Origin of the sequence: Streptomyces sp. NPDC051909, from assembly GCF_040681095.1 — a bacterium.
In the GTDB taxonomy this organism is placed as follows: Bacteria; Actinomycetota; Actinomycetes; order Streptomycetales; family Streptomycetaceae; genus Streptomyces.
In genome coordinates this window covers 1-51,620 of record NZ_JBFAYA010000035.1, presented here as the reverse complement: position 1 = coordinate 51,620, position 51,620 = coordinate 1, and the positions used below count along the sequence as shown (strand labels likewise).

Below are 51,620 nucleotides of genomic sequence, written 5' to 3'. Positions count from 1 at the left end.
ACGCCCGGTTACATTCCGAACCCGGAAGCTAAGCCTTTCAGCGCCGATGGTACTGCAGGGGGGACCCTGTGGGAGAGTAGGACGCCGCCGAACAACCCGCCCTTTTAGCTCAGTCGGTAGAGCGTCTCCATGGTAAGGAGAAGGTCAACGGTTCGATTCCGTTAAAGGGCTCAGAGAAAAGGCCCCCGCCTGATGGCGGGGGCCTTTTTGCGTTCGAGGAGCCGCGCACGGCCGGCCCCCGGAGGGGCCGGCTTGAATTCCTCATGGCCTGTGCGGCTCCGGGATGCGCAGAGCCAGGATGGCCATGTCGTCGGAGGCGGGCTCCTGGGCGAAGCGCTCGACCGCCCGCAGCACGCGCGAGGTGATCGCGCCGGCCGTCAGGCCCGTACACGACCTGAGGACCTCGGTGAGGCCGTCGTCGCCCAACATGCGGGTGCCCTCACGGCGTTCGGTCACGCCGTCCGTGACGCACAGCAGCACGTCGCCCGGGTCGAGGGTGACCGTCTGCTCGTACAGCTCCAGGTCGTCCATGACGCCGAGCAGCGGCTGCGGGTCGGCGGCCGGGCGGACCGTGCCGTCCTGGCTCAGGCGGAGCGGCAGCGGGTGGCCGGCGCAGACGACCTTCAGGACCGCCGAGCCGTCCTCCTGCGGGCGCAGTTCGCCGTACAGGAGGGTGAGGAAGCGGCTGCGGGCGCCCTCGTCGAGGATGGCCGCGTTGAGGCGCTCCAGGACGGCCGGGCCGCCGAAGCCCTCGCGGGCGAGCAGGCGCAGGGCGTGCCGGGCGAGGCCGGTGACGGCGGCCGCCTCGGGTCCCGTACCGCAGACGTCGCCGATGGCGAAGCCGTAGGAGCCGTCGCGGATGGGGAAGAGGTCGTAGAAGTCGCCGCCGACCTCGTTGCCCTCGCCGGCCGCGCGGTAGATGACGTCGACCTCGACGCCGGGGACGTCGGGGAGGCCGGGCGGCAGCAGGCTGCGCTGGAGGGAGCGGCTGATGGCCATGCGCTCGGAGTAGAGGCGGGCGTTGTCCAGGGCCAGCGCGGCCCGGCGGGAGAGGTCTTCGGCGAGTTCCAGGATCTCCTGGCGGAAGTGGTCGTCGGTGGGCTTGCCCAGGGTGAGCATGCCGATGACGCGGTTGCGGGCGACGAGCGGGAGGACGACGGTCTCGCCGCCGACGGCCGCCGCGGTCGCCAGGACCGTGTTGATGCCGGACGACACCGGGCTGCCCGGGCCGCCGAGTTCGCGCATGGAGGCGCTGAGCGCGGCGCGGTGGGCGGCCTCGCCCGGCGCGCTCCAGACGCGGGCGCCCGGGGTGGGCACCGGGTCGGGCGGCGAGATCGAGACGAGCAGGGCCTTCAGACCGTCGATCAGGTCCTCGTCCTCGTGCAGGACATAGGAGAGGTACGGGTCGGAGGCCTGGTCGGCGATCGTGTAGACGGCGCACCAGGTGGCCAGGGTGGGGACCGTCATCTGGGCCATCAGGGCCAGGGTCTGGTCCCGGTCGAGGGTGCCGGCCAGGAGGTCGGAGGCCTCGACGAGGAAGCTGAGCGAGCCGCGGCGGAGCCGTTCGAGCTCGCCGAGGCGGGCGGACTCGACGGCCAGGGCGATGCGGTCGGCGGCGAACTGGAGGCGCAGGGCCTCCTCGTTGGAGTAGCGGTTGGCGCTCTCGGCGGCGACGCCGAGGGAGCCGGTGAGGCGGCCCTCGACCTTGAGAGGGACCGTCACGACCGAGCGCATGCCGGTGCCTTCGAGCAGCGGGACGGCGCCGGGGACGGCGGCCAGGTCCTCGTGGACGGCGGGCATGCGGGCGGAGCCGTAGCGGCTGGCGCCGGTCTCGACGGGGACGCGGGCGAAGCGCTGGCGGGCGGAGGGCAGGCCCGTGGTGGCCCGTACCTCGAGTTCGGTCTCGTCGTCGGTGGCGAGGAGCAGGAAGGCGGAGTCGCCGTCGAGCATGTCGCGGGCGCGCTCCACGGTGCGCTGGAGGAGGCCGTCGAGGTCGTCGGGGGCGGGGGAGCCGATGAAGACCTCGAAGGGGTCGACGGCGGTGCCGCGGTTCTCGGCGCCGGTCTCGGCGGCGGGGCGCTGCGGGGTCTGCAGCACCGCGCGCTCGTGCTCGCGGACGAGGAGGCAGACGGTGGAGGGTTCGCCCTGGGCGTCGCGGACCCGCAGGTGTGAGGCGTAGACCGGGATCACGCGGCCGTCGGCGCAGCGGATGCCGTAGCTGCCCTCCCAGCGGGAGAGACGGAGGGCCTCGGCGAGGCCGGTGCCGGTGCCGGGGGTGTGGGGCCAGGCGGCCAGGTCGCCGAGGGGCTTGCCGGTGACCTGCTCGGAGCCGTATCCGAAGAGCTCCTCGGCGTCCTCGTTCCAGGCGGTGATGGCGCCGGCGCCGTCGATCTGGACGACGGCGACGCGGACCCGGCTGTCGGTGAGGGGGAGGAGCGGGTCGGGCAGGACGGGGCCCGCGGAGCGGGTGCCGACGGGGCGCTCGGGGAGGTCGAGGTGGAACCAGACGTGTTTGCGGGTGGGGCTGTAGTCGACGCCCCAGCGGGTGGCGAGCGCGGCGCACAGGAGCAGGCCCCGGCCGTTCTCGCGCTCGGGGCTGCTCATGGTGCGGGGCTGCTGGAGGGGGATCTCGCGCTCGGGGTAGCGGTCGGCGACCTCGATGCGGATGCCGTCGTCGCCGCGCAGGCAGAGGACGTCGGCGGCGGTGCCGGCGTGGATGACGGCGTTGGTGACGAGTTCGCTGGTGAGGACGACGGCGTCGTCGACGATCTCGCTGTGTCCCCAGCCCTGGAGGGTGTCCCGGACGAAGGCGCGGGCGGTCGCGACGGACCGCCCGACGGGTTCGAAACTGGCAGCCGCCCGCGCGGTGATCACTGAACTCCTCGTACGCGTCTCGACGCCCGGCTCTGCCATGGTCGGTCTGCCCCTCCCGCTGCCCGGTGCTGCTTCTCGCGCCGTCCGCCCCCGCCGGGCGGACCGGGGCGGTTGGACAGCCGGATGCCAGGTTACTTACCTTCGCTGTCCCAGCGGATGCCGGTCATGCGGATCCGTCCCCCGGACGTGGGGACGTTGTGCGAAGGTGCCGAACTGTTATGGCCTGGTTCGGACCCGGTGAAACACTGGGCAGGTTGTATCTGGGCAGGCTGGTAGCGAGAGACCGAGCGTACGGTCGACCCCTTCGGGAGGGACACGGTGGAGTCTGGCACGACGACGCGGCGCGGTGGCGGTTCGCGGCCGAAGGGCGGAGGCCGGTCCCGGGGCGGGGGCACGGTGCAGGTGGACGCGGCCGCGTTGCAGCGGCTGCTCGCGGCCCTGGTGTCGATGCGGGACGGCAACTTCCGCAAGCGGCTGACGGTCTCGGGCGACGGGGTGATGGCGGAGATCTCCGCCGTCTTCAACGAGGTCGCGGACCGGCAGTCGCATCTGACCGGGGAGTTCACGCGGGTGCGCCGGGTGGTGGGCCGCGAGGGCAAGCTGTCGGAACGCCTTGAGGCAGGCGCGGCGGAGGGTTCCTGGGCGGCGACGATCGAGGCGGCGAACGCCCTGGTCGACGAGCTGGCGCGGCCGGTGTCCGAGGTCGGGCGGGTCCTCTCGGCGGTGGCCGAGGGTGATCTGGGGCAGCGGATGGAGCTGCGCTCGGAGGGCGGCGACGGGTCGACGCGGCCGCTGCGCGGGGAGTTCCTGAAGGTCGCGCGGACCGTGAACAACCTGGTCGACCAGCTGTCGGTGTTCACCGACGAGGTGACCCGGGTGGCCCTGGAGGTGGGCACCGAGGGCAAGCTGGGCGGTCAGGCCCAGGTGCGCGGGATGTCCGGTTCGTGGAAGGACCTCACGGACTCGGTCAACACGATGGCCAACCAGCTGACCGCGCAGGTGCGGGACATCGCGCTGGTCACGACGGCGGTCGCCAACGGTGATCTGTCGCAGAAGGTCACGGCGAACGTGGCCGGCGAGATGCTGGAGCTGAAGAACACCGTCAACACGATGGTGGACCAGCTGTCCTCGTTCTCGTCCGAGGTGACCCGGGTGGCCCGCGAGGTGGGCACCGAGGGTGAGCTGGGCGGACAGGCCGAGGTGGCCGGGGTCGCCGGTGTGTGGAAGGACCTCACCGATTCCGTCAACACGATGGCGGGAAATCTCACCAATCAGGTGAGGGGTATCGCGGAGGTCACCGTGGCGGTGGCCAACGGCGATCTGTCGCAGAAGGTACGGGTGTCGGCGCGCGGCGAGATCGCGCAGCTGGCGGACACCATCAACCAGATGACGGAGACGCTGCGGACCTTCGCGGACGAGGTGACGCGTGTCTCCGGCGAGGTCGGCGCGCAGGGTCTGCTCGGCGGTCAGGCGCAGGTGCCGGGTGCGGCGGGGACGTGGAAGGACCTGACGGACTCCGTCAACACGGTCTTCCGGAACATCACCACGCAGGTGCGGGACATCGCGCAGGTGACGACGGCGGTGGCCAACGGTGATCTGTCGCAGAAGGTCACGGTGGACGTGGCCGGCGAGATGCTGGAGCTGAAGAACACCGTCAACACGATGGTGGACCAGCTGTCGGCCTTCGGTTCCGAGGTGACCCGGGTGGCGCGGGAGGTCGGTGTCGAGGGCCGGCTGGGCGGTCAGGCGCAGGTGCAGGGCGCGGCCGGCACCTGGAAGGACCTCACCGACTCGGTGAACACCGCGTTCCGCAACCTCACCGGTCAGGTGCGGGACATCGCGCAGGTGACGACGGCGGTGGCCAACGGTGATCTGTCGCAGAAGGTCACGGTGGACGTGGCCGGCGAGATGCTGGAGCTGAAGAACACCGTCAACACGATGGTGTCGCAGCTGTCCTCGTTCGCCGACCAGGTGACGCGGATGGCGCGGGACGTGGGCACGGAGGGCCGGCTCGGCGGTCAGGCCCGGGTGGACGGCGTGTCCGGGCGCTGGCGGGAGCTCACCGACTCGGTGAACTTCATGGCCGGCAATCTGACCTCGCAGGTGCGGCAGATCGCCCAGGTGACGACGGCCGTGGCCCGGGGCGACCTGTCGCAGAAGATCGACGTGGACGCGCGCGGCGAGATCCTGGAGCTGAAGAACACCATCAACACGATGGTCGACCAGCTGTCCGCGTTCGCGGACCAGGTGACCCGGGTGGCGCGCGAGGTGGGCACCGACGGGCGGCTCGGCGGTCAGGCCGTGGTGCCGGGCGTCGCCGGTGTGTGGCGGGACCTGACGGACTCGGTGAACGGCATGGCCGGGAACCTGACGGCGCAGGTGCGCAACATCGCGCAGGTCGCCACCGCGGTGGCCCGCGGTGATCTGTCGCAGAAGATCGACGTGGACGCGCGCGGCGAGATCCTGGAGCTGAAGAACACCCTCAACACGATGGTGGACCAGCTCTCGGCGTTCGCGGAGCAGGTGACGAGGGTGGCCCGTGAGGTGGGCACCGACGGCATCCTGGGCGGTCAGGCCGAGGTGCAGGGGGTCTCCGGCACCTGGAAGGACCTCACCCAGTCGGTGAACATGATGGCGAACAACCTGACCTTCCAGGTCCGGAACATCGCCGAGGTCACCACGGCCGTGGCGCGCGGCGACCTGTCGAAGAAGATCACCGTCGACGCCAAGGGCGAGATCCTGGAGCTGGTGACCACCGTCAACACGATGGTGGACCAGCTGTCGAACTTCGCCGACGAGGTGACGAGGGTGGCCCGTGAGGTGGGCACCGAGGGCATCCTCGGCGGCCAGGCCCGGGTGCGCGGTGTGACCGGCATCTGGAAGGACCTCAGCGACAACGTCAACCTGATGGCCAACAACCTGACCAGCCAGGTGCGGAACATCTCCCGGGTGTCCGCGGCGGTCGCCAACGGCGACCTGACGAAGAAGGTCACGGTCGAGGCGCGCGGCGAGGTCGCCGAGCTCGCGGACACCGTGAACACGATGGTGACGACGCTGTCCTCGTTCGCCGACGAGGTGACCCGGGTGGCGCGCGAGGTGGGCACCGACGGCATCCTCGGCGGCCAGGCCCGGGTGCCGGGCGTCTCGGGCACCTGGAAGGACCTCACCGAGTCGGTGAACTCGATGGCCGACAACCTCACCGGCCAGGTGCGGCAGATCGCCGCGGTCGCAACCGCCTTCGCCAAGGGCGACCTCACCAAGAAGATCGACATCGACGCGCGCGGCGAGATCCTGGAGTTGAAGAACACCCTCAACACGATGGTCGACCAGCTGTCGAACTTCGCCGAGGAGGTCACCCGGGTGGCCCGTGAGGTGGGCACCGACGGGCAGCTCGGCGGTCAGGCCCGGGTCCGGGACGTGGAAGGCACCTGGAGCGACCTGACGGAGTCCGTGAACGAGATGGCCGGGAACCTGACCCGGCAGGTGCGCGCCATCGCGGCCGTCGCCACCGCGGTGACCCGCGGCGACCTCAACGTCAAGATCGACGGCGTGGACGCGGCCGGTGAGATCCAGGCGCTCCAGGACAACATCAACACCATGATCGCGAACCTGCGCGACACCACGCTCGCCAACGACGAGCAGGACTGGCTGAAGAGCAACCTGGCCCGTATCTCCGGCCTGATGCAGGGCCGCCGGGATCTGGAGGACGTGGCCTCGCTCATCATGAGCGAGCTGACGCCGGTCGTCTCGGCGCAGCACGGCGCCTTCTTCGTGGCGATGCCGACCGGCTCCGCGCACGGCGAGGCCGAGTCGGTGGGGGAGGGCGAGGGCTCGTACGAGCTGCGGATGCGCGGTAGTTACGGCTACTCCGCCGGGTCCATGCCGACCTCGTTCCGGCCGGGCGAGACGCTGATCGGGACGGCCGCCGAGGAGAAGCGGACCATCCAGGTCAACGTGCCGCCGGGCTATCTGAAGATCTCGTCCGGGCTGGGCGAGGCCGCCCCCGCCCATGTGATCGTGCTGCCCGTGCTGTTCGAGGGCCGGGTCCTCGGGGTGATCGAGCTGGCGTCCTTCCAGCCGTTCACGCAGATCCAGCGGGACTTCCTCAACCAGATCGCCGAGCTGATCGCGACCACCGTCAACACCATCAGCGTCAACACCCGTACCGAGGTGCTGCTCCAGCAGTCGCAGGAGCTCACCGAGCAGCTGCGGGAGCGGTCGGCGGAGCTGGAGCACCGGCAGAAGGAGCTGCAGAACTCCAACGCGGAGCTGGAGGACAAGGCCGAACTCCTGGCCCGGCAGAACCGGGACATCGAGGTGAAGAACACCGAGATCGAGGAGGCCCGGCAGGTCCTGGAGGAGCGCGCCGAACAGCTCGCGGTCTCCATGCGCTACAAGTCCGAGTTCCTGGCGAACATGTCGCACGAGCTGCGCACCCCGCTCAACTCGCTGCTGATCCTCGCCAAGTTGCTCGCCGACAACGCGGACACGAACCTGACGCCCAAGCAGGTCGAGTTCGCCGAGACCATCCACGGGGCCGGCTCCGACCTGCTCCAGCTGATCAACGACATCCTCGACCTGTCGAAGGTCGAGGCGGGCAAGATGGACGTCTCGCCGACCCGGATCGCGCTGGTGCAGCTCGTCGACTACGTGGAGGCCACCTTCCGGCCGCTCACGGCGGAGAAGGGCCTCGACTTCTCCGTACGGGTCTCCCCGGAGCTGCCCGCGACGCTGCACACCGACGAGCAGCGGCTGCTCCAGGTGCTGCGCAACCTCCTTTCGAACGCGGTGAAGTTCACCGACACCGGGGCCGTGGAGCTGGTGATCCGGCCGGCCGGGGCGGAGGTGCCGCAGTCGATCAGGGAACAGCTCCTGGAGGCCGGGACGGTGAGCGACCCGGAGGCCGAGCTGATCGCGTTCTCGGTGACCGACACCGGCATCGGCATCGCCGCCGGCAAGATGCGGGTCATCTTCGAGGCGTTCAAGCAGGCCGACGGCACGACCAGCCGGAAGTACGGCGGTACGGGCCTGGGGCTGTCCATCAGCCGGGAGATCGCGCGGCTGCTCGGTGGCGAGATCTACGCGGCGAGCGAGCCGGGCCGCGGCTCGACCTTCACCCTCTATCTGCCGCTGAGCCCGGCCGCGCCGGCGACGGCGCACGGGGCGGAGCAGCAGGATCCGGACGACCGTCTCGGCGCCGGCGAGGAGATGGGCGACGGGCTCGTGCACTTCGCGCCCGCACCGGTGCACACCGAGGCCCGCTCGGGCGCCGGCGCGCTGTTCCGGCACCGTCGCAAGACGGTGGAGCAGTGGCCGCAGCTGCCGGGCCAGACCGCCAAGGGCGAGCAGCCGGCCACGGAGGACGAGCGCGCGGAGGCCCAGCCGCGCCCGGTGTATACCTTCGCGGGTGAGAAGGTGCTGATCGTCGACGACGACATCCGCAATGTGTTCGCGCTGACCAGCGTCCTGGAGCAGCACGGGCTCGCGGTGCTGTACGCGGAGAACGGGCGCGAGGGCATCGAGGTCCTGGAGCAGCACGAGGACGTCTCCGTGGTCCTGATGGACATCATGATGCCGGAGATGGACGGCTATGCGACGACCACCGCGATCCGGCGGATGCCGCAGTTCGCGGGGCTGCCCATCATCGCGCTGACCGCCAAGGCGATGAAGGGCGACCGGGAGAAGGCCATCGAGTCCGGGGCCTCGGACTACGTGACCAAGCCGGTCGACCCGGACTACCTGTTGTCGGTGATGGAGCAGTGGATGCGCGGGGAGGGACGCTAGGAGTGTTCCTGGAGGGGTGTCCCGGCGGCCAGGCCTGCGGCCGCCACCGGGACACCGTCCGCGGCCGGCCCTCGCCAACCGGGTGTGAGAGCCCGCCGGACGGGGAACCTTCTGGTCTCCCGCCGCGTTCGACGTACGGGCACGGATTGCGTGTTCTGTGACAATGCGGTGACAGGGTGTGGCGACGGGTGGGGTGCGGCTACGATGACCGGCACAAGGACGGACGGCGCATGGGAGTCGTCTTCTGGGGCGGCGCCCGGTGCTTCCCCCGGCACGCAGAGCCGGAGCGAGCCAGTGCCGGGGCGAGGAGGACGGGGCATGGTGCAGAAGGCCAAGATCCTCCTGGTCGATGACCGGCCGGAGAATCTGCTGGCGCTGGAGGCCATTCTCTCCGCGCTCGATCAGACACTGGTGCGGGCATCGTCCGGGGAGGAAGCGCTCAAGGCGCTGCTGACCGACGACTTCGCGGTCATCCTGCTGGACGTCCAGATGCCCGGCATGGACGGATTCGAGACGGCGGCGCACATCAAGCGGCGCGAGCGGACCCGGGACATCCCGATCATCTTCCTCACCGCCATCAACCACGGCCCCCACCACACCTTCCGGGGCTACGCGGCGGGCGCGGTCGACTACATCTCCAAGCCGTTCGACCCGTGGGTGCTGCGCGCGAAGGTCTCGGTCTTCGTCGAGCTGTACATGAAGAACTGCCAGCTCCGCGAGCAGGCCGCGCTGCTCCGGCTCCAGCTGGAGGGCGGCGCCGGCCAGCCCAAGGAGTCCCCGGGACTGCTCGCCGAGCTCTCCGCCCGGCTCGCCGCCGTCGAGGAGCAGGCCGAGGCGCTGTCCAAGCAGCTCGACGACGACTCCGCCGACGCCGCGGCCGTCGCCACCGCCGCGCACCTGGAGCGCAAGCTGACCGGCCTGCGCCGCGCGCTCGACGCGCTCGAGCCCGGCACCGGCGGCGCGCCCACCCTGCCCGCGCAGAACTGACACACGCTCACCGGACCGGGCGCCCGCCGTGAGCGGGCGTCAGTTTCACGCCGCGGCAAGGGCGACACGAACGGGTGAGCGCGGACAGCGCTGTCTCCCCGGCGGGTTGCGCAGGTAACCTCAGCACCATGGCCTCACGTACGTCCGGCAAGGGTTCCCAGGGCACGGCGGGCACCGCGAAACCACGAGCCGCCGGCCGTACGAGCGGTGCCGGTGGTACCGCGAAGAAGACCGCGACCGCCAAGTCGCCCGCCAAGCCCCCCGCGAAGAAGGCACCGGCCAGGAAGGCCGCGCCCGCCAAGCGCGCGCCCGCGCGCAAGACCGCGGCGAAGAAGACCCCCGCGCGCCCGGCACCGTCCCCCACCGGGGGCGTGTACCGGCTCGTGCGCGGGCTCTGGCTCGGACTCGCGCACGCCGTGGGGGCGATGTTCCGGGGGATAGGGCGGGGCGCCAAGGGCCTCGACCCGGCCCACCGCAAGGACGGCCTCGCCCTGCTGCTGCTCGGCGTCGCCCTGATCGTCGCCGCCGGAACCTGGTCGAATCTGCGCGGCCCGGTCGGCGATCTGGTCGAGATGCTGGTCACCGGCTCCTTCGGCCGGCTCGACCTGCTCGTGCCCCTGCTGCTCGGCGCCATCGGCGTACGGCTGATCCTCTATCCGGAGAAGCCGGAGGCCAACGGCCGGATCGTGATCGGCCTGTCCGCGCTGGTCATCGGCGTGCTCGGACAGGTGCACATCGCCTGCGGCTCGCCCGGCCGCGGTGACGGCACCAAGGCCATGCAGGACGCCGGCGGGCTCATCGGCTGGGCCGCCTCCAAGCCGCTGATCTTCATGATGGGCGAGGTCCTGGCGGTGCCGCTGCTCGTCCTGCTCACGATCTTCGGGCTGCTCGTCGTCACCGCCACCCCCGTCAACGCCATCCCGCAGCGGCTGCGCGCGCTCGGCGCCCGGCTCGGCCTGGTCGAGCCGGAGTACGGGCCCGAGGAGGCCGGCGGGGCGCAGGACTACGACGACGAGTGGCGCGAGGACGCGCCGCGCACCGCCCGGCCCGTGCGCCGGCGCGCCCCCGGTGCGGGCCCGGACTACGACCCCGACCGGGCCGAGGCCGCCGCCCTGGAGCGGCGCGGCCGGCGGGGCCGTACCACCCCGTCCGCGTCCTCCTTCGACACCACCGGACTCGACCCGGTCGACGTGGCCGCCGCCGCGGCCGCCGCGCTCGACGGCGCCGTCCTCAACGGCATGCCGCCGTCCCCGCTGGTCGCCGACCTCACCCGGGACGTCACCGCCGAGCGGGCCGCCGCCGTGGCCGCCTCGGCCGCCGACGCGCAGCCCGAGGCCCCGGAGGCGGCGTCCGTGCCCACCGCCCGCGGCGCCGCCCGCGACCGGTCCGGCGGCGGCGTGCCCGACCTCACCAAGCCGGCGCCCGAGCCGACCGACCTGCCGCCGCGGGCCGAACAGCTCCAGCTCTCCGGCGACATCACGTACTCCCTGCCCTCCATGGACCTCCTGGAGCGCGGCGGCCCCGGCAAGACCCGCAGCGCCGCCAACGACGCCATCGTCGAGTCGCTCACCAACGTCTTCGCCGAGTTCAAGGTCGACGCGGCCGTCACCGGCTTCACCCGCGGCCCGACGGTCACCCGCTACGAGGTCGAGCTCGGCCCGGCCGTCAAGGTCGAGAAGATCACCGCGCTCACCAAGAACATCGCGTACGCCGTGGCCAGCCCCGACGTGCGGATCATCTCGCCGATCCCCGGCAAGTCCGCGGTCGGCATCGAGATCCCCAACACCGACCGCGAGATGGTCAACCTCGGCGACGTGCTGCGTCTGGCCGAGGCCGCCGAGGACGACCACCCGATGCTGGTGGCGCTCGGCAAGGACGTCGAGGGCGGCTACGTGATGGCCAACCTGGCGAAGATGCCGCACATCCTGGTGGCCGGCGCGACCGGCTCCGGCAAGTCGTCCTGCATCAACTGCCTGATCACCTCGGTGATGATAAGAGCGACCCCGGAGGACGTCCGGATGGTGCTCGTCGACCCCAAGCGGGTCGAGCTCACCGCCTACGAGGGCATCCCGCACCTGATCACCCCGATCATCACCAACCCCAAGCGGGCCGCCGAGGCCCTGCAGTGGGTGGTGCGCGAGATGGACCTGCGCTACGACGACCTGGCCGCCTTCGGCTTCCGGCACATCGACGACTTCAACCAGGCCATCCGGGACGGCAAGGTCCAGCTCCCGCCGGGCAGCGAGCGCGAGCTCAAGACCTATCCGTACCTCCTGGTGATCGTCGACGAGCTCGCCGACCTGATGATGGTCGCGCCGAGGGACGTCGAGGACGCCATCGTGCGCATCACCCAGCTGGCCCGCGCGGCCGGCATCCACCTGGTGCTCGCCACCCAGCGGCCCTCGGTGGACGTCGTCACCGGTCTGATCAAGGCGAACGTGCCGTCCCGGCTCGCCTTCGCCACCTCCTCGCTCGCCGACAGCCGGGTCATCCTCGACCAGCCCGGCGCCGAGAAGCTGATCGGCAAGGGCGACGGACTGTTCCTGCCGATGGGCGCCAACAAGCCGGTCCGCATGCAGGGCGCCTTCGTCACCGAGCACGAGGTCGCCACCGTCGTCCAGCACTGCAAGGACCAGATGGCGCCGGTCTTCCGGGACGACGTCACCGTCGGCACCAAGCAGAAGAAGGAGATCGACGAGGAGATCGGCGACGACCTCGACCTGCTGTGCCAGGCCGCGGAACTCGTCGTCTCCACCCAGTTCGGCTCCACCTCGATGCTCCAGCGCAAGCTGCGCGTCGGCTTCGCCAAGGCCGGCCGGCTGATGGACCTGATGGAGTCGCGCAACATCGTGGGGCCGAGCGAGGGCTCCAAGGCCCGCGACGTACTGGTCAAGCCGGACGAGCTGGACGAGGTGCTCGACCGGATCCGGGGCGGGGAGTAGCGCGGTGCACCGGTATCGAGACCTGGCCGAGACTCACTCGTAAGGGAAAGTGGGCAACCGTTTCCTCTGGGCGTACGTCAAGTTGGAGGGAAGGACAGGACCCTGTCCCAGCCTCATGGCGTACAAACACGCCCGCCCGGTTGCCCCACCCTTTCGTACCACCCATAGACTGAACATCCAGCAGGTGGCTACACGCTCGAAAGGCGCTCTCGTGTCCATCGGCAACTCCCCCGAATCCCCCGAGGACGACCGGAACTTCCCGGCAGATGACCGGGATTCGATCGGTCGTGCCTTGCAGCAGGCCCGTGTCGCCGCCGGTCTCACCGTCGAAGAGGTCAGCGCCTCCACCCGCGTGCGCGTCCCGATCGTGCACGCGATCGAGGAGGACGACTTCTCGCGCTGCGGCGGCGACGTCTACGCCCGCGGGCACATCCGCACGCTCGCGCGCGCCGTGGGGCTCGATCCGGCTCCGCTGATCGAGCAGTACGACGCCGAGCACGGCGGACGCCCGTCGCCCACCCCGGCCGCCCCGCTGTTCGAGGCGGAGCGGATCCGCCCCGAGCCCCGCCGTCCCAACTGGACCGCCGCCATGGTCGCGGCGATCGTCGCCGTCGTCGGCTTCGTCGGCTTCACCATGTTCAACGGGAACGACGGAGCCGGCCAGGCGGGCGCGGCGGCGGAGGGCCCGGCCCCCGCGACCAAGACCACCGCCCCGACCAAGCCCAAGCCGGTCAAGCCCGCCCCCAAGCCCGCGCCCTCCGAGTCCGCCATCGCGGCGGCCCCGCTGGACAAGGTCACCGTCAAGCTGACCGCGACCGACGACAAGAGCTGGATCTCCGCCAAGGCCCACGACGGCAAGCTGCTCTTCGACGGGCTCCTCCTCGCGGGCGAGTCCAAGACCTTCCAGGACGACGAGCGGATCGATCTCATCCTCGGCAACGCCGGGCCGATCGAGCTCTACGTCAACGGCAAGAAGGTCGAGGACTCCTTCGAGTCCGGTCAGGTCGAGCGCCTGTCGTACACCAAGGGCGACCCGCAGGCCGGCTGACCCCCGGCCGGTCTCCCGCCGGCCTCCGCCACCGTGTGTGACGGCCGTCGCGCAGGTGAACCCTGCGCGACGGAGGTACGGCCGGGACGAAGTAGTCTTGAGTCCATGCCCGAACGCCGTACCGTCGCCCTTGTCACTCTTGGCTGCGCCCGTAACGAGGTGGACTCGGAGGAGCTCGCAGGCCGCTTGGCAGCGGACGGCTGGGAGCTCGTCGAGAACGCCGAGGACGCGGATGTCGCCGTCGTCAACACCTGTGGATTCGTCGAGGCCGCCAAGAAGGACTCCGTCGACGCCCTCCTCGAAGCCAATGATCTGAAGGACCACGGCAAGACCCAGGCCGTCGTCGCCGTCGGCTGCATGGCCGAGCGCTACGGCAAGGAGCTCGCCGACGCGCTGCCCGAGGCCGACGGAGTGCTCGGCTTCGACGACTACGCGGACATCTCCAGCCGCCTCCAGACCATCCTCAGCGGCGGCAGCGTCGAGGCGCACGCCCCCCGCGACCGGCGCAAGCTGCTGCCGCTGTCGCCGGTGGAGCGCCAGCAGGCCGCCGCGTCCGTGGCCCTGCCCGGACACGGCGACGGCGCCGAGGCGCCCGCGGCCGCCGAGGAGGCGGCCGCCGACCTGACGGATCTGCCCGAGGGCCTCGCCCCCGCCTCCGGGCCGCGCGCGCCGCTGCGCCGCCGCCTGGACACCAGCCCGGTCGCCTCCGTGAAGCTGGCCTCCGGCTGCGACCGCCGCTGCTCCTTCTGCGCCATCCCGTCCTTCCGCGGCTCCTTCGTCTCGCGCCGCCCCTCGGACGTGCTGAACGAGACCCGCTGGCTCGCCGAGCAGGGCGTCAAGGAGATCATGCTGGTCTCCGAGAACAACACCTCCTACGGCAAGGACCTGGGCGACATCCGTCTCCTGGAGAGCCTGCTGCCCGAGCTCGCGGCCGTCGACGGCATCGAGCGGGTCCGGGTCAGCTACCTCCAGCCCGCCGAGATGCGCCCCGGCCTGATCGACGTGCTGACCTCGACCGAGAAGGTCGTGCCGTACTTCGACCTGTCCTTCCAGCACAGCGCGCCGGACGTGCTGCGGGCGATGCGCCGCTTCGGCGACACCGACCGCTTCCTGGAGCTGCTGGACACCATCCGCTCCAAGGCGCCGCAGGCCGGTGCCCGGTCCAACTTCATCGTCGGCTTCCCCGGCGAGACCGAGGCGGACTTCAAGGAGCTGGAACGCTTCGTCACGCACGCCCGGCTCGACGCCATCGGCGTCTTCGGCTACTCCGACGAGGACGGCACCGAGGCCGCCACGTACGAGCACAAGCTCGACCAGGACGTCGTCGACGAGCGGCTCGCCCACCTGTCCCGGCTCGCCGAGGAGCTCACCGCCCAGCGCGCGGAGGAGCGGATCGGCGAGACCCTGGAAGTACTGGTCGAATCCTTCGACGAGGAGGACGGCTGGATCGGCCGCGCGGCGCACCAGGCGCCGGAGACGGACGGCCAGGTGATCCTCACCATGGACTCGGCCGACGACGCCGACCTGGCCCTGGGACGTATGGTCAGGGCCGAGGTCGTCGCCACCGAGGGCGTCGACCTGGTGGCGGAGTGCCTTATCGAGGAGGCGGGCAGATGACCGGAGTCCCGGCATCCGCGACGGGCGGGACCGGTGGCAGGCCGGCGCCCCGCGGCAAGCTGGGGGCTGCGGCCGTCAACCAGGCCAGTCTCTGGAACATCGCGAACATCCTCACCATGGTCCGCCTGGTCCTCGTGCCCGGCTTCGTGGTGCTGCTCTTCCAGGACGGCGGCCACGACCCGGCCTGGCGCGCCTGGGCGTGGGCGGCCTTCGCCGTCGCCATGATCACCGACGTCTTCGACGGTCACCTGGCCCGCACGTACAACCTGGTCACCGACTTCGGGAAGATCGCCGACCCGATCGCCGACAAGGCGATCATGGCGGCCGGTCTCATCTCGCTGTCCTATCTCGGCGACCTGCCGTGGTGGGTGACGGCGGTGATCCTCGCCCGGGAGCTCGGCATCACCCTGATGCGGTTCTGGGTGATCCGGCACGGGGTCATCCCGGCCAGCCGCGGCGGGAAGATGAAGACCCTCGCGCAGGGCACGGCGGTCGGCATGTACGTGCTCGCGCTCGTCGGTCCACTCGCCACCCTGCGCTGGTGGGTGATGGCGGTCGCCGTCGTGCTGACGGTCGTCACCGGTCTGGATTACGTTCGACAGGCGGTGGTCCTGCGCCGCAGGGGGCTCGCCGAGGAACGGGCCGCGAAGGCCGCCGAGGCGGCCGCGACGACGGGCGCGGGGACCGAGTCACGATGAGCGGCGCCGCCCGGGTGCTCGAACTGCTCGCGCTGCGTGGTCACACGCTGGCCGTCGCCGAGTCCCTCACGGGCGGTCTGGTGGCCGCGGAGCTCACCGGCGTCCCCGGCGCCTCGAAGTCCTTCCGCGGCTCCGTCACGGCCTACGCCACGCCCCTGAAGGAGCAGCTCCTCGGGGTGGACGGCACCCTTCTGGCCGAGCGCGGGGCGGTCGACCCCGAGGTCGCGCTGCAGATGGCGGCCGGTGTGCGGGCCCGGCTCGGCGCCGACTGGGGCATCGCGACCACCGGTGTCGCGGGTCCGGAACCGCAGGACGGGCAGCCGGTGGGCACGGTGTACGTGGCCGTCGCCGGTCCCGGGCGCGAGGCCACGGGGGCGGCCCGGGCGGGGAAGGTGGCCGCGTTGCGGTTGAACGGCGACCGAGCGGAAATCCGTAGAGAGAGTGTACGGAGCGTGCTCGAATTGCTGTGTGAACTGCTTCGCGACGAACACTCGGAAAATGCGCGGGCACAGGATACGGAACAGAACGGGGGAGATTGATGTTTGCAGCCATGAGTGAACACGACATCGCTCCCCGCACGGCCGCGGCGCGAGGCGGTACGGTGGGGCGTGAAGGATGCGGCTACGCGGTCCGAGGAGGGAGCCACCGATGATTCTGCTCCGTCGCCTGCTGGGTGACGTGCTGCGTCGGCAGCGCCAGCGCCAGGGCCGTACTCTGCGCGAAGTCTCCTCGTCCGCCCGAGTCTCACTCGGCTATCTCTCCGAGGTGGAGCGGGGGCAGAAGGAGGCTTCCTCCGAGCTGCTCTCCGCGATCTGCGACGCGCTGGACGTACGGATGTCCGAGCTCATGCGTGAAGTGAGCGACGAGCTGTCGCTGGCCGAACTGGCCGAGTCGGCAGCGGCGAGCGAACCGGTGCCGGCGCCGGTGCGGCCGATGCTCAATTCGGTGTCGGTGACGTCGGTGGCCGGTGTGCCCACCGAGCGGGTGACCATCAAGGCGCCCGCCGAGGCGGTCGACGTCGTCGCGGCCTGAGCCGAGCGGCAGCACGAAGCGCAGCACGAAACGCGGTACGCAAGGAAGTACGCAAGGAAGTGTGGGGCGAAGCCCCGGTCGGTACCCCGCGGGGCGCCGGCCGGGGCTTTTCCCTTGTCCCTCTGGATGCGGCCCCGGCCCGTACGGGTGAGACTGGCGCCGGGGCCGTGCGTGTCCCGTGCGCCGGGTCTGCCTCCTGTGCGCCCTCCCGCAGGGTGATCCTGCGGGACTAGCGTCGACCGGAGGAGGCGGCCATGGTACGGCGACGGGTTCCGCTGGTGACGCTCATGCTGGTCGCGGCCGGACTGGTGGCCGGTGGGCTCTGGTGGTGGGCGGTGGTGCGCCTGCTGCTGGTGCCGGGGGAGGCAGGGCCGGTCGAGGGGGCGGTGGCCGCGGGCGGCTGGGGGCTGAGCCTGTTGCCGGTGCACGTGGCCGCCTCGTCACGGCGCCGCGGGGGCGCCAGGGCACGGCTCACCAGGGCATCGCGACGCCGCCGTTGGGGCGCAGGATCTGACCCGTCGTGAACGACGAGGCGTCGCACGCCAGATGGAGCACCGCGTGGGCGACGTCGGCCGGCTCGCCGACCCGGCCCAGCGGGGACACCCGGACCATCGCCGCCTCGGCCTGCTCCTGGGCGGCCGGCTCGTGGCGGTCCGTCATCGGGGTGCGCACCCAGCCCGGGGCGACCGCGTTCACCCGGATGCCGTGCCGGCCGACCTCGGCCGCCAGGGTCTTGGTCAGCTGCACCACGGCCGCCTTGGCGACGCTGTAGCAGAGCAGCCCCGGGCTCGCGGTGTCCATGGCGCCGGAGGCCATGGTGACGATCGAGCCCGGTATCCGGTGCTCGATCATCGAGCGGGCGGCCTCCTGGCAGGCGTACAGGACGCCCTTGAAGTTCACCGAGAGGATCCGGTCGAGGTCCTCGTCACGGGTCTCCAGGACGCTGCCGGTGTGCATGATCCCGGCGACCGCGGCCATCACGTGCACCGGACCCGCGGCGCGTACGGCGGCGGCGAGGGTGGCCCGGTCCGCGACGTCGAGCGGGTGGAGGTGCGCGGTGCCGCCCTGCCGGGCGATCAGCGCCGCCGTCTCCTTCAGGCCCGGTTCGTCGCGGTCGGCGCAGTGCACGCTCGCCCCCGCCTCGGCGAGGAGCACGGCGGTCGCGCGGCCGATGCCGCTCGCCGCGCCGGTGACGAACGCGGTGCGGCCGGTGAGGTCATACGCCGTGCGGGCTGTGAGAGTCATGCCTGGACCGTACGACCGGATCTGACGGGTCGTCAATTAGCGTGAAGGGTCCTTGCCGTCCGGGCCGCGCTGGCACCCCGGGCACCAGTACGTGACGCGGTCGCCCAGCTCCGCGCGCCGCACCGGACCGCCGCAGCGCGGGCAGGGGCGGCCCTCCCGGCCGTACACGTACAGGCGCTCCCCGGTCCGGCCGGTCGTGGTCGTGCGGTGGCCCGGGCGGTCCTTGTTCGCCTCCAGAAGGCGGTGCGCCGTCGCGACGAGGCGCTCGGGCACGCCCTCGGCGAGCTCACCGACCGGCAGCCACGGGGTGACCCCGGCCAGGAACGCCAGCTCCGACTTGTAGACATTGCCGATACCCGCGAGATTGCGCTGGTCGAGCAGGGCCTCGCCGAGGCTGCGGGCCGGGTCGGCGGACAGCCGGCGCACCGCCTCCGCCGGGTCCCAGTCCGGGCCGAGCAGATCAGGGCCGAGATGCCCGACCGCCTTCGCCTCCTCCGCCGTGCGGATCAGCTCCAGGACCGGCAGCCGGTAGCCGTACGCGGTGAACTCGGCGTTGCCGAGGATCGCCCGGATCTGGTGGGCCGGGCCGCCCCGGGGCCGCTCCCCGGTGGGGAGGATCCGCCAGGCGCCGTCCATCCGCAGATGGGAGTGGAGCGTCAGACCGCCCTCGATCCGGGCGAGCAGATGCTTGCCGCGCGGGGTGACGTCGAGGACCTCGCGGCCGGTCAGGTCGGCGGTCGCGAAGCGGGGTACGCGCAGGTCGGAGCGGGTCAGCACCCGACCGGCGAGGGCCTCGTCGAGCCGGCGGGCCGCGAACCAGACGCTGTCTCCTTCGGGCATGGGTTCATGATGCCGCGCCACGGGCGGGCGGCGGGTGCACGGCTGTGCGGGACCGCCCGGGCGCGGTGCGCGGTGCCGGCCAGGGGTGCGCGGGTCCGGGGGGTCCGGGCGGGTCCGGGCGGGGGCTCGGGCGCCGGCAGGGCGTCGCGGGTCTGGGCGGGGGTGCGCGCGTCCGGGCGGTACGGCTCGGGTGCCGCCCGGAGCCCGGGCGGGCCGGCCCGGGACTGCGCCCACGGTCGGGCGTGGGTCGGCGCGCTCAGGCGCGCAGCCGCAGGCCGCGCGGGGTGGCGTGGAAGCCTGCCGCCTCCAGGGGGCGGGAGAGCGGGGAGGTCAGGGCGGTCGCCCCGTTGATCCGCTCCACCGTCACCGTGCCCAGCGAGCCGGCCGAGGCCGCGGCCGCCAGCGCCTCCGCGGCGGCTCGAAGCGCCGGGGAGTCCGGCTCGGCGGGCCAGGAGAGCAGCGTCTTGCCGCCGCGCTCCATGTAGAGCGTCAGCTCGCCGTCGACCAGGACCACCATCGCGCCCGCCTTGCGGCCCGGCTTGTGGCCGGCACCGGTGGGCGGCTCGGGCCAGGACAGGGCCGCCCCGTACGCGTTCGCCGGGTCGGCCGCCGCCAGGACCGCCGCCTTCGGGCCCGCGCCCTCCTCGGCGCCCCGGTCCCGGGCGTTCGCCGCGGCCCGCAGCCGGTCCACCGCCCCGTCCATGGCGAACTGGGCCGCGCCCAGGCCCTCCACCACATAGCCGCGGCGGGCCTGCCCGCTGTCCTCGAACGCCGACAGGATCCGGTACGTGGCGGAGAAGCCGCCCTCCACGCCCTCGGCGGCCACCGCGCCCCGGGTGACCACGCCGTGCCGGTCGAGGAGGGTACGGGCCAGGGCATGCGCCCGGTGGGTCGGCTCCGGCTCCGGTGGCGGCAGCAGCGACCAGCGGCCGCTCACCGTCGGCGGGCCCGTGCGGGAGGCCGGGCGGGCGGCGGCGCTCAGCGTCCCGTACCGGCCGCGCGGGACCGTGCGCCGGGCGCGGTGCGCCGTGGAGCCGGCCGTGCGGCCCGAGCCGAGCAGCGACCGCAGCGGGGCCAGGGTGTCGTTGGTGAGCCGCCCGGACCAGGCCAGGTCCCAGAGCACGTCGGCGAGCTGCGGGTCGGTGGCGTCCGGGTGCGTGGTGGCCCGGACCTGGTCGGCGATCTGGCGGAAGAACAGGCCGTAGCCCCCGGAGAGGACGCCCAGGACGGACTCGTGCAGCCCGGTGAGCTCCAGCGGGTGCGGCGGCGGCAGGAGCAGCGGCGCCGCGTCCGCGAGATAGAGGGAGATCCAGCCGTCCTTGCCGGGCAGGGACCCGGCGCCCGCCCACAGCACCTCGCCTGTGGTGGTCAGCTCGTCGAGCAGCGCGGGGGAGTAGTCCCGCACCCGGGACGGCAGGATCAGCTTCTCCAGGGCCGAGGCCGGTACGGGCGCGCCCTGCAGCTGCTCGATGGCCCGGGCCAGGCCGTCGATACCGCGCAGGCTGTTGCTCCCCAGGTGCTGCCACTGGGGCAGGAAGGTGGCGAGCGCGGCCGGCGGGACCGGCTCCAGCTCGTGCCGCAGAGCGGCCAGGGAGCGGCGGCGCAGTCGGCGCAGGACGGCGGCGTCGCACCACTCCTGGCCGATGCCCGAGGGGTGGAACTCGCCCTGGACCACCCGGCCGGCGGCGGCGAGCCGCTGGAGCGCGCCGTCGGTGACCGCCGGGCCGAGGCCGAAGCGGGCGGCGGCCTCGGAGGAGGTGAACGGGCCGTGGGTGCGGGCGTGCCGGGCGAGCAGATCGCCCAGCGGGTCCTTCACCGGCTCCGTGAACGCCTCCGGCACGCCCACCGGCAGCGCCGTGCCCAGCGCGTCCCGCAGCCGGCCCGCGTCCTCGATCGCCGCCCAGTGGTCGGCGCCCGAGATCCGCACCCGGATCGCGCGCCGGGCCCGGGACAGCTCCTCGGCCCAGCCTGCCTCGGCGCCCCGCTCGGCCAGCTCGGCCGCGGTCAGCGGGCCGAGCACGCGCAGCGCGTCGGCGACGCCCTCCACGTCCTTGATCCGCCGGTCCTCGGTCAGCCACTGGAGCTCCCGCTCGAGCTCGGCCAGGACGTCCGCGTCGAGCAGCTCCCGCAGCTCGGCCTGCCCCAGCAGCTCGGCGAGCAACCGGGAGTCCAGGGACAGGGCCGCGGCCCGGCGCTCGGCGAGCGGCGAGTCGCCCTCGTACAGGAACTGGGCGACATAGCCGAAGAGCAGGGAGCGGGCGAACGGGGACGGCTCCGGGGTGGTGACCTCCACCAGGCGCACCCGGCGGGACTCGATGTCACCCATCAGCTCGCGCAGGCCGGGGACGTCGAAGACGTCCTGGAGGCACTCGCGGACCGCCTCCAGGACGATCGGGAAGGAGCCGAACTCGCTCGCCACCTGCAGCAGTTGCGCCGCGCGCTGGCGCTGCTGCCACAGCGGGGTGCGCTTGCCCGGATTGCGCTTGGGCAGCAGCAGGGCGCGTGCCGCGCACTCCCGGAAGCGGGAGGCGAACAGCGCGGAGCCGCCGACCTGGTCGGTGACGATCTGCTCGACCTCACCCTGGTCGAAGGCGACGTCGGCGGCGCCCACCGGCGCCTGGTCGGCGTCGAAGACGGTGTCGGCGAGCCGGCTCGGATCCACCGGCTCCTGGTCGAGCAGGTCGAGACCCATCAGGTCCGCGTCCGGCAGCCGCAGCACGATGCCGTCGTCGGCGTGCATCACCTGCGCGTCCATCCCGTACCGCTCGGCCAGCCGGGCGCCGAGGGCCAGCGCCCACGGGGCGTGCACCTGCGCGCCGAACGGGGAGTGCACCACGACCCGCCAGTCGCCCAGCTCGTCACGGAACCGCTCCACCAGGATCGTCCGGTCGTCCGGCACATGCCCGCAGGCCTCGCGCTGCTCCGCGAGATACGCGATGACGTTGTCCGCCGCCCAGGCGTCGAGCCCGGCGGCGAGCAGCCGCAGCCGGGCGTCGTCCGGCGCGAGGGCCCCCACCTCGCGCAGGAACGCGCCGAGCGCCCGGCCCAGTTCGAGCGGACGGCCCAGCTGGTCGCCCTTCCAGAACGGCAGCCGCCCCGGAACGCCCGGCGCGGGCGACACCAGGACCCGGTCACGGGTGATGTCCTCGATCCGCCAGGACGTGGTGCCCAGCGTGAACACGTCGCCGACCCGCGACTCGTACACCATCTCCTCGTCGAGCTCGCCGACCCGTCCGCCGCCCTTCTTCGGGTCGGCGCCCGCCAGGAACACCCCGAACAGGCCCCGGTCGGGGATCGTGCCGCCCGAGGTGACCGCGAGCCGCTGCGCGCCCGGCCGTCCGGTGACCGTGCCCGCGACCCGGTCCCACACCACGCGCGGGCGCAGCTCGGCGAAGGCGTCCGAGGGATAGCGCCCGGCCAGCATGTCCAGGACCGCCGTGAACGCCGACTCGGGCAGCGCCGCGAACGGCGCCGCCCGGCGCACCGTCGCCAGCAGGTCGTCCACCTGCCAGGAGTCCAGCGCGACCATCGCCACCAGCTGCTGGGCGAGCACGTCCAGCGGGTTCGCCGGGATCCGCAGCGACTCGATGGAGCCGGACCGCATCCGCTCGGTGACCACCGCCGACTGCACCAGGTCGCCCCGGTACTTCGGGAAGACCACGCCCGTCGACACCGCGCCCACCTGGTGTCCCGCGCGGCCCACCCGCTGGAGCCCGGAGGCGACCGAGGGCGGCGACTCGACCTGCACCACCAGGTCCACCGCGCCCATGTCGATGCCCAGCTCCAGGCTGGACGTCGCCACCACCGCCGGCAGCCGGCCCGCCTTCAGGTCCTCCTCGACCTGGGCGCGCTGCTCCTTGGACACCGAGCCGTGGTGCGCCCGGGCCAGCAGCGGCGGCGCCCCCTGGGCCGCGCCCGACTGGGCCATGATCTCGGCCGGCGGCTTGTCGTCGGGCAGGGCCTCGCCGGTGGCCCGCTCGTACGCGATCTCGTTCAGCCGGTTGCACAGGCGCTCCGCCAGACGGCGCGAGTTGGCGAAGACGATGGTCGAGCGGTGCGCCTGCACCAGGTCGGCGATCCGCTCCTCCACATGCGGCCAGATCGAGGGCTTGTCGCCGCCGTCGGTCCCCTCCGAGGCCGGCGAGCCGCCCAGCTCGCCCATGTCCTCGACCGGCACGACCACCGACAGGTCGAACTCCTTGCCGGACGGCGGCTGGACGATCTCCACCTTGCGCTGCGGCGACAGATAGCGGGCCACCTCCTCCACCGGCCGCACCGTCGCCGACAGCCCGATCCGGCGGGCCGGGCGCGGCAGCAGCTCGTCGAGCCGCTCCAGGGAGAGCGCGAGATGCGCGCCGCGCTTGGTGCCGGCGACCGCGTGGACCTCGTCGAGGATCACCGTCTCCACGCCCGCGAGGGCGTCCCGGGTGGCCGAGGTCAGCATCAGGAACAGCGACTCGGGCGTGGTGATGAGGATGTCCGGCGGCCGGGTCGCCAGCGCCCGGCGCTCGGCGGGCGGGGTGTCGCCGGACCGGATGCCCACCTTCACGTCCGGCTCGGGCAGCCCGAGCCGGACCGACTCCTGCCGGATGCCGGTCAGCGGCGAGCGCAGATTGCGCTCCACGTCGACGGCGAGCGCCTTCAGCGGCGACACGTACAGCACCCGGCAGCGCTTCTTCGCGTCGGCGGGCGGCGGCACCGCCGCCAGCCGGTCGAGTGAGGCCAGGAACGCGGCGAGGGTCTTGCCCGAACCGGTCGGCGCCACGACGAGCACGTCCGAGCCCGCGCCGATGGCCTTCCAGGCGCCCTCCTGTGCGGCGGTGGGCGCGTGGAAGGCCCCGGTGAACCAGCCCCGGGTCGCGGGCGAGAACGAGTCGAGTGCGGACCTGACCATGTCCCCCATCGTGCACCCCGCCACTGACAACCGCCCGGACCTGGGAAAACCCGGCCGAGGCGGGTTGCGGATGTGGCGCAGAATGGAGGAATGGCAGGTGGCACGGCGGCGAACCGGGACGAGGACCGGAGGACTCCGGCCTCGGGGCCCCGCGGCCGCGGCCGTGTCGGCGGTCCGCGTGGGCACGCCGTCGCCGAGGGCGACCGCAGCGGGGCTCCCGCCGGCGGCTCCGGTCGGGCCGGGGAGCGGGCGCGCTACTGGCGGCCGGCCGGGCTGCCCGGGGTGGACCTGCTGCACGCGCACTACGTACGGAAGACCTTCTCCCGGCACACCCACGAGAGCTTCGTCTTCGCGGCCATCACCGAGGGCGTCGAGGCCTTCCACTACGGCAGCGACCTCGTGCACGCGGCGCCCGGCCAGATCGCGCTGGTCAACCCCGACACCCCGCACACCGGGCACGCGGGCGTGCCCGAGGGCTGGACCTACCGCACGATCTACCCCGACGCCGAACTGATCCGGGCCATCGCCGCCGACACCCTCGCGCTGCGCGGCGACGCCGGCTTCACCCAGCCCGTCGTGGACGACCCGTACGCCGCCCGGCTCGTCCTCGGCGTGCACCGGGCCGCCGAGGAGGGCAACGCGCTGGCCGCCGACAGCCTGCTGCGGCTGGTCACCGCGCGGATGCTGCGCAGCCACGGCGGCCGGGTCACCCCGCTTGCACCACTCGCCGCCGGGGCGCGGGACGCGGCACGCGCGCGTGCCGCCCTGGAGGAGCGGATGGCCGACCCGCCGACCCTGGAACGGCTCGCCGCCGAGCTCGGCACCAGCCCCTTCGCGCTGCTGCGGGCCTTCCGCGCCGCGTACGGGATGCCGCCGCACACCTGGCTCACCGACGCCCGGGTCCGGCGGGCCCGCCGCCTCCTGGACACGGGCACGCCCCCGGCGGAGGCCGCCGTCGCCGTCGGCTTCACTGACCAGCCGCACCTCAACCGCCACTTCACCCGCAGCGTCGGGGTGCCCCCGGGGGCCTACCAGCGGGCCCGCGGCCTGCGCTGAGACCGCAAGAACGTACAAGACCGGCCGCCGCACCGCCCCGTACGGTCGCTGACGTGGCAGAACAGACAGCAACCCCACCAGCGGCGACCCTCGCGGCAGCAGCCGACGCGACGGCCGACCGGAAGAGCGACGGCGCCGTCGTCCGGGACGCGCTCGGGGTCGGGATCGCCGTCGGGCTCTCCGGCTTCGCCTTCGGCGTGACCTCGGCGGGTGCCGGGCTCAGCCTGCTCCAGACCTGCGCGCTCAGCCTGCTGGTCTTCACCGGCGCCTCGCAGTTCGCGCTGGTGGGAGCACTCGCCGCAGGGGGCAACCCGTTCACGGCCGCCGCCGGGGCCTTCTTCCTCGGCACCCGCAACGCCTTTTACGGGCTGCGTCTGTCCCAGCTGCTCGCCCTGCGCCGGTTCGTCCGCCCGTTCGCCGCCCAGTGGGTGATCGACGAGACCACCGCCGTCGCCCTCGCCCAGCCGGACCGCCGCACCGCGCGGATCGGCTTCACCGTCACCGGCCTCACCCTCTACGTGCTGTGGAACGTCACCACACTGCTCGGCGCGCTCGGCGCCGAGGCCATCGGCGACACCGATGCCTGGGGTCTGGACGCGGCCGGGCCCGCCGTGTTCCTCGCACTGCTCGCACCGATGCTGAAGAGCACCACCGAGCGGGCCACCGCCGCCCTCGCCGTACTCCTCGGCCTCGGACTGCTCCCGGTCCTCCCGGCCGGCGTGCCCGTGCTCGCCGCCGCCCTCGCCGCCCCCGCCGTGCTCGTCTTCCGCGGCCGGTCGAAGGACTCGCAGCAGGAGGAGGACGCCCGATGAACGTCTGGATCGCCATCGCGCTGACCGCCGGCGGCTGCTACCTGGTGAAGCTGCTCGGCCTGCTCGTGCCCGTCGGCACCCTGGAGCGCCCCCTCGTACGGCGGCTCGCGGCACTCGTCCCGGTCGCCCTGCTCGCCGCGCTCACCGCTCAGCAGACCTTCAGCAGCCAGGGCGCGCCGACCGTCGACGCGCGCGCCGCCGGACTCGCCGCGGCGGCCGTCGCCCTCGTCCTGCGCGCCCCTTTCCTGGTGGTCGTCGGCGCGGCCGTCGTGGTCACGGCCGGCGTCCGGGCCCTGGCCGGCTGACCCGGAGGGCCCGTGACGGGCGGCCTCAGCCGATGGCCCGCCCGTGCGCGCGGAGCGTGCGCAGCGCTTCCACGGTGACCATCGGCCGGGCCTCCAGGGCGGAGCCCGGGGCCCACTGCCGCCAGTTGACCGGCCAGCCGCCGTCCTCCTGCTGCGCCGCCGCGAGGTGGTCGAGGGAGCGGGACATCTCCTCGTCGGTGAACCAGCGGCGGGCCAGGGAGTCCGGCACGCGCGCGTAGTCGTACGCGTAGTGGTGCTCGTCCGGCGCGTAGCCCTCGGCCACCGGGTAGTCCTCGGGGCGGTCCGGGTCGAGCACCACCAGGCCCCGCTCGCGCACCAGCCGTCCGAGACGGTCGCTCGCCGCCTGGGCCCTGGCCCGGTCGGGGACCCCGTCGAGGAAGGCGACGGCGGCCTCGATCTCGTACGGATGCGACTTCTCCAGCGCGTCCACGGCCGCCCAGCAGAACTCGGTGGCCCGGAACAGCCAGGCGTGCCAGACCTGGTTGCGGTGCAGCAGGCCGACCACCGGCCCGGTGGTGAGCAGCTCGCTCGGCGGGTCGTCGACGACCGGCACGAACGGGGCCGTCGGATAGCCGCGCTGGGAGGGGTGGACGGCGGGCAGGGCGCCGTCGTGCGTGGACACCTCGGTGAGATAGCGGCAGATCCGCTCGACCCGCAGCCCGCCGCAGCGGCCGATGGAGTCGAGCACGCGCAGCGCGTGGGCGGTGTGCAGCGGCTGGCTGACCGGTCCGCGCAGATCGGGTTCGAGGGCGTGGCCGTAGCCGCCGTCCTCGTTGAGGTACGCGCTGAGCGCGGTCTCGACGGGGTCCGCGCCGCCGCGCAGGAAGTGGTAGGCGAACCTGCGCTGTTCGAGCACGCGGGCAGTCAGCCAGACGAACTGCTCGGCCCGCGCCAGGGCGGACGGCTGCGAGGCGGACGGAGCGGGGATTTCTGGAGGATTTCCGGCCATGTTCCGACGGTAGGAGGAAAAGCGTCGCTGACAAGGCCTTCGGACCGGGCTGCACTCGTCGGGCGGGATACTGGGGTCATGCGGTTGACGATTTTCTGGGAACGGATGACCGAACACTTCGGTTCGTCCTACGTGGAGTCCTTCGCCCGGGACCATGTGATGACGGAACTGGGCGGGCGCACCGTGCACCAGGCGCTCGACGCGGGCTGGGAGGCGAAGGACGTCTGGAGGGCGGTCTGCGCGGCCGTCGGCGTGCCTGCCGAGAACAGATGATGTGACGGCTCCGGGACGGAATGTCCGCGCGGTGCGCGAGACTGGCTGGGTGGCCCCGACTGACGTGAACGCCGAGACCGAGAAGACCGGCACACCCGACAAGCCCGACGACATCGACGAGACCGACGAGCTCACCGGCACCGATACCGGCACGGGCGCCGACACCCCCGGCAGCGACCCGGGTGTCCCAGCCGCCTCCGCGGCCGACCGCGCGGCGCCCGCCGGCGGTCCGGCGTCGCGGATGCCCCGCTGGCTGCCCCGCGCCCTGGTGCTCGCGCTGGCCCTCTACGCCTGCTTCCAGCTCGGCAGCTGGGCCTTCCACCAGCTCGTCGGGCTGCTCGTCAACATCCTGCTGGCCTTCTTCCTGGCGCTCGCCATCGAGCCGGCGGTCGGGCGGATGGCGGCGCGCGGGATGCGCCGCGGGCTCGCCACCTTCATCGTCTTCTTCGGCGTCCTGGTGGCCGGCGTCGGCTTCGTCGTGCTCCTCGGCTCGATGCTCGCGGGCCAGATCGTCGACATGGTCGAGAACTTCCCGAAGTACCTCGACTCGCTGATCAACTGGGCCAACCAGCACTTCCACACCGAGCTGTCCCGGCTCGAGGTGCAGGACAGCGTGCTGCGCTCCGGCTGGCTGCAGAAGTACGTGCAGAACAGCGCCTCCGGTGTGCTCGACGTCTCCGCGACCCTCCTCGGCGGGCTCTTCAAACTGCTGACGATCTTCCTCTTCGCCTTCTACTTCGCCGCCGACGGGCCCCGGCTGCGCCGTGCCCTGTGCTCGGTGCTCCCGCCGGCCAAGCAGACCGAGGTGCTGCGCGCCTGGGAGATCGCCGTCGACAAGACCGGCGGCTACCTCTACTCGCGCGGACTGATGGCGCTGATCTCCGGCGTCGCGCACTTCGTTCTGTTCGAGATCCTGGGTGTGCCCTACGCGCCCGCCCTGGCCGTCTGGGTGGGTCTGGTCTCGCAGTTCATCCCGACCATCGGCACCTATCTGGCGGGCGCCCTGCCGATGCTGATCGCCTTCACCGTGGACCCCTGGTACGCGCTGTGGGTGCTGGTCTTCGTCGTGGTCTACCAGCAGTTCGAGAACTACATGCTGCAGCCCAAGCTGACCTCGAAGACCGTGGACATCCATCCGGCCGTGGCCTTCGGCTCGGTGATCGCGGGCACCGCCCTGCTCGGCGCGGTCGGCGCGCTGATCGCCATCCCCGCCGTCGCCACCCTGCAGGCCTTCCTCGGCGCCTATGTGAAGCGGTACGACGTCACCGACGACCCCCGCGTCCACGGCCACCGGCGCTATGGAGAGGCGGTCGTCGCCCGGCTCCAGAAGGCGCTGCACGCCAAGAAGGAGCAGTCGGAACCGGACACCGGGCCGCCGCCGGGCACGGAGGGCGCTCAGAAGTAGGAGGGCGCTCAGAAATAGGACGGGCCGGTCACCCGGTGTCCGAAGAGACGCCGGATCCAGGCCTGGACACCCAGCATCGGCACCGTGACGGCGAGCAGCACCGGGACGAGCAGCCGCAGGGTGGCCGGGCCGGCGGTGTGGGAGCCCGGGGCCAGGGCGCTCCCCGCCGCGAGCGGCAGCCCGGCGAGCAGCACGGCCGTGAGCGCGAAGGGATGCCAGGGGCGCCCCACCCGGCCGACGAGCCGCCGGGCCCGCTCGTACGGCACTCCCGTCAGGCGCAGAGTGGCGAAGCCCAGGCCGTGCGCGGCGAACAGCGCGGCCACGGCGAGGGCGCTGAGCACGGCGACGGGCCCGCCGGCCGGCTCGTACGGGCGGCCGGTGAGCAGCGCCGCGAGCAGCCAGCCGGTGGCAAGGGCCAGACCCCAACTGCCGGCCGTGACGGCTCCGTCGCACAGCGCCCGCCAGCGCGGACCGGGGCCGCGCTGGCGGGTCCACAGGCCGAGGTCCCGGACGATCAGGGCGGCGAGCAGCGCGACGAGCGCCGGGAGCCGGCCGGTGAGCAGCCGGCCCTCAAGGTCGGGGAAGCAGCCGGCGAGGACGCCCGCGAGGGCGACCAGCCACACCTCGTTCGCCAGGAAGAACGGCGCGAACGCGGCGATCACGAGGTGTCTCTCCCGGGCGTCACGGCCCAGGTACGGGGTGAGCATGCCGGTGCCGATGTCCGCGCCGCCCAGCACGAACCAGCCGGCGGCGAAGAGGGCGAGCAGGGCGAGGGCGAGGGTGTCCATGGGCGGCGGCTCCTTTCAGGGGCGGAGGAGTCAGTAGCGGGCGGCGGGCAGTGCGTCGGCGGGGTCCGGCGCGTCCCCGTCGGCCCGCTCGTCATGGCCGAGCCCGGCGTCGACGGGGCCGCGCCGCGCGTGCCGGGCGAGCAGCCAGGCGTTGAGGACGGCGAGCAGCACGAAGAGCGTGGTGAACACGGTGAGCGAGAGGCGCATCGCGCCGGGGGAGAGCCCGGAGACCGCGTCCTCGGTCTTCAGCAGGCCGTACACCACCCAGGGCTGACGGCCCGCTTCGCGGAACACCCAGCCGCTGATCATCGCGACGTACGGCAGCGGCACGGCGGCCATCAGAGCGAGGTGCCAGAGCCGGAAACGGAAGACGGCTCTTCTGAAGCAGGCGAGGATCAAACCCGCGAACGTGAAGTACATCATCAGGGCGAAGCAGATGAGCATGATCAGCCCGGCGCCGCGGGTCAAGGCGGCCGAGGGCACGTAGTCCCCGGGGCCGAAGCGGGCGACCAGGTCCGCCTGGAGCCGCGCGATCTCCGCGGTCCGCTGCCCGAACACCGCCGACTTCATCGGCTGGAAGGTGCTGAGCGCGGAGAACTGCAGCCCGCCGAAGACGGCCGTCACCATCAGCGCCGGGAACGACACGAACACCCCGATGCGCAGGCTGCGCCCGAAGAACTCCCACTCCGGGGAGCGCCGGAAGAGGTGGTACGCGCTCACGCCCGCCATGAAGAAGCCCGCCGTGAGCAGCGCCCCGGCCACCACGTGCCCGAAGGCGAGCAGGGCGGACGGGTTGGTGAGCACGGCCACGGGATCGTCCAGGACGAGCACCCCGTCCACCGTGCAGTGACCGACGGGGTGGTTGAGGAAGCCGTTGGAGACCAGGATCCAGTAGGCGGAGAGATACGCGGTGAGCGCCACGATCCAGATCGCGGCCAGATGCACCCAGCGGTTCAGCCGGTGCCAGCCGAAGATCCACAGGCCGAGGAAGGTCGACTCGGCGAAGAAGGCCACGATCGTCTCCACCGCGAGCGAGGCGCCGAAGACGTTCCCCGCGTAGTGGGTGAGCCCGCTCCAGCTCATGCCGAACTGGAACTCCATCACGATGCCGGTGACGATCCCGACCGCGTAGTTGATCACGTACAGCTGACCCCAGAAGCGCACCAGACGCGCGTCCAGCGGTCTGCCGGAGAAGGTCGCCCGGGTCTGGAGCACCGCGACGACCGTCGCGAGCCCCAGGGTGAGGGCGACGAAGAGGAAGTGTCCGCCCGCGGTGAGGGCGAACTGCAGCCGCGCGAGATCGAGTACGTCCGGGTTCACGCGTCCAGCGTCGGCGTACGGCCATGGGCGCCGCGTCGCCCGCCGGTGGACACCGGTCCTACCCCGCGGGTCGCGGCCCCGCCCGGGCGCGTACCCCAGGGGTTGCGGCCGCCTGGTCGCGACCCCTAGGGGACCGTCAGGCCAGCCAGCCGGGGGTGATCATCCCCGACTCGTACGCCAGGATCACCAGCTGCGCCCGGTCCCGCACGTCCAGCTTGGTCATGATCCGGCTGACATGGGTCTTGGCCGTCGCGGGGGAGAGCACGAGGCGCCGGGCGATCTCGTCGTTGGAGAGCCCGGCCCCGACCAGGCCCATGACCTCCCGCTCCCGCTCGGTCAGCGCGTTGAGCCGGGGGCTCGGGTCCGGGCGGGGCGCGCGGCCCGCGAACTCGGCGATCAGCCGACGGGTCACCGCCGGGGCGAGCAGCGCGTCGCCGCGCGCCACCACCCGCACCCCGTGCAGCAGCTCCTCCGGCTCGGTGTCCTTCACCAGGAAGCCGCTCGCGCCGGCGCGCAGCGCCCCGTACACGTAGTCGTCGACGTCGAACGTGGTGAGGATGACCACCCGCACCCCTTCGAGGACGGGGTCCGCCGTGATCCGGCGGGTGGCCTCCAGGCCGTCCAGGACCGGCATCCGGACATCCATCAGGACCACGTCCGGGCGCAGCTCGCGGGCGAGCGCCACCGCCCGCTCGCCGTCCGCGGCCTCCCCGACCACCTCGATGTCGTCCTCGTCGGCCAGGATCGAGCGGAAGCCGGCCCGGACCAGGGTCTGGTCGTCGGCGAGCACGACACGGATCATGCGGGGTCCCCCTCGGGAGCGGGTTCGGGCGCGGGCGCGGACGTGGGCGCGGACGGTGGGAACGGGAGCCGGGCGTCGACCCGGAAGCCGCCGGGAATGTTACGGGCCGTCAGCTCGCCGCCGAAGGCGCGGGCCCGCTCGGCCATGCCCCGGATGCCGCTGCCCGGCGGCCGGTCGCCGGGCGCGCCTCCGCCGTCGTCCTCGACGCGCAGCCGGAGCGCGTCCGCATCCCAGTCGAGCGCCACGAGCACCGAGCGGGCGTCCGCGTGCCGGGTGACGTTGGTCAGCGACTCCTGCACGATCCGGTACGCGGCGAGGTCGAGCGGCGGTGGCAGCGGCACCGGCGTCCCCCCGACCCGGGTGCGCACCTCCAGGCCGGCGCTCGCGGCCCGCTCCACCAGCTCCGGCAGCAGCGCGAGCCCGGAGGCCGGCGCGGTCGGCGCCGCCTCGCCGGCCCGGCGCAGCACCCCGAGCGTGGCGCGCAGCTCGCGCAGGGCCTCCTTGCTGGTGTCCCGCACGGCCCGCAGCGCCTCCTCGGCGGTGGCCAGGCCCTGTGCGGCGGCGGGCTTCTTGCCGAGCCGGTGCAGCGCGGCGCCGGACTGCACGTTGATCAGCGAGATGCTGTGGCCGAGGATGTCGTGCACCTCGCGGGCGATCCGCAGCCGCTCCTCGGTGGCACTCTGCCGGGCCCGGGCCTCCTGCTCCCGTTCGGCGGCGAGGGCGCGCTGCTCCACCTCGCGCAGATAGGCGACCCGGTTGCGCTGGGCGCGGCCGACCGCGACCAGGCTGATCAGCCAGCCGGCCATCATCGCGAGCGAGGTGTCGTCGATCTGCCGGTGCCCCGGCCGCTGCCGGATCTCGCCGAGGCCGACCGCGAGCAGCGTCACGGCCGCCAGCGCGACGGCGGCGGCGAACCGGCCCTCGGCGGCGGTGGTGTAGAGGGCGACCGCGAAGGCGATGAGGAGCGGACCGTCCTGGGCGGACAGCGGGTAGTAGACGGCGCACGCAAGGAGCGTGACCACGGCGACCGCCACGGGCCGGCGGCGGCGCAGCGCCAGCGCGCCGCAGCCGGTCACGATCAGTGCCCAGCCGAGTGCGGTGCGCCCGGCCGGCTCCGGTTCGTAGTGCGCCACGACCAGGGTCCAGACCGCCGTGACGAGGAACACGGCGAGCGCCACGAGAGCGTCGCGGAGGTCGCGCGACCGGAGGCCGATGGGCATGTTCCGAAGCATAGGCACGGGCTCGGCGCCCTTGCGGGACACCGGCGTGGTGCGCTTGACACAAAAATCGAACATCCATTCTCATGGAAGTGCAGGGCCTTGGGAACACGGGGTTGTCGCCGGGTTTTCCACAGGCTGGAAGGGACGTCGGGGCCCGTTGTCAGTGGCAGGGGTTAGCGTCTTTCCCATGAAGCGATCGACTCAAGCAAACCGGGTGGAACCCATGGCAGGAACCGACCGCGAGAAGGCGCTCGACGCCGCGCTCGCACAGATTGAACGGCAATTCGGCAAGGGTGCCGTCATGCGCATGGGCGAGCGCTCGCGGGAGCCGATCGAGGTCATTCCGACCGGGTCGACCGCCCTCGACGTCGCCCTCGGCGTCGGCGGCCTGCCGCGCGGCCGTGTCGTCGAGATCTACGGCCCGGAGTCCTCCGGCAAGACGACCCTGACCCTGCACGCCGTGGCCAACGCGCAGAAGGCCGGCGGCCAGGTGGCCTTCGTGGACGCCGAGCACGCCCTCGACCCGGAGTACGCCCGCAAGCTGGGCGTCGACGTCGACAACCTCATCCTGTCCCAGCCGGACAACGGTGAGCAGGCCCTCGAGATCGTCGACATGCTGGTCCGTTCCGGCGCCCTCGACCTCATCGTCATCGACTCCGTCGCCGCGCTCGTCCCGCGCGCGGAGATCGAGGGCGAGATGGGCGACTCGCACGTCGGCCTCCAGGCCCGACTGATGAGCCAGGCGCTCCGGAAGATCACCAGCGCGCTCAACCAGTCCAAGACCACCGCCATCTTCATCAACCAGCTCCGCGAGAAGATCGGCGTCATGTTCGGCTCGCCGGAGACCACGACCGGTGGCCGCGCCCTGAAGTTCTACGCCTCGGTGCGCATCGACATCCGCCGCATCGAGACCCTGAAGGACGGCACCGAGGCGGTCGGCAACCGCACCCGCTGCAAGGTCGTCAAGAACAAGGTCGCGCCGCCGTTCAAGCAGGCCGAGTTCGACATCCTCTACGGCCAGGGCATCAGCCGCGAGGGCGGCCTGATCGACATGGGCGTCGAGCACGGCTTCGTCCGCAAGGCCGGTGCCTGGTACACCTACGAGGGCGACCAGCTCGGCCAGGGCAAGGAGAACGCCCGCAACTTCCTGAAGGACAACCCCGACCTCGCCAACGAGATCGAGAAGAAGATCAAGGAGAAGCTGGGCGTCGGCGTCCGGCCCGAGGAGCCCTCGGCCGAGCCGGGCGCGGACGCGGCGGGCGGCACCGACGCCGCGGGCGCCGACGACGCGGCCAAGGCCGTCCCGGCTCCGGCGAAGGCCGCCAAGGCGACCAAGGCCACCGCGGCCAAGAGCTGACCCGGTGACCGGTCGCACCGAATGGCCGGACGACAGCCCCGCCTCGTCGAGGGCCGAGAAGGAGCTGTCGTCCCAGGATCCGGCTGAGCGGGCGCGGGCGATCTGCCTGCGCCTGCTCACCGGGACCCCCCGCACCCGCAAGCAGCTCGCCGACGCCCTGCGCAAGCGGGAGGTGCCCGACGAGATAGCCGACGAGGTGCTCTCCCGGTTCGAGGACGTCGGACTCATCGACGACGCCGCCTTCGCCGGGGCCTGGGTCGAGTCCCGGCACCACGGCCGGGGCCTCGCCCGCCGCGCGCTCGCCCGGGAGCTGCGCACCAAGGGCGTCGACCCCACCCTGATCCAGGAGGCGGTCGAGCAGCTCGACTCCGACCAGGAGGAGGTCCGCGCCCGCGAGCTGGTCGACCGCAAGCTGCGGGCCACCCGAGGTCTGGAGCGCGACCGGCGACTGCGGCGCCTCGCCGGCATGCTGGCCCGCAAGGGCTACCCGGAGGGCATGGCCCTACGGGTGGTCCGCCAGGCCCTGGAGGCCGAGGGCGAGGACACCGACGGCCTGGACGAGACCTTCTAGCGGGCATGGGCGAGGCGGGGCCGCCGCCTGCCGCCCCCGGCGTCAGTGGGTCGGGTCCACAGGCCCCTCCTCCGGGCGGGGCGTGGGGAGGAGGACCGGGAGGCCCGCCGCCTTCCAGGCCTGGAAGCCGCCGATGACGTCCGTCGCGCGGTGGAGGCCGAGCCGACGGAGTGACTCGGCGGCGAGGGAGGAGGCGTAGCCCTCGTTGCAGAGGACCACGATCCGCAGGTCGTGGCTGTCCGCCTCAGGGGCGCGGTGGCTGCCCAGGGGGTCGAGCCGCCACTCCAGCTCGTTGCGCTCCACCACCAGCGCGCCCGGGACCAGACCGTCGCGCTCGCGCAGGGCCGCGTAGCGGGTGTCGACGAGCAGGGCGTCGCCCGCCCGCCAGGCCGCGTGGGCGGTGCGGGGATCGAGCCGGTCGAGCCCGGCCCGTACACGCTCCAACAGGGCGTCGATGCCGATGCTCACTGCCAGTCCTCCGGACGCTCGACCTGCTCCAGGCGCAGCACCGGGCCGGTGCGGCTGAAGCGGCGGATCAGGGGCAGCGGCGGGTAGTAGGCGTGCACCGAGACCGCGTGCTCGACGGGGGACTCGTTGAGCACCTCGTGCACGTGGTGGTGGCCGAAGGCACGGCCCCGGCCGGCCGGGAGGGCCCGGCTGCGATCCACGTCGTCGGTGAGTTCGAGGGTCTTCCAGCCGCCCGCCGGGAGGCGCACGGCCAGCGAGTTCTCCCGCAGGACGCCGCGCGCGGTGGCGAAGGCGCCCAGCGACTCGGCGTGGTCGTGCCAGCCGGTCCCGGTGCCCGGGGGCCAGCCGATCAGCCAGGCCTCGCTGCCGCCCGGACCGTCGAGCCGCACCCAGGTGCGGCCCTCCGGATCCAGCGGGAGCGAGAGGACGAGGGCGGCGTCGGCGGCGGTGCGCCGGACGAAGTCGAGGAGTTCGGCCTCGGTCGGAGCCGAGGAGGAGACCGGGGCGGAGGAGGAAACGGGCGCGGAGGCGTGCTGTGTCTGAGGCACGGGGGACCGTCCTGGGGTTCGCGAGAACGCGCGGGCCCGGCCGGGGCGCGCGCGAAAGCCGTCAGAGGGGAGGCGAATTCAGCAGGACGGACGACACACGCAGCCCGCGTAGCGGATCAGGTCCATATGGACCCTCCGCCACAGGCGCACATCGGTGTCGGTCACGCTCCGGAGTACACCACGCACCCCGGTCGGGGTCAATTGACGTCCGCGGTACGGGCGGTGTCGGCCGGCGTGTCCGCCGCGGCGTCCGCCGGGTCCGGCTCCCCGCCCCGTACCGCGTCGGCGGCCGCGTGCAGCTCCTCCGGGCGCACCCCGGCGAAGGCGGCGGCCAGGTGCCCGTCCGGGCGGACCAGGAGCACCGCGTGGGCCGGGGCGCCCGGGTAGGCCTCGGTGACCAGGAGCTCGGCCGGGGCGGGCAGGGCGTCCACGGCCTCGGCGAGCCTGGGCATCACGCCCGCGCTCACCCAGTGCCGCCGGTCCCACACCCCGGTGCCGGGGGCGACCAGGAGGACGAGGAGCCGGCCCTGTCCGAGGCGGTCGCGGAGCCGTACCGTGGTGCCGTCGGGAGCGGTCACCCGGACGTCCTCGACCGGACCGCCGTCCGGGGTGCCCACCGGGATCCGGCCCTCGGTCGGCTCGGGCGCAAGCGGCGAGTGCGGGTAGGCGGGCAGTGCGCCCAGCGGGCCGCGGCCCAGATGCCCGTCGGTGAGCAGGATGTCGTGGCTCCGGCCGCCGCCGGGCAGGATCGTGCGCAGCCCCCCGCCGCCCCGTAGCACCGGAAGGGCCTGGTCGGCCGCGCGCAGCAGACCGGCGACGGCCGCCCGGCGCTCGCTCTGGTAGCTGTCCAGCAGCACCGGCGAGGCATCCCGGTGGTGCCAGGCGTACGCCAGCTTCCAGGCCAGGTTGTCGACGTCCCGCAGCCCCTCGTCGAGGCCCTGGGTGCCGACCGCGCCGAGCAGGTGCGCCGCGTCGCCGGCGAGGAAGACCCGGTCCGCCCGCCAGCGCCGGGCGAGCCGGTGGTGCACGGTGTAGACGCCGGTGTCGATCAGGTCGTACGGCGGGGTGACGCCCTCGCACCAGCCGGCCAGGGTGTCGCGGATGCGGGTGACGAGCGCGTCGGGGGTGACCAGTTCGCCGCGCGGCGGCAGCAGCCAGTCGATCCGCCACACCCCGTCGGGCAGCGGCCGGGCGCTGATCTCGTCGCCGGCACCCCGCCACGGCGGCTGACGGTGCAGCAGGGCCTCGCCGGCCCAGGGGAGTTCGGTGCGCAGCGCGGCGACCGCGTGCCGTTCCACGGCGGTCCGCCCGGGGAAGCGGATGCCGAGCAGCTTGCGCACGGTGGAGCGGGCGCCGTCGCAGCCGACCAGATGGCTGCCGCGCCACCAGGTGCCGTCCGGGCCGCGGGTGTGGGCGCTGACGCCGTGCGCGTCCTGCTCGATCGTGTCGACCCGGGACTCGGCGACCAGGGTGATCAGGTCCTGGCGGGCGATGGCGTCGCGCAGCCCGCGGGCCAGGGCGTGCTGGGTGACGTGCAGCGGGGCGGCCGGTCCCGCGGACTCGCCGCCCGGGCCGTCGGGGCCGTCCGCGTCGGCGCCGCCGGTGCCCAGGCCCAGGTCGAGCCGCACGTGCCGGGTCTCCTGGCGGCGGCGCATCGAGCGCCAGCCGACCCAGCGCACCCCCTCGTCACGCAGGGTGGCGCAGCCCAGGCGTTCGAGGAGGGCGGCCATGTCGGCCCGGAGCACCACGGTGCGGGCGGGCCGCGGGTCCTCCTTGCCGGCGCTCTCGTCGAGGACGACGCTGGGCACGTCCTGGGCGGCCAGGGCGAGGGAGAGCGCGAGGCCGACGGGCCCCGCGCCCACGATGATCACCGGGTCCACGGCGCGGCTCCTGAAGGCTTGCGAGGCCGTACGGTCATGCGGGTTGCACAGCGGCGCGAGGCGCTGGCCCGGAGCTTGATCACAGAACGTATGCAACCCACTGGGGGTGCCCGCGTCAAGTGAGCGGGGGCAGCGGCGTCGCCACTGCCCCCGGATGATGTCACATGCCGTCAGTTCTTCGTGATGCCAGGGCCGTCGGCGGGTCCCGCGGCCGGTCCGGCGACCGCCCCGTCGGCGAGGCCCGCGGTCTCCGCCGCCGCCGCGGTGGCCTGGGCGGGCAGGACCGCCGTCACGACCGGGTCGGCGACCTTGATGCCGGTCTTCGCCCGGCTGCCGCGCCGCTCGATCCAGGTGGCGAGCGCCGAGAGCGCGAGGCACAGCGCGATGTAGATGGTGCCGAAGACCACGATCACGGAGACGTACGGGTACTGGCCGTTGACCAGGGTGTTGGAGGCGATCAGCCGGGCCGAGTAGAGCAGCTCGGGGTAGAGGATCATGTAGCCGAGCGAGGTGTCCTTGAGGGTCACCACCAGCTGGCTGATGATCGTCGGCAGCATCGACCGGACCGCCTGCGGCAGCAGGACGCTGGTCATCACCTGGGTCTTGGTCATGCCGAGCGCGTAGGCCGCCTCGCGCTGGCCGCGCGGCACCGCGTTGACGCCGGCGCGCAGCACCTCGGCCTGCACGCAGCCGTTGTAGACCGACAGGCCGAGGGCGAGCGCCCACATCGGGTAGTCGGTGAGGAAGGCGACCCAGACCGCGAAGATCGTGATGAGCAGCGGGATGGAGCGGAAGACCTCGATGAAGGCGGTGGCGACCCAGCGCACCGGGGCGTGGTCGGACATCCGGGCGACGGCGAGCAGCACACCGAGGACGAGGGAGCCGACGGCCGCCAGACCGAAGGCCTTCAGGGTGGCCAGCAGGGCGTCGGCGATGTTCTGCCGGATGCCCGCGTAGTTGAAGATGTCCCACATCTCGGGGGCGAGATGCCCCTTGTCGCTCAGCCGCATCACGCTGACCGCGAGCAGGGCGAGGATCGCGAGGCCGCCGACGACCGCGTAGATCCGGTTGCGGACCCTGGCCTTGGGGCCGGGTGCGTCGAAGAGAACGCTGGCGCTCATCGGGCGACCTCCATGTTGCGCTCCAGGAGACGGAAGAGACCGCTGATCGCGAAGGTGATGACGAGGTAGGCGGCGGCCACCCAGAGGAAGATCGGGATGATCGCGTAGCCCTGCTCGCTCATCAGCGTCTGCCAGCCGAAGAGTTCGGTGACGCTGAAGGCGCCCGCGATGGCCGAGTTCTTGGTCAGCGCGATGAAGATCGAGCTCAGCGGCGGCAGCACCGTGCGGGTGGCCTGCGGCAGCACGATCAGGCGCAGCGTCTGGGAGAAGGTCAGACCGAGCGAGCGGGCGGCCTCGGCCTGGCCCAGCGGCACGGTGCTGATGCCGGAGCGGACGGCCTCGCACACGAAGGACGAGGTGTAGAAGCCGAGCGCCAGCGAGGCGAGCAGGAAGGAGCTCATGCCCGGGAAGAGGATCTCCGGGACCACGAAGACGAAGACCAGGAAGAGCAGCGTCAGCGGGGTGTTGCGCAGCAGCGTCACCCACGCGGTGCCGAAGGCGCGCAGCGGGGGGACGGGGGAGACCCGGAAGCCGGCCACGACGATGCCGAGGACCAGCGCGATCACCGAGCTGACGGCGGTGATCTCCACGGTTCCGATGAATCCGTTGCGGAACTCCGCGAAATGGTCGAGCAGTACGTTCATGAGGACTCCGCGTCGGCAGTCGGCGGCGGGCTTGCGTGCGGCAGCCGTACGGCAGGGCGTACGGCAGGGCCTGGGCGTACGGGCAGGGGGGCGGGGCGCCCCGCAGCCCCGAGGGGAGGGGGCGGGGCTACGGGGCGCTCACGCCGGATCAGCGGATCGCGTGGATCAGTAGCGGACGAGCGCCGGCGGCTCGGTGTAGGCCGAGCCCGAGAGGCCGAGGGTGGCCTCGTAGATCTTCTTGTAGGTGCCGTCCTTCTGGTGCGTCTCCAGGATGTCGCTCACCTTGTCGCGCAGGACCTTGTCGTCCTTGTTCATGCCGATGCCGTACGGCTCCTTGGTGAACGGCTTGCCGATGACCTTGAGCTTGCCGGCGTTGGCGGCCGCGTAGCCCTTGAGGATCGAGTCGTCGGTGGTGACGGCGTCGACCTGCTTGGTGAGCAGCTGCTGCACGCAGTCGGAGTACTTGCCGAGCTCGACGGTCTCCGCGCCGTACTGCGGCTTCTTGATCTCCTGGAGCGGGGTCGAGCCCGTGATCGAGCAGACCTTCTTGCCCTTCAGGGTCTCCGGTCCGGTGATCGCGGTCTCGTCCTTGCGGACCAGGAGGTCGGCGCCGGCCTGGTAGTACGGGCCCGCGAAGCCGACCTGCGCCTTGCGCTTGTCGTTGATCGTGTAGGTGCCGACGTAGTAGTCGACCTGGCCGGTGGAGATGGCGGTCTCGCGGAGCTTGGAGTCGACCGTCTTCCACTCGATCTGGTCCTCGGAGAAGCCCAGGTCGGCGGCGATCATCTTGGCGATCTCGATGTCGAAGCCGGAGCGCTTCTTCGTCGCCTGGTCCTCGAAGCCGAGGTACGGCTGGTCGGCCTTGGAGCCGATGATCAGCTTGCCGCGCTCCTTGGCCTTCTTGAAGGTCGCCGAGTCCAGGGTCACGCCGCTCGCCACGGTGTACGTGGGGAGCTTGGGGGCGCCGGCGTCACCGGGCTTGGTGGCGGGCTTGTCGCCGGCCGAGCCCTCCTTGCCGCCACAGGCGGTCGCGGTCAGTGCGAGCACGGCGACGGCCACGGCCGCGGTCTTGCGGAGCTTCATCGTGAACATCCCTCAGGTCGTGGTTGGTTGATCGTCAGTGTGCAGCAAGTTGCTCGCTGTCACTAAGGAGTTCCGGGCGCCGTGGCGATCCGGGCGTCGCGCCTCAGTGGTGCAGGATCTTCGAGAGGAAGTCCTTGGCGCGGTCGCTGCGCGGGTTGCTGAAGAACTCGTCGGGGCTGGCCTGTTCCACGATCCTGCCGTCGGCCATGAACACCACGCGGTTGGCGGCGGAGCGGGCGAAGCCCATCTCGTGCGTGACGACGACCATCGTCATGCCTTCCTGGGCCAGCTGCTGCATGACCTCCAGGACCTCGTTGATCATCTCCGGGTCGAGCGCCGAGGTCGGCTCGTCGAACAGGATGACCTTCGGGTCCATGGCGAGCGCGCGGGCGATCGCCACGCGCTGCTGCTGACCGCCGGAGAGCTGCGCCGGGTACTTGTCGGCCTGGGTGCCGACGCCGACCCGGTCGAGCAGTGCGCGGGCCTTGGCCTCCGCCGCCTTCTCCTCCGTCCGGCGGACCTTGACCTGGCCCAGCATCACGTTCTCGAGCACCGTCTTGTGCGCGAAGAGGTTGAAGGACTGGAAGACCATGCCGACGTCGGACCGCAGCCGTGCCAGCTCCCTGCCCTCCTGGGGCAGCGGCCGGCCGTCGATGGTGATGCTGCCGGAGTCGATCGTCTCCAGCCGGTTGATCGTGCGGCACAGCGTGGACTTGCCGGACCCGGACGGCCCGATGACCACCACGACCTCGCCCCGGTGGATCGTCAGGTCGATGTCCTGCAGCACGTGCAGCGCGCCGAAGTGCTTGTTCACGTCGGACAGCACGACCAGGTCGTCCGTGGCCGGTACGGCGTTCTCCGAACCCTTGGTCACTGACACTCCGCTCATCGGCTCCTGCTCCGTCCTGCTCGGTTGGGGAGGACACTAGAGATCGGGGCGACGGGGAGTCACCACATCTGAGCGAAGTTTGAGCATAACGATACGGTCGCTTCCGGACACTCTGCGTGAACGGGATGGCCCTGCTGTTCACGCCCTGGTACACAGATAGTCATCACCTACGGCGTCGCTCACGACGTCACGCACCGCATCGCCACCCCGCGAGCCCGCCACCCCGCGAGCCCGCGCGCCCGTACGAGACCACGAAGGAGGGCCCCCGTGAGACTGCTGCTCGTCGAGGACGACGACCACGTCGCCGCCGCGCTCTCCGCGATCCTCGCCCGGCACGGCTTCGCCGTCACCCACGCCCGCAACGGCGAGGAGGCGCTGCAGGCCGTGCTGCCCGCCGCGCACGGCGAGCGTCCCTCGTACGGGGTGATCCTGCTCGACCTGGGCCTGCCCGACCAGGACGGCTACCAGGTCTGCGGACGCATCCGGAAGCTCACCAGCACCCCGGTGATCATGGTCACCGCGCGGGCCGACGTGCGCTCCCGGATCCACGGTCTCAATCTCGGCGCCGACGACTACGTGGTCAAGCCCTACGACACCGGCGAGCTCCTGGCCCGCATCCACGCCGTCAGCCGGCGCAGCTCCGGCGGTGACGAGGCGGGCGGCACCGGCGAGGACAGCACCCTGCGGCTCGGCACCGTCACCATCGAGCTGCCCACCCGCCGGGTCAGCGTCGACGACGAGGTCGTCCCGCTCACCCGCAAGGAGTTCGACCTGCTCGCCCTGCTCGCCCAGCGGCCCGGTGTGGTCTTCCGGCGCGAGCAGATCATCAGCGAGGTCTGGCAGACCAACTGGGAGGGCACCGGCCGCACCCTGGAGGTCCATGTCGCCTCCCTGCGCTCGAAGTTGCGCATGCCCGCCCTGATCGAGACCGTGCGGGGCGTCGGCTACCGGCTCGTCGCACCCGCCGCGTAGGCACCGGCCGTCCCACCCGTGCGCACCCGACTCCTCCCGCTCCTCATCGTGCTGATGGCCGGCGTCCTGCTGGCCCTCGGCTTCCCGCTGGCCGCCAGCACCGCCGCCTCCGAGCAGCAGCGGGTGGTCGTCGACCGGCTCGACGACGAGGCACGGTTCGCCGCGCTCGCCCAGTTCGTCAATTCCGAGAGCCGCTTCGCCCCCGACGAGCGGCGCGCCACGCTGAGCGGCGAACTCGCCAGCTACCACGAGGTGTACGACATCCGGGCCGGCATCTTCTACCGCGACAACCGGGCGATGGCCGTCGCACCGGACGACTGGGTCGTCCCGTACGACGGCGAGGCCAGGCGCGCCTTCAACGAGGCGCTGCTCGGCCGCCGAAGCCACGACCCCTCCCAGGTCTGGCCCTGGCAGGGCGACGCGCGGCTGATCGTCGCCTCCCCGGTCGTCCAGGACGGGGACGTCATCGCCGTCGTCGTCACCGACTCGCCCACCGGCGACCTGCGCTCCCGGATCCTGCACGGCTGGCTGCTGATCTTCGCCGGCGAGGCCGCCGCCATGCTGCTCGCGGTCGGCGCCGCCTTCCGGCTCACCGGCTGGGTGCTCCGGCCGGTCCGCGTCCTCGACGCCGTCACCCACGACATCGCCACCGGCCAAATGAACTCCCGCGTCGCCGCGACCGGCGGACCGCCCGAACTGCGTCGCCTGGCCCGCTCGTTCAACGAGATGGCCGACCACGTCGAAGACGTCCTCGACCAGCAGCGGGCCTTCGTCGCCGACGCCTCGCACCAGCTGCGCAACCCGCTCGCCGCGCTGCTCCTGCGGATCGAGCTGCTCGCCCTGGAGCTGCCCGAGGGCAACGAGGAGATCGCCTCGGTGCGCACCGAGGGCAAGCGGCTCGCGCAGGTCCTCGACGACCTGCTCGACCTCGCCCTCGCCGAGCACACCGCCGCCGATCTGCGGCTCACCGACATCGGCGCGCTGACCGACGAGCGGGTCATGTCCTGGCGGCCGGTCGCCGACGACAAGGGCGTCACGCTGAGCGCCTCGACCTGCCCCGTCACCGCCTGGGCCGACCCGGTGGCGCTGTCCAGCGCGCTCGACGCGGTGATCGACAACGCCCTGAAGTTCACCCCGGCCGGCGAGGACGTCACCGTCGAGGTCCGGCACGCCCCGGGCCGCTCGGCCGTCGAGATCGAGGTCGCCGACCGCGGCCCCGGACTCACCGACGAGGAGCTGGAGCGCGTCGGCGACCGCTTCTGGCGCTCCGGGCGGCACCAGAACATCAAGGGCTCCGGCCTCGGCCTGTCCATCTCGCGCGTGCTGCTCGCGGCGGGCGGCGGCACCATCGCGTACGCCCGGAACGCACCGCACGGGCTGCGGGTGACGGTGGGCGTACCGCGCGAGGACCCGCGGACGGGCCGGGACACGGACACCCCCTAGCGGGAGGGTGCTCTACGGCTTCACGGAGCGGTAGTAGCGGCGGGCGCCCTCGTGCAGCGGCAGCGGCTCGGTGTAGATCGCCGTCCGCAGGTCCACCAGCTGCGCCGGGTGCACCTGGCTGCCGATGCCGTCGCGGCTGTCGATCACCGTGCGGGTGAGGCCCTCCACCAGGTCGGGGTCGGCGTCCTCGGTGGTGACCAGGATGTTCGCCACCGCCACCGTGTCCACCGGGTTGCCGCTCTGGGCCAGGCTGTAAGCGTCGCCCGGGATGTTCGCCGAGCGGTAGAAGCGGGTGGAGCCGCCCACGTCGTGCAGGCTGTCCACCAGGTCGGGGTCCAGCGGCACGAGCCGGACCGGCAGCCGCTCGGACAGCTTCTGGACGGCCTCGGTGGGCAGTCCGCCGGACCAGAAGAAGGCGTCCAGCTTCCGCTCCTCCATCAGCTTCGGCATGGTGTCGATGCCGGCCGAGACCGGCACGACGTCGACGTCCGGGGTGACCCCGGCCGCCGCGAGCACCCGGTCGGCGATCAGCCGCACGCCCGAGCCCGGCTGCCCGACGCCGACCCGCAGCCCGCGCAGATCGGCCACGGTCCCCACCGGTGAGCCCTTGGGGACGATCACCTGGACGTAGTCGTCGTAGAGCCGGGCGCAGCCGCGCAGCTTCTCGAAGCCGGGCTTGCGGTCCCGCAGGTACTGGCCCACGGCGTCCGCCGTCGCCACCGTGATGTCGGCCTCGCCGGAGGCGAGCCGGGCGAGGTTCTGCTGGGAGCCCTCGCTGTCCTTCAGCGTTATCGAGACCTCGGGCAGATCGCGGCCGAGGGCCTGCCGCAGCAGCTCTCCGTACTGCTGGTACACGCCCGACGACACCCCGGTGCTGAAGGTCACGTGCCCGCTCGGCGTCTTCGCACCGAACGGAACCAGCCACCAGACGAGCACCCCCGCGAGGACCAGCAACGCCGCCGAGACCTGGAGCAGGCGACGGCGGGCGGCACGGGACAGAACGGTGGGCATGCCGCGATCCTGCCAGCTCGCTCCCCGTCCTGGCCAGGACGGACGTCACGTTCCCGGCCGGGAACGCCCGTGCCGCTCGGCCGACCGCTCAGCCTGGGACCGGGCTGCCTGGGATCGAGTCACCTGGGTCCGGGCTACCTGGGTCCGGGCTGCCTGGGATCGGGCCGCCGGGCGGGATCAGGTCGGCCGCCTGCTCGCGCAGCCAGCCGAGCAGCGTGGCGAGCCGGGGATCGCGCTCCGGCGGGCGCGGGGTGAGCAGCCCGTAGCCCGTCCCGTCCGCGACGAACCCGTACGGGGCCGCCAACTGGCCCCGCACGAGGTCGTCGTGGACGAGCGCGTACGGGCCGACGGCGACGCCCACGCCGGCCACGGCCGCCTGGAGCGCGAGGTAGAAGTGCTCGAAGGTCTGCTCGCCGCCGACCGTGGACGTCTCGCCGGTCAGGCGGTGCCAGTCGGCCCAGGCGGACGGCCGGGTGCCGGTGTGCAGCAGGGTGACGGGCTCGCCCGCCCGGAGCCGTTCGGCCGGCTCCGGCCGGCACACCGGGCCGATCCATTCCTCGAACAGCGGCACCCGGCTCACCCCTTCCGGTACGGGGAAGTCGTCCCGGCGCACGGCCGCGTCGACCGGGTCCCGGGCGAAGTCCACCGGCCCGCCGCCCGCCGACAGATGCACGGTCAGACCGGGATGCCGTGCCGTGAGGTCCGGCAGCCGCGGGATGAGCCAGCGCATCAGCAGCGTCGGCTCGCAGGACAGGGCGAGCGGACCGCCGCCCCGTTCCCGGCCGCCCGAGATCTCCCGCGCGGCCTCCTCGACCAGATCGAGCGCGTCCCGCACGGCGGTGGCGAGCCGACGGGCCTGCGGGGTGGGCCGCAGCGAGCGCGGACCGCGCTCGAACAGCTCGGTGCCGAGCGCCTTCTCCAGGTTCCGCACCTGCCGGCTGACCGCGCCGTGCGTGACATGGAGCTCCTGCGCGGCCCGGGTCATGCTCGCGTGGCGGACGGCGGCCTCGAAGGGGAGCAGGGTGGTCAGCGGGGGCAGGTCCGGCCGGGTCATGCGTGAAATCTAGTCACAGGACGTGTGAGAAGGAATCGCTTGTCCTGCGGCTTCGTGCGGAGCGAGGGTTGATCCCGTCACAGCGGTCGACGGTTGTCCGCCGTCCGCTCACGCACCCACCCGCCCACCCGAGGGGTCCACCCAGCGATGCCGCCCTCCTCCGTCGTCGTCCTCGCCGACGACCTCACCAGCGCCGCCGACGGCGCCGCCCCCTTCCGCCGGACCGGCCACCGCGCCCTGGTCCTCTTCGAACCGTCCACCGCCCTCGGGGACGGCGTCACGGCCGTCGACCTCGGCACCCGGATCACCGCCGCGACCGAGGCCGCCGCCCGGACGCGGCGCGCGGCCGGCGCGTACGCCGGCGCCGACATCCTGATCAAGACGGTCGACTCGACTCTGCGCGGCCATGTCGCCGCCGAGCTGCGCGCCGCGCTCGCCGGCTCCGGTCGCCGCGCCGCGATCCTCGCCCCCGCCTTTCCCGCCGAGGGCCGTACGACGGCGGCGGGCGTGCAGTACGTGCGGGGTGCACGGGTCGACGCGAGCGAGTTCGCCCGCGACCCCGCGCACCCGGTCCGCACGGCGGACCTCGCCCGGCTCCTCCCGGAGGCCGTACTCCTCGAACCCGATGCGCTCTCCGAGCTGCCCCGACTGGTCGCGGAGGGCGGGGTGTTCGTCTGCTCGGCCCGCACCGACGCCGACCTCGACGCGGTCGTGGCCGCGGTGCCACGCCCCGAGGAGGTGCTGTGGGTCGGCTCTCCGGGCCTCGCCGACGCACTGGCCCGGCACCGCACCCGTACCCCTGCCGCACCCCGCCCCGAACTCCCGCCCGTACACCGCCCCCTGGCCGTCGTCGGCAGCGCCAACCCCGCCAGCCGCCGGCAGCTCGCCGCCCTGCGCGCCGTGGCGGGCGCCGCCGTCCACACCCCCGAGGAACGCGGCACCGAGCCCGCCTCGTTGCTGCGCGAGCTCGTCGAGGAGACCCGGCGCGCGGTCACCGAGGGGCGGGCCGACGGCCTCGTCCTGACCGGAGGGGAGACCGCCGCGGCCGTCCTCGGCGCGCTCGGTGCCACCGGCATCGAGCTGTACGACGAACCGGAACCGGGCATCGCCCGCGGCACGCTGTACGGCGTGCGGGCCGGGGCCGCGGACGGCCGACCGGACGGTGAGGCGCCCGACACCTCCGGCCACCCCGACACCTCCGGCCACCCGGACGCCGCCGGTCTCCCCGTCCTCGTCAAGGCGGGCGGCTTCGGCGACGACGACACCCTGGTCCGCCTCACCACGCTCCTCGCGGGAGGCACCCGTTGACCGGACCCGGCACCCGTCCCATCGCCGTCACCATGGGCGACCCGCACGGCATCGGCCCGGAGATCACCGTCAGAGCCTGCGCCGACCCCCGGCTGCCCGCCCCCGTGCTCGTCATCGGCGACCCCGGCGCCCTCACGCGCGCGTGCCGCACCACCGGGGTGGCCCTCAGGGTCCGCCCCGTACGGGACACGACGGACGCCGGCCGTACGCCCGGCGTCCTGGACGTGCTGCCCACCGGGCCCGGCCTGCCCGCCGACCTCGCCCTCGGCACGGTCGCGGCGACCGCGGGCGCGGCCTCCTACGCGTACGTGCACAAGGGCGTCGCCCTCGCCCTCGCCGGCCAGGTGCGCGCCCTCACCACCGCGCCGATCAACAAGGAGGCCCTGCGCCTCGCGGGCGTCCCGCACCCCGGCCACACCGAGATCCTGGCCGAGCTCACCGGCACCGAGCGCTACGCGATGATGATGGCCGACGACCGCCTGCGGGTCGTCCTCGTCACCGTCCACCAGTCCCTGCGCACGGCGATCGACGCGCTCACCGTGGAACGGGAACTGGACATCATCCGGCTCACCCACCAAAGCCTCGGCGGCAGGCCCAGGATCGCCGTCGCCGGACTGAACCCGCACGCGGGCGAGAACGGTCTCTTCGGCCGCGAGGACCTCGACGTCATCGCCCCGGCCGTGCGGGCCGCCCGCGCGGAGGGCATCGACGCGAGCGGCCCGTGGCCCGCCGACACCGTCTTCCTGCGGGCCCGCGAGGGGGAGTTCGACGCGGTCGTCGCCCAGTACCACGACCAGGGTCTGATCCCGGTGAAGTACCTGGGCCTGGAACACGGCGTCAACATCACCCTCGGCCTGCCGTTCGTGCGCACCAGCGTCGACCACGGCACCGCCTTCGACCTCGCGGGCACCGGCACCGCCGACCACACGAGCCTGCTCACCGCCCTGCGCCACGCCACCGAACTCACTCCCGAGGAACCCGAGGATTAGGCCTCCATGGACTTCGTCTTCATGCTCACCCGCGACGACCGGACCGTCACCGACTGCCTGCACGTCCTCGACTCCGTCCGCGAACTCGGCATCACCCACATCGGCTTCAAGGACGTCGGCGTGGATCCCACCACCCTGCGCCGGCTCCACACGCAGATCCGGGACCTCGGCGCCACCAGTTACCTGGAGGTCGTGTCGACCACCCGCGAGCAGGCCCTCGACTCCGTCCGGGCCGCGGCCGACCTCGGGGTCGACCAGCTGATGGGCGGCACCTGGGTCGACGAGACCCTCGCCCTGCTCTCCGGTACGCCGATCCGCTACCTCCCCTTCGTCGGCGAACCGCTCGGCCACCCCACCCGCCTGGCCGGCGACCCGGCCCGGATCGCCGCCGACTGCCGCCGCGCCGAGGCGGCCGGCTGCGCGGGCGTCGACCTCCTCGCCCACCGCGCCACCGAGGCCGACCCGCTCGACCTGGTGCGGGCCGCCCGGGCGGCGACCACCGGACGCCTCGTCGTCGCGGGGGCGATCACCACGGACGCGCAGATCCACGCCCTGGCCGAGGCGGGCGCCGACGCCTTCACGGTCGGTTCGGCGGCCTTCGCGGGAACCGTCCGGCCCGCCGCCGGCGGACTCGCCGCGCAGCTCACGGCGGTGCTCGCGGCCGCCGGCCGGCCGGCCCGGCGCCACGGTCCGTCCGGGGCCCGCCCGGGGCCGTGGGGCGAGCGGGCGGGGCAGCTCCGCGACCCCCTTACCCTTGAGGGATGACCAGCAGCAGCGACCGGACCGGAGCAGTGGACGAAGTGGGCGAAGCACGAACCTACGAAGTGCGCACCTACGGGTGCCAGATGAACGTCCACGACTCCGAGCGGCTCTCCGGCCTCCTTGAGGACGCTGGTTACGTCCGTGCCCCCGAAGGCTCCAACGGCGACGCCGACGTCGTGGTCTTCAACACCTGCGCGGTCCGTGAGAACGCCGACAACAAGCTGTACGGCAACCTCGGCCACCTCGCCCCGATGAAGGCCGCCCGGCCCGGCATGCAGATCGCCGTCGGCGGCTGCCTGGCGCAGAAGGACCGCGACACCATCGTCAAGCGGGCCCCCTGGGTCGACGTCGTCTTCGGCACCCACAACATCGGCAAGCTGCCGGTGCTCCTGGAGCGCGCCCGGATCCAGGAGGAGGCGCAGGTCGAGATCGCGGAGTCCCTGGAGGCGTTCCCGTCGACGCTGCCGACCCGCCGCGAGTCCGCGTACGCCGCCTGGGTCTCGATCTCCGTCGGCTGCAACAACACCTGCACCTTCTGCATCGTCCCGGCGCTGCGCGGCAAGGAGGAGGACCGCCGGCCCGGCGACATCCTCGCCGAGATCGAGGCGCTGGTCGGCGAGGGCGTCTCCGAGATCACCCTGCTCGGCCAGAACGTCAACGCGTACGGCTCCGACCTCGGCGACCGCGAGGCCTTCAGCAAGCTGCTGCGGGCCTGCGGCGAGATCGAGGGCCTGGAGCGGGTCCGCTTCACCTCCCCGCACCCGCGCGACTTCACGGACGACGTCATCGCGGCGATGGCCGAGACCCCGAACGTGATGCCGCAGCTGCACATGCCGCTGCAGTCCGGCTCGGACACCGTCCTGAAGGCGATGCGCCGCTCGTACCGGCAGGAGCGCTTCCTCGGGATCATCGAGAAGGTGCGCGCCGCCATCCCGCACGCCGCCATCTCCACCGACATCATCGTGGGCTTCCCCGGCGAGACCGAGGAGGACTTCGAGCAGACCATGCACGTGGTCCGCGAGGCCCGCTTCGCGAACGCCTTCACCTTCCAGTACTCCAAGCGCCCCGGGACCCCCGCGGCGACCATGGAGGGCCAGATCCCCAAGGAGGTCGTGCAGGCGCGTTACGAGCGCCTCGTCGCCCTCCAGGAGGAGATCTCCTGGGAGGAGAACAAGAAGCAGGTCGGCCGGACCCTGGACGTCATGGTCGCCGAGGGCGAGGGCCGCAAGGACGGCGAGACCCACCGCCTCTCCGGCCGCGCCCCCGACAACCGGCTCGTCCACTTCACCAAGCCGGACGAGGACGTGCGCCCCGGCGACGTCGTGACCGTCGAGATCACCTACGCCGCCCCGCACCACCTCCTCGCCGAGGGCCCGACCACCGCCGTCCGCCGCACCCGCGCGGGCGACGCCTGGGAGAAGCGCACGGCCGCCGAGGCGGCGAAGCCGGCGGGCGTGCTGCTCGGCCTGCCGAAGATCGGCGTGCCGGAGCCGCTGCCGGTCGCGGACGCGCCGGCCTGCGGCAGCCACTGACACGCTGACGCCCGGCCGGGCGTCGGCGCCCCGCACCACTGCGCGCCCGCCCGGCGGCCGCCCTTCCGGGCCGCGCCCGGCGGGGTGCCGTGGCGGTGCCCCGCGCGCCTGGCGTGTCCGGCCTGCCCGGCCCGGTACGGGCCACCGGTGGTCGCCACCTGCCGTCCTGCTGTGCCTGCCGGGGCTCCGAGGCCGTGCCGTACCGTCGTCGCCGCGCCGCGGGCGCCCCGCGCAGTAGGCTGCGGATCATGCTTGTCGCCGCCGCCGTCTGTCCCTGCCCCCCGCTGCTCGTGCCCGCCGTCGCGGCCGGGGCCGCGTCCGAGCTCGCCGAGGCCCGTACGGCCTGCTCCGACGTGCTCGGTGTGCTGGCCGCGTCCCGGCCCGACCGGCTGGTCGTGATCGGGCCCGCCGGCGAGGGGGAGCGGGGGGTGTTCCCGGCCGGGTCGGCCGGGTCCTTCGCCGGGTTCGGTGTCGACGTGACCGTACGGCTCGGGGCGGGGCCCGGCGGCGACCGGCCGCTGCCGGCCTCCCTGGCCGTGGCCGGGTGGCTGCTGGAGCACACGGACTGGGCCGACGCGCCGGTCGAGGGCCTGGGCGTCGGTGAGGCGCTGGAGGCCGCGCGCTGCGCCGCGACCGGCCGGGAGATCGCCGCGTCGGCGGAGCGGGTCGCGCTGCTCGTCATGGGCGACGGCAGTGCCTGCCGCACGGTGAAGGCCCCCGGCTATCTCGACGAGCGGGCCGAGCCCTTCGACGCGGCCGTGGGCCGGGCGCTGGGCGCGGCGGACCCGGCGGCGCTGCTCGCGCTCGACGCGGAGCTCGCGTACGAGCTGAAGGCGGCCGGCCGGGCGCCCTGGCAGGTGCTCGCGGGCGCCGCCGAGGGCGCGGACCTCGCGGGCCGGCTGCTCTACGAGGATGCCCCGTACGGCGTCGGCTACTTCGTCGCCGCCTGGAGTTAGGCGCCCTCGGGCGATCCACACGGCGGCGGGGGCGGCCGGGCGGGCCGGGGGCCCGGCCCCGCGCCGCCGGGGGGCGTGCGGGGGGGCCGGTGGCGCGGCGGGGGGGGGGGGGGCGGGCGG

Annotated in this window: 41 protein-coding genes, 1 tRNA gene, 1 rRNA gene and 1 pseudogene; 25 read left to right on the top strand and 19 right to left on the bottom strand. The window is 73.0% G+C overall.

Translation table 11 applies throughout. The features are described from left to right. Positions 1–93 (top strand): 5S ribosomal RNA (gene rrf, locus AB0M18_RS33400); the annotation flags it as partial. A 5-nt stretch (positions 94–98) separates the two neighbouring features. Continuing rightward, a tRNA-Thr gene (locus AB0M18_RS33395) sits at positions 99–171 on the top strand. Positions 172–261: 90 nt separating this feature from the next. Here AB0M18_RS33395 and AB0M18_RS33390 read toward each other — a convergent pair. Continuing rightward, positions 262–2,913 carry a SpoIIE family protein phosphatase gene (locus AB0M18_RS33390; protein ID WP_365764699.1) on the bottom strand — a complete coding sequence of 884 codons (2,652 nt, stop codon included), beginning with the start codon at positions 2,911–2,913 and terminating at the stop codon, positions 262–264. A gap of 279 nt (positions 2,914–3,192) precedes the next feature. On the opposite strand from AB0M18_RS33390, the gene AB0M18_RS33385 reads away from it, so the two are divergent. From AB0M18_RS33385 to AB0M18_RS33345, 9 genes are all read left to right on the top strand, one after another. After that, the gene (locus AB0M18_RS33385; protein ID WP_365764697.1) at positions 3,193–8,658 is read left to right on the top strand and encodes a HAMP domain-containing protein; all 5,466 of its coding nucleotides are present in this window, start codon (positions 3,193–3,195) and stop codon (positions 8,656–8,658) included. A 318-nt stretch (positions 8,659–8,976) separates the two neighbouring features. Continuing rightward, positions 8,977–9,645 (top strand): response regulator, encoded by a 669-nt coding sequence (locus AB0M18_RS33380; protein WP_356069008.1) that lies wholly within the window; start codon positions 8,977–8,979, stop codon positions 9,643–9,645. Positions 9,646–9,773: 128 nt separating this feature from the next. Beyond that, positions 9,774–12,587 carry a DNA translocase FtsK gene (locus AB0M18_RS33375; protein WP_365764694.1) on the top strand — a complete coding sequence of 938 codons (2,814 nt, stop codon included), beginning with the start codon at positions 9,774–9,776 and terminating at the stop codon, positions 12,585–12,587. A gap of 211 nt (positions 12,588–12,798) precedes the next feature. Continuing rightward, positions 12,799–13,635 carry a helix-turn-helix domain-containing protein gene (locus AB0M18_RS33370; RefSeq protein ID WP_365764692.1) on the top strand — a complete coding sequence of 279 codons (837 nt, stop codon included), beginning with the start codon at positions 12,799–12,801 and terminating at the stop codon, positions 13,633–13,635. Between the two features lie 105 nt (positions 13,636–13,740). After that, a complete protein-coding gene (rimO, locus tag AB0M18_RS33365; RefSeq protein ID WP_365764690.1) occupies positions 13,741–15,252 on the top strand; it encodes a 30S ribosomal protein S12 methylthiotransferase RimO in 1,512 nt (503 codons plus the stop codon). Then, positions 15,249–15,950, top strand: coding sequence for a CDP-diacylglycerol--glycerol-3-phosphate 3-phosphatidyltransferase (gene pgsA, locus AB0M18_RS33360; RefSeq protein ID WP_365764688.1), 702 nt, complete (start codon positions 15,249–15,251; stop codon positions 15,948–15,950). The genes rimO and pgsA overlap by 4 nt, the downstream gene beginning before the upstream one ends. After that, positions 15,947–16,489 (top strand): CinA family protein, encoded by a 543-nt coding sequence (locus AB0M18_RS33355; protein ID WP_365764686.1) that lies wholly within the window; start codon positions 15,947–15,949, stop codon positions 16,487–16,489. Before pgsA ends, AB0M18_RS33355 begins: the two co-directional genes overlap by 4 nt. 109 nt (positions 16,490–16,598) lie before the next feature. Beyond that, positions 16,599–16,982 carry a helix-turn-helix transcriptional regulator gene (locus AB0M18_RS33350; RefSeq protein ID WP_019889909.1) on the top strand — a complete coding sequence of 128 codons (384 nt, stop codon included), beginning with the start codon at positions 16,599–16,601 and terminating at the stop codon, positions 16,980–16,982. Between the two features lie 254 nt (positions 16,983–17,236). Then, positions 17,237–17,506 (top strand): hypothetical protein, encoded by a 270-nt coding sequence (locus AB0M18_RS33345; RefSeq protein WP_365764684.1) that lies wholly within the window; start codon positions 17,237–17,239, stop codon positions 17,504–17,506. Here AB0M18_RS33345 and AB0M18_RS33340 read toward each other — a convergent pair. The 3 genes from AB0M18_RS33340 to AB0M18_RS33330 all read right to left on the bottom strand — a co-directional run bounded on the left by AB0M18_RS33340 (position 17,454) and on the right by AB0M18_RS33330 (position 23,961). After that, positions 17,454–18,227, bottom strand: coding sequence for an SDR family NAD(P)-dependent oxidoreductase (locus AB0M18_RS33340; protein WP_365764682.1), 774 nt, complete (start codon positions 18,225–18,227; stop codon positions 17,454–17,456). The genes AB0M18_RS33345 and AB0M18_RS33340 overlap by 53 nt on opposite strands. A gap of 36 nt (positions 18,228–18,263) precedes the next feature. Further along, entirely contained in the window at positions 18,264–19,067 is an 804-nt protein-coding gene (locus tag AB0M18_RS33335) for a DNA-formamidopyrimidine glycosylase family protein (protein WP_365764680.1), read from the bottom strand. Positions 19,068–19,323: 256 nt separating this feature from the next. Continuing rightward, positions 19,324–23,961, bottom strand: coding sequence for an ATP-dependent helicase (locus tag AB0M18_RS33330; RefSeq protein ID WP_365764678.1), 4,638 nt, complete (start codon positions 23,959–23,961; stop codon positions 19,324–19,326). Positions 23,962–24,234: 273 nt separating this feature from the next. Here AB0M18_RS33330 and AB0M18_RS33325 point away from each other — a divergent pair, with 273 nt between their 5' ends. The 3 genes from AB0M18_RS33325 to AB0M18_RS33315 are packed head-to-tail and all read left to right on the top strand — an operon-like array spanning position 24,235 to position 26,134. After that, on the top strand, positions 24,235–25,017 hold the full coding sequence (locus AB0M18_RS33325; protein ID WP_365764705.1) for an AraC family transcriptional regulator: 783 nt from the start codon (positions 24,235–24,237) through the stop codon (positions 25,015–25,017). A 53-nt stretch (positions 25,018–25,070) separates the two neighbouring features. Continuing rightward, the gene (locus AB0M18_RS33320; protein WP_365764676.1) at positions 25,071–25,829 is read left to right on the top strand and encodes an AzlC family ABC transporter permease; all 759 of its coding nucleotides are present in this window, start codon (positions 25,071–25,073) and stop codon (positions 25,827–25,829) included. Beyond that, entirely contained in the window at positions 25,826–26,134 is a 309-nt protein-coding gene (locus tag AB0M18_RS33315; protein ID WP_365764674.1) for an AzlD domain-containing protein, read from the top strand. The genes AB0M18_RS33320 and AB0M18_RS33315 overlap by 4 nt, the downstream gene beginning before the upstream one ends. A gap of 25 nt (positions 26,135–26,159) precedes the next feature. Here AB0M18_RS33315 and AB0M18_RS33310 read toward each other — a convergent pair whose 3' ends face one another. Continuing rightward, positions 26,160–27,104 carry a hypothetical protein gene (locus AB0M18_RS33310; protein ID WP_365764672.1) on the bottom strand — a complete coding sequence of 315 codons (945 nt, stop codon included), beginning with the start codon at positions 27,102–27,104 and terminating at the stop codon, positions 26,160–26,162. A gap of 78 nt (positions 27,105–27,182) precedes the next feature. Between AB0M18_RS33310 and AB0M18_RS33305 the strand changes: the two genes are divergently transcribed. Both AB0M18_RS33305 and AB0M18_RS33300 read left to right on the top strand, forming a co-directional pair. Continuing rightward, positions 27,183–27,377 carry a DUF3046 domain-containing protein gene (locus AB0M18_RS33305; protein ID WP_365764670.1) on the top strand — a complete coding sequence of 65 codons (195 nt, stop codon included), beginning with the start codon at positions 27,183–27,185 and terminating at the stop codon, positions 27,375–27,377. 241 nt (positions 27,378–27,618) lie between these two features. Beyond that, the gene (locus AB0M18_RS33300; protein ID WP_365764703.1) at positions 27,619–28,782 is read left to right on the top strand and encodes an AI-2E family transporter; all 1,164 of its coding nucleotides are present in this window, start codon (positions 27,619–27,621) and stop codon (positions 28,780–28,782) included. Between the two features lie 8 nt (positions 28,783–28,790). On the opposite strand, the gene AB0M18_RS33295 is transcribed toward AB0M18_RS33300, so the two are convergent. The 4 genes from AB0M18_RS33295 to AB0M18_RS33280 form a co-directional block, all read right to left on the bottom strand. Further along, positions 28,791–29,570, bottom strand: a complete 780-nt coding sequence (locus AB0M18_RS33295) for a cytochrome d ubiquinol oxidase subunit II (protein ID WP_365764668.1) — start codon at positions 29,568–29,570, stop codon at positions 28,791–28,793. A 30-nt stretch (positions 29,571–29,600) separates the two neighbouring features. Continuing rightward, complete coding sequence (locus tag AB0M18_RS33290; RefSeq protein WP_365764666.1) at positions 29,601–30,890, bottom strand: cytochrome ubiquinol oxidase subunit I; 1,290 nt, start codon at positions 30,888–30,890, stop codon at positions 29,601–29,603. A 136-nt stretch (positions 30,891–31,026) separates the two neighbouring features. After that, complete coding sequence (locus AB0M18_RS33285; RefSeq protein ID WP_365764664.1) at positions 31,027–31,692, bottom strand: response regulator transcription factor; 666 nt, start codon at positions 31,690–31,692, stop codon at positions 31,027–31,029. Next, positions 31,689–32,912 (bottom strand): sensor histidine kinase, encoded by a 1,224-nt coding sequence (locus tag AB0M18_RS33280; protein ID WP_365764662.1) that lies wholly within the window; start codon positions 32,910–32,912, stop codon positions 31,689–31,691. Before AB0M18_RS33280 ends, AB0M18_RS33285 begins: the two co-directional genes overlap by 4 nt. A 223-nt stretch (positions 32,913–33,135) precedes the next feature. On the opposite strand from AB0M18_RS33280, the gene recA reads away from it, so the two are divergent. Both recA and recX read left to right on the top strand, forming a co-directional pair. Continuing rightward, a complete protein-coding gene (gene recA, locus AB0M18_RS33275; protein ID WP_365764660.1) occupies positions 33,136–34,269 on the top strand; it encodes a recombinase RecA in 1,134 nt (377 codons plus the stop codon). Next, positions 34,250–34,840, top strand: a pseudogene (recX, locus tag AB0M18_RS33270) (recombination regulator RecX); the annotation flags it as partial. The gene recA and the pseudogene recX, both read left to right, overlap by 20 nt. Before the next feature lie 42 nt (positions 34,841–34,882). Here the strand turns inward: recX and AB0M18_RS33265 are convergent. From AB0M18_RS33265 to AB0M18_RS33230, 8 genes are all read right to left on the bottom strand, one after another. After that, on the bottom strand, positions 34,883–35,314 hold the full coding sequence (locus AB0M18_RS33265; protein WP_365764701.1) for a rhodanese-like domain-containing protein: 432 nt from the start codon (positions 35,312–35,314) through the stop codon (positions 34,883–34,885). After that, positions 35,305–35,856, bottom strand: a complete 552-nt coding sequence (locus AB0M18_RS33260) for a cysteine dioxygenase (protein ID WP_365764658.1) — start codon at positions 35,854–35,856, stop codon at positions 35,305–35,307. Before AB0M18_RS33260 ends, AB0M18_RS33265 begins: the two co-directional genes overlap by 10 nt. 78 nt (positions 35,857–35,934) lie before the next feature. After that, the gene (locus AB0M18_RS33255) at positions 35,935–36,006 is read right to left on the bottom strand and encodes a putative leader peptide (protein ID WP_322747027.1); all 72 of its coding nucleotides are present in this window, start codon (positions 36,004–36,006) and stop codon (positions 35,935–35,937) included. 47 nt (positions 36,007–36,053) lie between these two features. Next, positions 36,054–37,736: an FAD-dependent monooxygenase gene (locus AB0M18_RS33250; protein ID WP_365764656.1), complete on the bottom strand. Its 1,683-nt coding sequence runs from the start codon at positions 37,734–37,736 to the stop codon at positions 36,054–36,056. A gap of 170 nt (positions 37,737–37,906) precedes the next feature. Next, entirely contained in the window at positions 37,907–38,857 is a 951-nt protein-coding gene (locus tag AB0M18_RS33245) for an amino acid ABC transporter permease (protein WP_365764654.1), read from the bottom strand. Beyond that, the gene (locus AB0M18_RS33240; protein ID WP_365764652.1) at positions 38,854–39,501 is read right to left on the bottom strand and encodes an amino acid ABC transporter permease; all 648 of its coding nucleotides are present in this window, start codon (positions 39,499–39,501) and stop codon (positions 38,854–38,856) included. The genes AB0M18_RS33245 and AB0M18_RS33240 overlap by 4 nt, the downstream gene beginning before the upstream one ends. A gap of 165 nt (positions 39,502–39,666) precedes the next feature. After that, the gene (locus AB0M18_RS33235) at positions 39,667–40,584 is read right to left on the bottom strand and encodes a glutamate ABC transporter substrate-binding protein (protein ID WP_365764650.1); all 918 of its coding nucleotides are present in this window, start codon (positions 40,582–40,584) and stop codon (positions 39,667–39,669) included. A gap of 103 nt (positions 40,585–40,687) precedes the next feature. Next, positions 40,688–41,473, bottom strand: coding sequence for an amino acid ABC transporter ATP-binding protein (locus tag AB0M18_RS33230; protein ID WP_365764648.1), 786 nt, complete (start codon positions 41,471–41,473; stop codon positions 40,688–40,690). Between the two features lie 267 nt (positions 41,474–41,740). On the opposite strand from AB0M18_RS33230, the gene AB0M18_RS33225 reads away from it, so the two are divergent. Both AB0M18_RS33225 and AB0M18_RS33220 read left to right on the top strand, forming a co-directional pair. Then, positions 41,741–42,445 carry a response regulator transcription factor gene (locus tag AB0M18_RS33225; RefSeq protein WP_365764646.1) on the top strand — a complete coding sequence of 235 codons (705 nt, stop codon included), beginning with the start codon at positions 41,741–41,743 and terminating at the stop codon, positions 42,443–42,445. 18 nt (positions 42,446–42,463) lie between these two features. Beyond that, the gene (locus AB0M18_RS33220; RefSeq protein ID WP_365764644.1) at positions 42,464–43,888 is read left to right on the top strand and encodes a HAMP domain-containing sensor histidine kinase; all 1,425 of its coding nucleotides are present in this window, start codon (positions 42,464–42,466) and stop codon (positions 43,886–43,888) included. A gap of 12 nt (positions 43,889–43,900) precedes the next feature. On the opposite strand, the gene AB0M18_RS33215 is transcribed toward AB0M18_RS33220, so the two are convergent. Both AB0M18_RS33215 and AB0M18_RS33210 read right to left on the bottom strand, forming a co-directional pair. Continuing rightward, the gene (locus AB0M18_RS33215; protein WP_365764642.1) at positions 43,901–44,899 is read right to left on the bottom strand and encodes a TAXI family TRAP transporter solute-binding subunit; all 999 of its coding nucleotides are present in this window, start codon (positions 44,897–44,899) and stop codon (positions 43,901–43,903) included. An 88-nt stretch (positions 44,900–44,987) separates the two neighbouring features. Continuing rightward, a complete protein-coding gene (locus AB0M18_RS33210) occupies positions 44,988–45,953 on the bottom strand; it encodes a LysR substrate-binding domain-containing protein (RefSeq protein WP_365764640.1) in 966 nt (321 codons plus the stop codon). A 147-nt stretch (positions 45,954–46,100) separates the two neighbouring features. Here AB0M18_RS33210 and AB0M18_RS33205 point away from each other — a divergent pair, with 147 nt between their 5' ends. The 5 genes from AB0M18_RS33205 to AB0M18_RS33185 all read left to right on the top strand — a co-directional run bounded on the left by AB0M18_RS33205 (position 46,101) and on the right by AB0M18_RS33185 (position 51,500). Continuing rightward, entirely contained in the window at positions 46,101–47,261 is a 1,161-nt protein-coding gene (locus AB0M18_RS33205) for a four-carbon acid sugar kinase family protein (protein ID WP_365764638.1), read from the top strand. Then, positions 47,258–48,250 carry a 4-hydroxythreonine-4-phosphate dehydrogenase PdxA gene (pdxA, locus tag AB0M18_RS33200; RefSeq protein WP_365764636.1) on the top strand — a complete coding sequence of 331 codons (993 nt, stop codon included), beginning with the start codon at positions 47,258–47,260 and terminating at the stop codon, positions 48,248–48,250. The genes AB0M18_RS33205 and pdxA overlap by 4 nt, the downstream gene beginning before the upstream one ends. Before the next feature lie 6 nt (positions 48,251–48,256). Beyond that, positions 48,257–49,015, top strand: a complete 759-nt coding sequence (locus tag AB0M18_RS33195; protein WP_365764634.1) for a HisA/HisF-related TIM barrel protein — start codon at positions 48,257–48,259, stop codon at positions 49,013–49,015. After that, positions 49,012–50,544, top strand: a complete 1,533-nt coding sequence (gene miaB, locus AB0M18_RS33190) for a tRNA (N6-isopentenyl adenosine(37)-C2)-methylthiotransferase MiaB (RefSeq protein ID WP_365764632.1) — start codon at positions 49,012–49,014, stop codon at positions 50,542–50,544. Before AB0M18_RS33195 ends, miaB begins: the two co-directional genes overlap by 4 nt. 248 nt (positions 50,545–50,792) lie before the next feature. Beyond that, complete coding sequence (locus tag AB0M18_RS33185; protein ID WP_365764630.1) at positions 50,793–51,500, top strand: class III extradiol dioxygenase subunit B-like domain-containing protein; 708 nt, start codon at positions 50,793–50,795, stop codon at positions 51,498–51,500. Positions 51,501–51,620: the final 120 nt, after the last annotated feature.

Coding starts and splice junctions, on each gene's coding strand:
- pgsA (WP_365764688.1), top strand. CDS start 15,249: ATGACCGGAGTCCCGGCATCCGCGACGGGCGGGACCGGTGGCAGGCCG.
- AB0M18_RS33305 (WP_365764670.1), top strand. CDS start 27,183: ATGCGGTTGACGATTTTCTGGGAACGGATGACCGAACACTTCGGTTCG.
- AB0M18_RS33280 (WP_365764662.1), bottom strand. CDS start 32,912: ATGCCCATCGGCCTCCGGTCGCGCGACCTCCGCGACGCTCTCGTGGCG.
- miaB (WP_365764632.1), top strand. CDS start 49,012: ATGACCAGCAGCAGCGACCGGACCGGAGCAGTGGACGAAGTGGGCGAA.
- AB0M18_RS33215 (WP_365764642.1), bottom strand. CDS start 44,899: ATGCCCACCGTTCTGTCCCGTGCCGCCCGCCGTCGCCTGCTCCAGGTC.
- AB0M18_RS33240 (WP_365764652.1), bottom strand. CDS start 39,501: ATGAACGTACTGCTCGACCATTTCGCGGAGTTCCGCAACGGATTCATC.
- AB0M18_RS33330 (WP_365764678.1), bottom strand. CDS start 23,961: ATGGTCAGGTCCGCACTCGACTCGTTCTCGCCCGCGACCCGGGGCTGG.
- AB0M18_RS33335 (WP_365764680.1), bottom strand. CDS start 19,067: ATGCCCGAAGGAGACAGCGTCTGGTTCGCGGCCCGCCGGCTCGACGAG.
- AB0M18_RS33235 (WP_365764650.1), bottom strand. CDS start 40,584: ATGAAGCTCCGCAAGACCGCGGCCGTGGCCGTCGCCGTGCTCGCACTG.
- AB0M18_RS33295 (WP_365764668.1), bottom strand. CDS start 29,570: ATGGACACCCTCGCCCTCGCCCTGCTCGCCCTCTTCGCCGCCGGCTGG.
- AB0M18_RS33375 (WP_365764694.1), top strand. CDS start 9,774: ATGGCCTCACGTACGTCCGGCAAGGGTTCCCAGGGCACGGCGGGCACC.
- AB0M18_RS33185 (WP_365764630.1), top strand. CDS start 50,793: ATGCTTGTCGCCGCCGCCGTCTGTCCCTGCCCCCCGCTGCTCGTGCCC.
- AB0M18_RS33390 (WP_365764699.1), bottom strand. CDS start 2,913: ATGGCAGAGCCGGGCGTCGAGACGCGTACGAGGAGTTCAGTGATCACC.
- AB0M18_RS33315 (WP_365764674.1), top strand. CDS start 25,826: ATGAACGTCTGGATCGCCATCGCGCTGACCGCCGGCGGCTGCTACCTG.
- AB0M18_RS33300 (WP_365764703.1), top strand. CDS start 27,619: ATGCCCCGCTGGCTGCCCCGCGCCCTGGTGCTCGCGCTGGCCCTCTAC.
- AB0M18_RS33350 (WP_019889909.1), top strand. CDS start 16,599: ATGATTCTGCTCCGTCGCCTGCTGGGTGACGTGCTGCGTCGGCAGCGC.
- rimO (WP_365764690.1), top strand. CDS start 13,741: ATGCCCGAACGCCGTACCGTCGCCCTTGTCACTCTTGGCTGCGCCCGT.
- AB0M18_RS33230 (WP_365764648.1), bottom strand. CDS start 41,473: ATGAGCGGAGTGTCAGTGACCAAGGGTTCGGAGAACGCCGTACCGGCC.
- AB0M18_RS33285 (WP_365764664.1), bottom strand. CDS start 31,692: ATGATCCGTGTCGTGCTCGCCGACGACCAGACCCTGGTCCGGGCCGGC.
- recA (WP_365764660.1), top strand. CDS start 33,136: ATGGCAGGAACCGACCGCGAGAAGGCGCTCGACGCCGCGCTCGCACAG.
- AB0M18_RS33210 (WP_365764640.1), bottom strand. CDS start 45,953: ATGACCCGGCCGGACCTGCCCCCGCTGACCACCCTGCTCCCCTTCGAG.
- AB0M18_RS33340 (WP_365764682.1), bottom strand. CDS start 18,227: ATGACTCTCACAGCCCGCACGGCGTATGACCTCACCGGCCGCACCGCG.
- AB0M18_RS33205 (WP_365764638.1), top strand. CDS start 46,101: ATGCCGCCCTCCTCCGTCGTCGTCCTCGCCGACGACCTCACCAGCGCC.
- AB0M18_RS33380 (WP_356069008.1), top strand. CDS start 8,977: ATGGTGCAGAAGGCCAAGATCCTCCTGGTCGATGACCGGCCGGAGAAT.
- AB0M18_RS33245 (WP_365764654.1), bottom strand. CDS start 38,857: ATGAGCGCCAGCGTTCTCTTCGACGCACCCGGCCCCAAGGCCAGGGTC.
- AB0M18_RS33345 (WP_365764684.1), top strand. CDS start 17,237: ATGGTACGGCGACGGGTTCCGCTGGTGACGCTCATGCTGGTCGCGGCC.
- AB0M18_RS33355 (WP_365764686.1), top strand. CDS start 15,947: ATGAGCGGCGCCGCCCGGGTGCTCGAACTGCTCGCGCTGCGTGGTCAC.
- AB0M18_RS33195 (WP_365764634.1), top strand. CDS start 48,257: ATGGACTTCGTCTTCATGCTCACCCGCGACGACCGGACCGTCACCGAC.
- AB0M18_RS33310 (WP_365764672.1), bottom strand. CDS start 27,104: ATGGCCGGAAATCCTCCAGAAATCCCCGCTCCGTCCGCCTCGCAGCCG.